Source organism: Pedobacter sp. V48, from assembly GCF_000523515.1.
GTDB lineage: Bacteria > Bacteroidota > Bacteroidia > Sphingobacteriales > Sphingobacteriaceae > Pedobacter.
On sequence record NZ_AWRU01000031.1, the window covers coordinates 1 to 57,671 of the forward strand.

38 protein-coding genes, 1 tRNA gene and 2 pseudogenes (1 of these 41 running past the window's edge) are annotated in these 57,671 nt (G+C 38.3%); 23 read left to right on the top strand and 18 right to left on the bottom strand.

Annotated elements, in window-relative coordinates; all coding sequences use genetic code 11:
* Window positions 1–550 precede the first annotated feature (550 nt).
* Together N824_RS20580 and N824_RS20585 are read right to left on the bottom strand one after the other, a co-directional pair.
* Window positions 551–2,905, bottom strand: a complete 2,355-nt coding sequence (locus N824_RS20580; RefSeq protein WP_048907035.1) for a TonB-dependent receptor — start codon at window positions 2,903–2,905, stop codon at window positions 551–553.
* Between the two features lie 10 nt (window positions 2,906–2,915).
* Window positions 2,916–4,163, bottom strand: a pseudogene (locus tag N824_RS20585) (cystathionine gamma-synthase family protein).
* A 133-nt stretch (window positions 4,164–4,296) separates the two neighbouring features.
* On the opposite strand from N824_RS20585, the gene N824_RS20590 reads away from it, so the two are divergent.
* From N824_RS20590 to N824_RS20605, 4 genes are read left to right on the top strand one after another with little or no spacing between them, the layout of a single operon-like run.
* The gene (locus tag N824_RS20590; protein ID WP_048907037.1) at window positions 4,297–7,281 is read left to right on the top strand and encodes a glycoside hydrolase domain-containing protein; all 2,985 of its coding nucleotides are present in this window, start codon (window positions 4,297–4,299) and stop codon (window positions 7,279–7,281) included.
* A 33-nt stretch (window positions 7,282–7,314) separates the two neighbouring features.
* On the top strand, window positions 7,315–7,788 hold the full coding sequence (locus tag N824_RS20595) for a TspO/MBR family protein (protein ID WP_048907038.1): 474 nt from the start codon (window positions 7,315–7,317) through the stop codon (window positions 7,786–7,788).
* Window positions 7,789–7,834: 46 nt separating this feature from the next.
* The gene (locus N824_RS20600; protein WP_048907039.1) at window positions 7,835–10,165 is read left to right on the top strand and encodes a patatin-like phospholipase family protein; all 2,331 of its coding nucleotides are present in this window, start codon (window positions 7,835–7,837) and stop codon (window positions 10,163–10,165) included.
* The gene (locus N824_RS20605) at window positions 10,162–10,692 is read left to right on the top strand and encodes a hypothetical protein (RefSeq protein ID WP_048907040.1); all 531 of its coding nucleotides are present in this window, start codon (window positions 10,162–10,164) and stop codon (window positions 10,690–10,692) included. Before N824_RS20600 ends, N824_RS20605 begins: the two co-directional genes overlap by 4 nt.
* A 9-nt stretch (window positions 10,693–10,701) precedes the next feature.
* On the opposite strand, the gene N824_RS20610 is transcribed toward N824_RS20605, so the two are convergent.
* Window positions 10,702–13,095: a BamA/TamA family outer membrane protein gene (locus tag N824_RS20610; protein ID WP_048907041.1), complete on the bottom strand. Its 2,394-nt coding sequence runs from the start codon at window positions 13,093–13,095 to the stop codon at window positions 10,702–10,704.
* Between N824_RS20610 and N824_RS20615 the strand changes: the two genes are divergently transcribed.
* The 3 genes from N824_RS20615 to N824_RS20625 all read left to right on the top strand — a co-directional run bounded on the left by N824_RS20615 (window position 13,086) and on the right by N824_RS20625 (window position 14,163).
* Window positions 13,086–13,835, top strand: a complete 750-nt coding sequence (locus N824_RS20615) for an RNA methyltransferase (protein WP_048907042.1) — start codon at window positions 13,086–13,088, stop codon at window positions 13,833–13,835. The two genes, N824_RS20610 and N824_RS20615, sit on opposite strands and share 10 nt — an antisense overlap.
* A gap of 49 nt (window positions 13,836–13,884) precedes the next feature.
* Window positions 13,885–13,955: transfer RNA gene (locus N824_RS20620), tRNA-Cys, on the top strand.
* A gap of 31 nt (window positions 13,956–13,986) precedes the next feature.
* The gene (locus N824_RS20625) at window positions 13,987–14,163 is read left to right on the top strand and encodes a hypothetical protein (protein ID WP_048907043.1); all 177 of its coding nucleotides are present in this window, start codon (window positions 13,987–13,989) and stop codon (window positions 14,161–14,163) included.
* A 155-nt stretch (window positions 14,164–14,318) separates the two neighbouring features.
* Here N824_RS20625 and N824_RS20630 read toward each other — a convergent pair whose 3' ends face one another.
* Window positions 14,319–15,350 (bottom strand): quinone-dependent dihydroorotate dehydrogenase, encoded by a 1,032-nt coding sequence (locus N824_RS20630; protein WP_048907250.1) that lies wholly within the window; start codon window positions 15,348–15,350, stop codon window positions 14,319–14,321.
* A 39-nt stretch (window positions 15,351–15,389) separates the two neighbouring features.
* Between N824_RS20630 and N824_RS20635 the strand changes: the two are divergent.
* Together N824_RS20635 and N824_RS20640 are read left to right on the top strand one after the other, a co-directional pair.
* Window positions 15,390–17,318 (top strand): annotated as a pseudogene (locus N824_RS20635) (ABC-F family ATP-binding cassette domain-containing protein).
* Entirely contained in the window at window positions 17,315–18,583 is a 1,269-nt protein-coding gene (locus N824_RS20640; protein ID WP_048907045.1) for a DUF5103 domain-containing protein, read from the top strand. Before N824_RS20635 ends, N824_RS20640 begins: the two are co-directional and overlap by 4 nt.
* On the opposite strand, the gene N824_RS34475 is transcribed toward N824_RS20640, so the two are convergent.
* Both N824_RS34475 and N824_RS20645 read right to left on the bottom strand, forming a co-directional pair.
* Window positions 18,580–18,897 carry an alpha-amylase domain-containing protein gene (locus tag N824_RS34475; protein ID WP_235207226.1) on the bottom strand — a complete coding sequence of 106 codons (318 nt, stop codon included), beginning with the start codon at window positions 18,895–18,897 and terminating at the stop codon, window positions 18,580–18,582. The genes N824_RS20640 and N824_RS34475 overlap by 4 nt on opposite strands.
* Entirely contained in the window at window positions 18,863–20,071 is a 1,209-nt protein-coding gene (locus N824_RS20645; protein WP_235207227.1) for an alpha-amylase, read from the bottom strand. Before N824_RS20645 ends, N824_RS34475 begins: the two co-directional genes overlap by 35 nt.
* 103 nt (window positions 20,072–20,174) lie before the next feature.
* Between N824_RS20645 and N824_RS20650 the strand changes: the two genes are divergently transcribed.
* Window positions 20,175–20,696, top strand: a complete 522-nt coding sequence (locus N824_RS20650; protein ID WP_048907046.1) for an acyl-CoA thioesterase — start codon at window positions 20,175–20,177, stop codon at window positions 20,694–20,696.
* Window positions 20,697–20,737: 41 nt separating this feature from the next.
* Window positions 20,738–21,937, top strand: coding sequence for a sodium:proton antiporter (locus N824_RS20655; RefSeq protein WP_048907047.1), 1,200 nt, complete (start codon window positions 20,738–20,740; stop codon window positions 21,935–21,937).
* Here the strand turns inward: N824_RS20655 and N824_RS20660 are convergent.
* From N824_RS20660 to holA, 5 genes are all read right to left on the bottom strand, one after another.
* Window positions 21,934–22,347 carry an EVE domain-containing protein gene (locus tag N824_RS20660; protein ID WP_048907048.1) on the bottom strand — a complete coding sequence of 138 codons (414 nt, stop codon included), beginning with the start codon at window positions 22,345–22,347 and terminating at the stop codon, window positions 21,934–21,936. The two genes, N824_RS20655 and N824_RS20660, sit on opposite strands and share 4 nt — an antisense overlap.
* A gap of 83 nt (window positions 22,348–22,430) precedes the next feature.
* Window positions 22,431–23,459, bottom strand: a complete 1,029-nt coding sequence (locus N824_RS20665) for a PorP/SprF family type IX secretion system membrane protein (protein WP_048907049.1) — start codon at window positions 23,457–23,459, stop codon at window positions 22,431–22,433.
* 1 nt (window position 23,460) lies between these two features.
* Complete coding sequence (locus N824_RS20670) at window positions 23,461–28,875, bottom strand: PKD domain-containing protein (RefSeq protein WP_048907050.1); 5,415 nt, start codon at window positions 28,873–28,875, stop codon at window positions 23,461–23,463.
* 239 nt (window positions 28,876–29,114) lie between these two features.
* Window positions 29,115–30,155, bottom strand: coding sequence for an NAD(P)-dependent alcohol dehydrogenase (locus N824_RS20675; protein ID WP_048907051.1), 1,041 nt, complete (start codon window positions 30,153–30,155; stop codon window positions 29,115–29,117).
* A 127-nt stretch (window positions 30,156–30,282) separates the two neighbouring features.
* On the bottom strand, window positions 30,283–31,308 hold the full coding sequence (holA, locus tag N824_RS20680) for a DNA polymerase III subunit delta (RefSeq protein WP_048907052.1): 1,026 nt from the start codon (window positions 31,306–31,308) through the stop codon (window positions 30,283–30,285).
* Window positions 31,309–31,433: 125 nt separating this feature from the next.
* On the opposite strand from holA, the gene N824_RS20685 reads away from it, so the two are divergent.
* Window positions 31,434–31,895, top strand: a complete 462-nt coding sequence (locus tag N824_RS20685) for a type I restriction enzyme HsdR N-terminal domain-containing protein (RefSeq protein ID WP_048907053.1) — start codon at window positions 31,434–31,436, stop codon at window positions 31,893–31,895.
* A 25-nt stretch (window positions 31,896–31,920) separates the two neighbouring features.
* Here N824_RS20685 and N824_RS20690 read toward each other — a convergent pair whose 3' ends face one another.
* Genes N824_RS20690 through N824_RS20700 form a run of 3 tightly spaced genes read right to left on the bottom strand, consistent with a single transcriptional unit; the run spans window position 31,921 to window position 37,573 of the window.
* A complete protein-coding gene (locus N824_RS20690; protein WP_152542432.1) occupies window positions 31,921–33,300 on the bottom strand; it encodes an efflux transporter outer membrane subunit in 1,380 nt (459 codons plus the stop codon).
* 19 nt (window positions 33,301–33,319) lie between these two features.
* Complete coding sequence (locus N824_RS20695; protein ID WP_048907055.1) at window positions 33,320–36,454, bottom strand: efflux RND transporter permease subunit; 3,135 nt, start codon at window positions 36,452–36,454, stop codon at window positions 33,320–33,322.
* A 6-nt stretch (window positions 36,455–36,460) separates the two neighbouring features.
* Window positions 36,461–37,573: an efflux RND transporter periplasmic adaptor subunit gene (locus N824_RS20700; RefSeq protein WP_052334238.1), complete on the bottom strand. Its 1,113-nt coding sequence runs from the start codon at window positions 37,571–37,573 to the stop codon at window positions 36,461–36,463.
* 248 nt (window positions 37,574–37,821) lie between these two features.
* On the opposite strand from N824_RS20700, the gene N824_RS20705 reads away from it, so the two are divergent.
* Window positions 37,822–38,424 (top strand): metalloregulator ArsR/SmtB family transcription factor, encoded by a 603-nt coding sequence (locus N824_RS20705; protein WP_235207228.1) that lies wholly within the window; start codon window positions 37,822–37,824, stop codon window positions 38,422–38,424.
* A gap of 44 nt (window positions 38,425–38,468) precedes the next feature.
* Here the strand turns inward: N824_RS20705 and N824_RS20710 are convergent, their stop codons facing one another.
* Together N824_RS20710 and N824_RS20715 are read right to left on the bottom strand one after the other, a co-directional pair.
* Window positions 38,469–41,135 (bottom strand): valine--tRNA ligase, encoded by a 2,667-nt coding sequence (locus tag N824_RS20710; protein WP_048907057.1) that lies wholly within the window; start codon window positions 41,133–41,135, stop codon window positions 38,469–38,471.
* Between the two features lie 272 nt (window positions 41,136–41,407).
* Entirely contained in the window at window positions 41,408–43,561 is a 2,154-nt protein-coding gene (locus tag N824_RS20715; protein ID WP_048907058.1) for a DPP IV N-terminal domain-containing protein, read from the bottom strand.
* Window positions 43,562–43,724: 163 nt separating this feature from the next.
* On the opposite strand from N824_RS20715, the gene N824_RS20720 reads away from it, so the two are divergent.
* Together N824_RS20720 and N824_RS20725 are read left to right on the top strand one after the other, a co-directional pair.
* Window positions 43,725–44,606 carry a DMT family transporter gene (locus N824_RS20720; protein ID WP_048907059.1) on the top strand — a complete coding sequence of 294 codons (882 nt, stop codon included), beginning with the start codon at window positions 43,725–43,727 and terminating at the stop codon, window positions 44,604–44,606.
* Between the two features lie 313 nt (window positions 44,607–44,919).
* Entirely contained in the window at window positions 44,920–46,956 is a 2,037-nt protein-coding gene (locus N824_RS20725; RefSeq protein ID WP_052334240.1) for a M13 family metallopeptidase, read from the top strand.
* Window positions 46,957–46,989: 33 nt separating this feature from the next.
* On the opposite strand, the gene N824_RS20730 is transcribed toward N824_RS20725, so the two are convergent.
* Window positions 46,990–47,640, bottom strand: coding sequence for a TetR/AcrR family transcriptional regulator (locus N824_RS20730; protein ID WP_048907060.1), 651 nt, complete (start codon window positions 47,638–47,640; stop codon window positions 46,990–46,992).
* A gap of 106 nt (window positions 47,641–47,746) precedes the next feature.
* Between N824_RS20730 and N824_RS20735 the strand changes: the two genes are divergently transcribed.
* A complete protein-coding gene (locus N824_RS20735) occupies window positions 47,747–47,950 on the top strand; it encodes a hypothetical protein (protein WP_048907061.1) in 204 nt (67 codons plus the stop codon).
* Window positions 47,951–48,198: 248 nt separating this feature from the next.
* The gene (locus N824_RS20740; protein WP_161662347.1) at window positions 48,199–50,658 is read left to right on the top strand and encodes an outer membrane beta-barrel protein; all 2,460 of its coding nucleotides are present in this window, start codon (window positions 48,199–48,201) and stop codon (window positions 50,656–50,658) included.
* A 3-nt stretch (window positions 50,659–50,661) separates the two neighbouring features.
* On the opposite strand, the gene N824_RS20745 is transcribed toward N824_RS20740, so the two are convergent.
* Window positions 50,662–50,997 carry an MmcQ/YjbR family DNA-binding protein gene (locus N824_RS20745; protein WP_048907063.1) on the bottom strand — a complete coding sequence of 112 codons (336 nt, stop codon included), beginning with the start codon at window positions 50,995–50,997 and terminating at the stop codon, window positions 50,662–50,664.
* Window positions 50,998–51,049: 52 nt separating this feature from the next.
* Between N824_RS20745 and mnmD the strand changes: the two genes are divergently transcribed.
* The 6 genes from mnmD to N824_RS20775 form a co-directional block, all read left to right on the top strand.
* Window positions 51,050–51,730, top strand: a complete 681-nt coding sequence (gene mnmD, locus N824_RS20750; RefSeq protein WP_048907064.1) for a tRNA (5-methylaminomethyl-2-thiouridine)(34)-methyltransferase MnmD — start codon at window positions 51,050–51,052, stop codon at window positions 51,728–51,730.
* Between the two features lie 110 nt (window positions 51,731–51,840).
* Window positions 51,841–52,794, top strand: coding sequence for an aldo/keto reductase (locus tag N824_RS20755; protein ID WP_048907065.1), 954 nt, complete (start codon window positions 51,841–51,843; stop codon window positions 52,792–52,794).
* A gap of 109 nt (window positions 52,795–52,903) precedes the next feature.
* Entirely contained in the window at window positions 52,904–54,016 is a 1,113-nt protein-coding gene (locus tag N824_RS20760; protein WP_048907253.1) for an AI-2E family transporter, read from the top strand.
* A 23-nt stretch (window positions 54,017–54,039) separates the two neighbouring features.
* The gene (locus N824_RS20765; protein ID WP_048907066.1) at window positions 54,040–54,336 is read left to right on the top strand and encodes a hypothetical protein; all 297 of its coding nucleotides are present in this window, start codon (window positions 54,040–54,042) and stop codon (window positions 54,334–54,336) included.
* 7 nt (window positions 54,337–54,343) lie between these two features.
* A complete protein-coding gene (mazG, locus tag N824_RS20770; protein WP_048907067.1) occupies window positions 54,344–55,153 on the top strand; it encodes a nucleoside triphosphate pyrophosphohydrolase in 810 nt (269 codons plus the stop codon).
* A 567-nt stretch (window positions 55,154–55,720) separates the two neighbouring features.
* Window positions 55,721–57,671, top strand: partial view of a TonB-dependent receptor gene (locus tag N824_RS20775; RefSeq protein ID WP_048907068.1) — the 5' portion only. Its footprint extends 1,064 nt past the window's final position; the window shows 1,951 of its 3,015 coding nt (coding positions 1–1,951); its start codon is at window positions 55,721–55,723; its stop codon lies beyond the right edge, outside the window.

Genomic DNA, 57,671 nt, shown 5'->3' on the forward strand with positions numbered 1-57,671 from the left:
ACGACGCTCTTCCGATCTTAGCTCTTGATCATGAAGTAGTTGCGTAGCAAATTAACATAAACAAGAGATCTCTCCTATCGAGATGACGGAAGTACARCAATTCTGTCTTCATGATGCCAAAAAAGCTTTCGGCCAAGGCATTATCTAAGCAGTTTCCTTTTCTGGACAGACAGAGCTTTGAAACTGCGGAAGAATATCTCGAAAGCTTCATATAACATTTTCTCTATCATCTGCATAWTTGGACTTATTTTTCATTCTGACCAAGGCTGGCAATATCAACATTCCGAWYWTAGCTATGACTTCCCCATTGAACAGGTCAATTATAGGAGACAAGTAAATCTTCTCCCCTTTAATGTTCATTTGGGTGACGTCCGTAGCCCATTTTGAAGTGAACCCTCTTTTTTATACATTCATCTTTCTTGTAGACTTCTTTCCTGTACTTCCGTCATCTCGATAGGAGAGATCTCTTGTTTATGTTAATTTGCTACGCAACTACTTCATGATCAAGAGATCTCTCCTATCGAGACGACGGGCTGACGGTTACGAATGCTTAAAACCTTCCTGCCAGTGAAATTCCATATGTTTTCGGGTTACCCAAATGGGCAGCACCGAAATCATAAACATAATCTAAATAGGTTTTATCACTCAGATTTCTTCCCCAGAAAAACAAGTCAAATCTCTTATTAGAAACACCAACTTTTGCATTGAACAAATGATAGCCCTTTTGCTCAAACCGGTTTTGAAGGTCAAAAAACTGATCTCCTGTGTATGCCCACTCACCTCGTGCAATTAAATTCAGTTTATTAAGATTTTCAACCTGATAGCTGTACTGTAATGCAAGCATAGAAGTCATCTCCGGCGTGTAGATCTGTTTGTTGCCATCAAAATTCACAACCTCCTTATCTACCGGCAAACTCAATGATTTATATTTTGCATCAGTATAGCCAAAGTTATAATCAACGCTTAGTCCTTTAACAGGTCTTGCCGAAAGCTCAACCTCAACACCTTTGCTACTTAATTTTCCTGCATTTCTGGTTATTGTTATCGCATCTGGCAAGATCAGCACAGGAATTTGCGCATCAGTAAGCCTTACGTAAAAAGCAGCAACATTAACACTTAAGCGCTGATCGAAAAACGTATTTTTAGATCCAAATTCTAGATTATTACCATATTCTGGCTTGTAGGCCACTAAAGGCTTTGCAGTTCTGTCGGAGCCGATCTGAGTTAGACCGCCAGCACGGAAACCTCGGCTGTAAGTTGCATAAAAACTATGATCAGGTACAAACGAATAAGCAAGACTAACCTTAGGAGATAACGCCTTAAAACTAGCTGTGGCACTGGTATCTTTTTGCTCAACTATAGGTTGCGTCTCTCCAGGCATTAACATCTCGCCGTATACACCTTGTTTTTTATGTTCATAGTCATAACGTAAACCTGCAGTTACCGACAACTCATCAGTTATTGCATAGCTAACCTGACCAAAGGCAGCTAAGCCAAAACTTTTTCCATTGTTAACACTTAAGATACTAAGGCCTGGTAAAGATTCAACCAATTCTGCATCTTCACCAAAAGACAAGCCCTGTTTTACAGGATTTTTCTGATAGAAGCCATAAACACCTCCTACCCATTTAAACCTTGAATCAGATGACGAAGGGGAGCTGAACTTAAACTCCTGAGTTAATACCTGTATCTTATTCCAGTCCTTCCCATAGTTATTGATAAGAGAAATTCCATCGATCGGCGAAAAATCACTGTCTATCGGTTTATCATAATACCTGTAGTTAGACTGATAAGCACTTTGAGAGGTAAAATTAAAACCATCACCAGCATAATTTGCAGACAATGAAGCGTTAAGCAGATTATCAAACATCGTGGTTAACGTATTCTGGTTTACTTTAAAAGGATTACTTAATGCACCTTCAACAGAAGCCACTAATGGAAATGTTCCATCATTACGATTCTCATTATGCTTTACATTTAAAGTTAAATCAAACTTTGAGCTGCCCTGAAATTTCAGATAATAATTGCCCAGGTAGCCATGTAAACGATCATATTTTTTATTGTTAAACTCATTGGTATAAAACCCACTTTGCCTGTTAACCAGACCTGCCGCACCAAAAAATAACTTATCCTTAATTAAGGCAGTTCTGATACCTGCGCTATAACGCTGCTGACCATAATTCCCAATATCAACACCAGCAAAACCGGTTGTATAATTTGCAGGCTTTTTGGTGATAATGTTAATTACCCCACCCATTGCATTTCTGCCATACAAAGTGCCCTGGGGGCCACGCAATACTTCTATCCTTTCCACATCAAACAGAGAAGAAATATAGGTATCCAATCCAAATTGATTTACACCATCAATATAAGTGGCTACAGCCGGATCGTAAGAAGTTGTAGTAATACCCCTTATTGAGGTTACATTCCTTCCATCACCGGGGTTACTGCTATAAAGATTTGGAACAATAGCCGACAAGTCTCTTGTGTTCTGTATCCTGTAATCATTCACTTTTACTGATGAAAAAACAGATATACTGGAGGGTATATTCTGAACATTTTCTTCTGTTTTCTGTGCAGAAACAATTACTTCGTCCAATTTCAACCCGGCATCTTCTAAAGTAATATTCAGGCTCTTGCTATCATCGGTTACCAGTTTATTTATTGCTGCATAACCCACCGCAGTAAACCTTAAACTTACTTTACCCGGAGGAACATTAACAAGCTCAAAAGCACCTGTCAAATCTGTAACCGTACTTATATTTGTATTTAATACCTGTACTGTTACTGCATCAACAGGAACTCCCTTAGCATCTTTAACCGTTCCTGAAATCTTATTCTGTTGTGCACTCGCTGCAAAACAGATGAAAATGCTTAAACACAAGCACGCTATTATTCTATTCATTGTATTATTATTAATTGGAAACAGCCTCAAAAGCAGTGCTGAAATCCTGAATAAGATCTTCTGTATCTTCAATACCAACAGACACTCTAACCATAGAGTCAGGAATTCCCATTTCATCACGTCTTTCTTTACCTAATTCGAAGAATATGGTATGCGCAACCGGAATAGCAAGTGTGCGGGTATCACCAAGGTTGCTTGATTTGATAACCAGTTTAAGCTCATTCAGGAACTTAAAGCAATCAATACCATCAACAAGTGCAAAACTCAGTAATCCGCCATAGCGATGAAACAAACTTGAAGCAAGCTCATGCTGAGGGTGACTTTTCAGACCGGGATAATAAACTTTACTGATTAAGGGGTGGTTATCAAGAAACGTTGCAAGTGTAGCCGCATTACTGCAGGCACGATCAAGTCTTAAAGCAATAGTTTCAGAACCTACAGAAATACTGTGTGCTGCTTCAGGAGCAAGCGTACCACCGCCATCACGTAGGCCTCTTTTTCTTATTTGCGTCATTCCCTGCATTTCCGGACGGATCTGCTCGCGGATTATTGGTGCAATGTTAGGGAAGCTAAGCCAATCGAATAGGCCCGTGTCAGTCACACTGCCACCTAATGCATTACCATGACCGCCAATATATTTTGTTAAAGAGTTAATGATAAGACTAGCCTTTACTGCAACCGGACGGAACAAGTAAGGTGAGGTCATTGTATTATCTACTACATAGATCAATTTTTTGTCCTCGCAAAAATCGCCAATAGCACCTAGATCTGATATTTGAGTAGCGGGGTTTGCAATGGTTTCTACAAACACCATTCTGGTATTTTCCTGATAGGCATTTTTAATATTCTGAACATCTGTTGCATCAACAAAAGAGATGCTCAGACCCATGTCCATATAGGTCTGCATAATACTTCTGGTATTACCAAAAAGGTATGAACTTGCAATAATATGGTCGCCTGCCTTTATTAAAGCCAGTATTGTTGAAGAAATGGCAGCCATTCCCGTAGCAAAAGAAACAGTAGCAAGACCCTGTTCCATTTGTGTTACTTTATGCTCAAGTGCTGTTGTTGTTGGATTNCSMKGACRRRAAWWWGNATAACCCTTTGTTTTGTTTTGAAAAACATTTACCAGGCCCTGGACATCATCGTATCCCCAGGTTACTGCGTTATGAACAGGTTGATGTAATGCACCGAATTCTGGTTTCAAAAGACGGTCTGAATGAAGTATGGTGGTTGTAAATCCTTTTTTATCGCTCATTTAAACTTAATTTATTCAAGAAAACAAACTTCCATCTTTTATTTTAAAAAAAAGACGTTTTGCATAGGAAATCTGAAATATTACCAGCCTATTATCAGAATGGTTACTTTTACCATTAAATCTAAAACACACAATGAAACCATCTTTAGTACTTATTTTCATCTTATTCCTGATAACAGGAGTTAGCGCTCAACAAATTAAATACGGTACCGGAAACGACAGTTGGAATCCGGACTCTCTGGGGAACCATAGAGCTGTGCTAACGGTAAGCGCCGCTGGAAATGTAGCAAAAGCAACTATCGAATGGCGAAGAAGAGACACCCATCCCGAGCTTAAAGACATCTGGGTGGTTGATGCAAAAACCAACAGCAAAATCACAAATGTAAAGGCTGCAAACATCAGCAGAGAACAAGGGACTATCTATTTTGAGCCAACCTCGGGAGCCGGCACTTATTATGTTTATTACATGCCATACCAGGTAGAAGGGCGTTCAAATTATCCAAATGCTCAGTATAGAAAAGCTCCGACGGCCGAGAACCAGTGGTCAAAATCAACCGCAAATGCTGTACCCGCCAAACTTGTACGCATAGAGGCCATCAATGCAATGAGCAGTTTCTATCCTATGGAAGTAATTGCAACCGCAGCAGAAACTAAAAACCTGATTAAACAACATCCGCAAAAAGACTACCTTGTTTTTACTGAAGACAGGGTTAACCCAATAAAAATGCAGAACGATCTGCCTCAGTTATGGATCACAAAAGGAGTAAAGAACTCTTTCTCCGGAACAGTTTCTAAAGGAGAAAACTACACCTATCAGCTTGGTATTTATCCGGTAAAAAAAGATATAAACGATGTTAAAGTTACTTTTAGTGATCTAAAAAATAAAGCAGGCAAAGCCATTTCTGCAAAAGCTTTTTCATGTTTAAATACCGATGGAGTTAACTGGGATGGCAGCCCGTTACATAAAACTGTCAACGTAGCCAAAAACAAAGTTCAGGCACTATGGATACTTGCTGATATCCCTTTAGACATTGATGCAGGCACATATACAGGTACAGCAACTGTTAGCGCCAAAGGCTCAGCCAGCACTACCATCCATATTACGCTAACAGTAAACAACACTGTTCTGGCAGATGGGGGTATAAATGAACCGCAAAAGCAAACCCGGCTTAAATGGCTAAACTCAACAATGGCAGAGAAGAATGAGATTATTGCCCCTTACATTCCTCTTGTTATAAATGACAAAACCATTTCTCTGCTTGGCAGAAAGTTCACCATAAATCAGGACGGTTTACCTGCTCGGATACAAACTTTTTTTACACCGGAAATGACAGAATTATCGGCCACTCCAAAAAACATTCTTACTGAGCCCGTTCATTTTCATGTAACAAGACCAAACCATAAGGATATTAAATTTAAAACTTCCGAAATTACCTTTACAGATAAACAACCGGGTATTGCAAAGTGGACTTCAAAAAGCACATCCGACAGTTTAAACATGGAGGTAAATGCCTCACTCGAGTTTGATGGTTTTGCATCGTACACAGTTAAATTCATTGCAGTAAGTGATATAAAACTGAGCAACATTAGCTTGCACATTCCCTTCACTCCTACAGCGGCTAAATATTTGATGGGCCTTGGTCAAAAAGGCGGTTATCGCCCGGACTCTTTAAACTGGAAATGGGATGTTGCCAACAAAAACCAGGATGGTGCCTGGATAGGCGATGTAAACGCAGGTTTACAATATTCATTAAGAGACAATCATTATGTTCGTCCTTTAAATACAAACTTCTATTTACAGAAACCTTTATTACTGCCAACATCATGGGGTAACGATGGTAAAGGGGGTATTAAGATTGCAAAAAAAGGGCAGGCAATTCTGGCCGATAATTACAGCGGAGAACGCCTGATGAAAAAGGGCGATACACTATATTACAACTTCACATTGTTAATTACCCCTTTCCACCCAATCAATACTGACTTTCAGTGGAGCAACCGCTTTTATCATAAATACAACGATCTGGATACCATTAAAGCAACAGGCGCAACACTAATAAACATACACCACGCCACTCCTATTAATCCATTCATCAATTATCCTTTTATTGCCCACAAGGAAATGAAAACCTATATTGATGAAGCACATTCAAAGGGGCTTAAGGTTAAAATTTACAATACGGTTCGCGAATTATCGAACAGTGCTTACGAGACATTTCCACTGCGCAGCTTAGGTCACGAAATCTACTCGCCCGGTAAAGGCGGCGGCTATTCATGGCTACAGGAACACCTTGGTGAAGATTACATAGCGGCATGGTATGTACCCGAAATAAAAGATGCAGCCGTTGTTAATAGTGGAATGAGCCGCTGGCATAACTATTATGTTGAAGGCATGAACTGGCTAGTTAACAATGTTGGTATAGACGGGCTTTATCTGGACGATGTAGCTTTCGACAGAACTACAATGAAACGTGTAAAAAGTGTACTTACTCAAAATGGACACCCAGGCATTATAGACCTGCACTCGGCAAACCAATACAATAAAAGTGATGGTTTTAACAACAGCGCAAACCTATATATGGAGCATTTCCCTTATCTAAACCGCTTATGGTTTGGTGAGTATTTCGACTACGAAAAAAGTACTCCTGATTTCTTTTTAACAGAATCTTCGGGTATACCTTTCGGACTAATGGGCGAAATGCTGCAAGACGGTGGTAACGCATGGCGCGGAATGGTTTACGGAATGACTAACCGCATGCCATGGAGCGATGGTGCAGACCCTCGTGCAGTATGGAAAGCATGGGACGATTTTGGAATGCAGGGCACTAAAATGATCGGCTATTGGGTAGAAAACAATCCGGTTAAAACCAACAATCCCGATGTATTGGCAACCATTTACAAGAAAGATAAAAGCGTGCTGATAGCACTTGCAAGCTGGGCTAAAGAGAATACAAAAATAAAACTAAGCATAGACTGGAAAGCGTTGGGAATTGACCCGGCAAAGGCTACAATCACTGCCCCGGAGATTAAGAACTTTCAACCCTCAAAAACCTTTGCCGCTGCTGATGAGATCCCGGTAACAAAAAACAAAGGCTGGATGATTGTTGTTAAAGAAAATTAACTTGTAACATTGCACAACAATTTTTAACAGAACATGAGATTTAAACCATTTGCTTTTATTATTAATATTGCTATTCCTTTAGCTATGGGTGCTATCGGCGCATGGTTTACTTCTCAATATGTTAAAACATGGTATGTAACCCTAAACAAACCCTCTTTTAACCCACCAAACTGGGTATTTGCACCGGTATGGACTACTCTTTTTATTTTAATGGGAATTGCTGCCTACCTGGTTTGGTTAAAAAGAGAGCAAGTTCAATATTTCACACGTACAGTGGCCATATACCTCATACAGCTTGTGTTGAATGTAATGTGGTCGTTCCTGTTCTTTTATGCCCACGAAATTGGACTGGCACTTTTTGAAATCATTGCCCTGCTGCTTGTCATCATTATAAATGCAATGGTATTCTATAAAATTGACAAAACTGCAGGTTTACTATTCATCCCATATATTTTATGGGTCGGCTTTGCTACAATTTTAACGTACAGCATATTTTCGTTAAACTGATTAATCAGATCGCCATTATGAAATAAAACTCCTATTTTTATGAGCCATGCTTATAAAAAGATTACTCTTCCTTTTTCTATTTATAACCGCATTAAATGTAAATGCGCAAAAGGTTGGCTTGGTACTGAGTGGCGGTGGGGCCAAGGGGCTTGCCCACATAGGCATATTAAAAGCACTCGAAGAAAACAATATTCCTATTGACTACATTACCGGAACTTCTATGGGTGGTATTGTTGGTGCAATGTATGCAGCGGGCTATTCGCCAACCGAAATAGAGAAAATAGCTTTAAGCAGCAATTTTCAGGATTGGGTAAGCGGAAGATTCAAGAGCGATTACAGCTTCTTCTTCCAGAAGAAAAACATTAACCCCTCAATAATTACAGCAAAGCTCTCTGTCGACTCTAATTTAAGGTTTAATTTCAGATCTAATCTGGTAAATGACATCCCCTTAAACTTCGCCCTGTTAGAGCTCTTTGCTCAGGCATCTGCTATTTCAAAAGATAATTTCGACAATCTGTTTGTTCCTTACCGCTGCATGGTATCTGACGTGTTGTCGCAAAATAGCATAACTGTAAAAAAAGGCAGTTTAGCTGATGCCGTCAGAGCAACCATGACTGTTCCATTGATCTACCGCCCTATAAAACTAGACGACAAGTATGTTTTTGATGGCGGTCTTTATAATAATTTTCCGGCCGATGTCATGAAGGAAACCTTTAATCCAGATGTAATTATTGGTTCTAATGTGTCTTCGAAAAACTTCAATGAATATCCTAAAAACAATGATGAGCGGTTAATGAACCGCCTGATGGTTTTTATGTTTCTTTCTAAATCAGACTCTACCCTTATTGGCCCAAACGGTATTTATATCCAGCCAAACCTAAGGGGGTATACTTCAACCAATTTCAACCCGGTAGAGGAACTGATAAAACAAGGCTATGATGCAACTATTGCCGACATGGACCAGATTAAGAAAAAGATAAGCAGACGGATAACCACCGGAGATCTGATGATTAAAAGAACTCAGTTCAACAATAAAAAACCTAATCTGCTTTTTAGTGGTGTAACCGTATCTGGAGTAAATGCTCAGCAGAAAAAATACATCGAGCGCCTTTTCAAAAGAGATCAGAACACCTTTGATCTTGATGACATTAAACAAGGTTATTACAAGCTGGTAGCAGATGAAACCTTTGAAACCATTTATCCCAAAATCACCTACAACCCGGTTTCTGACAGCTATAATTTTGAAATTGTGGCCAAACCACAAAAAAACTTTAAAATTGACTTTGGAGGGAACATATCCACCCGACCAATCAGTAATGTATTTCTTGGAATGCAGTACAACTATCTAAACCAGAAATCGTATACATTTGGCACTAACTTATATTCAGGTCGTTTTTATGAATCTATACAAGTAAATGGAAGAATAGATTATCCTTCTCGATTACCATTATTCCTTGCTATGGAAATGACCTATAATCACTTTGACTACTACAAAACCAGCTCCATTTTTATTGAAAACCCTCACCCTACATATATTGAGCAGACAGATAGAAAAATAGATTTAAAGATTGGATTTCCGCTAAACCGGAATACCAAAGTAACCCTGAATACTGCCTTTATTAACAATTACGATGGGTATAGTCCGAATAATACCTTTGAAATAGGCAATAAATTAGACAAAACTGTGTTCAATGCTTCCAGATCTACCTTTGCTTTTGAACAGTACACCTTTAATCGTAAGCAATACGCCAGTAAAGGCCGTAACTTCCTGTTAAGTCTAAATTATTTTGCAGGGAGAGAGAGTTACACACCAGGAAACATTACCGACGGCTTAACAGAATCTGCGGAGCTTGCAGCAAGCAAAACCAAAGTAGACAGAAAATACCGACAATGGTTCAATTTAAAGGTTAGTGATGAAAACTACTTCTTCGCAAAACGCAAATATTCTTTGGGCTACCTACTCGAAGCGGTGATTTCAAACCAGCCTTTATTTTCTAATTACTACTCTACCATACTTGCTTCACCCGCATTTTATCCATTGCAAGACAGCAGATCTGTGTTTTTAGAAAACTTTAGGGCCACCAGCTACTTTGCAGGAGGAATTAAAAACGTATACAGCATTAAAAGAAATCTTGACTTAAGGGTTGAGGGTTATGTATTTTTGCCATATCAGAAATTTGAGAAGGTAGGCTTCCAGGGAATAGACCGTATGAAACCGCTTACCAAATGGCAGTATGCTGCCACTGCAGGCCTGGTGTACCATACCCCGGTTGGCCCTATAAGCTTTAGTTATAATTTATATGATGACCCGATAAAAAGAAACGGGGTTTTACTACATTTGGGGTATCTAATTTACAATAAACGATCTATAGAATGAGAAGAATATATTTGTTGATAGTGCTGTTGGTAATGTGTGTTTCCGGCTTTGCTCAAAATGCAGACATCAATAATTTTATAGTTAAAGAGAGCCTGCTCAAAAACAGCAAGCTTGCCATTATAGCAGCTGATTCTTTAGACATACCTATAGAAAAGATTAATGGCACTTATACTTTTAGTGTAAGCGGTTTTACTCAGCCTATTAAATTTAATGGAGGTGTTGGTGTGCTACCATTGCAATTGGAACGCTCGGCCTTTGTGTATATCAAACATCAGAACGACACTGGCACACATAGCAAACTTTTATATGTTCATAAAAAGGAAGGCACTTTAACTCCTTATGTGATAAACAGTATGTGGCTGATATTATTCCCTGCACTGATCATCTTTTTGGCTTTCGCATTTAGGAAGTTCATTATAGCCGCAGTGATTATCCTTTTAATATTCATCTATTTTAATCACAGCAACGGTTTAAATCTGTCTACTTTCTTCGAGACTATATTTGACGGCTTAAAGCGAATGTTTTAAGCAGAGTACTTAAAAAGGCATCCCTATACCAAAATTGTATTGCACAAAGCGATACCTTTCCGGACTATGGGTAAGGTAATAATCGTCTTTAAACTTCTTATTCCCGGTAAAGAACCGTTTGAACATCCATTGATCGGAACCTTCAAACTGCGGATCTTTAAGTTTTAACCCCACATCAAACCTAAATACAAAGTACTGCACATCGTACCTGAAACCCATACCTGTACCCAAAGCAATTTGACTGCCCAGTTTTTTGAAATCGAAATAGGTTGATGGGGTACCGGTTCTGGTCACATTCCATACGTTACCGGCATCTAAAAATACAGCACCTTTCAATTTGGCTCCAAAAAACTTATTCAGTAGCTTATACCTGTATTCTAAATTCGCCTCAATATGTAGCTCGCCAAGCTGATCAAGGCCATACAAAGCCCTTCTTGCAGTATCAGAGTCAAGCGCCTTACCTCTGTCATAATTTGCAGGACCGAGGGTTCTGGCTTGCCAAGCTCTGATGCCACTTGACCCACCTGCGAAGAACAATTTCTCGAACGGCACAGATTTAGAGTTCCCATAAGCATAGCCAATTCCGCTATTTAAACGGGCAACAAACTGTTTCTCTCCTCCAAGGCTTTTATACCAGCGTACATCTACCTCTGGCCGCATATATTGATTAAATGGCAGGCCGAATATTGTGGCATACTTATCTTGCGAAAGAATAGGTTTATCACCTGCAATACTAGTTGCCAACTGTAACATATTACCCGCTAAATCCATGCTTCCTCTAAAATAAATAAAGCTTCCGTTTGTCAGCAGTTTATCGGCATTTAGGGAATAAGTGTATTTAATACCAAGCGTGATGTCCCTTCTATCTAACAATAAAAGATTATAAAAATTCTTAAGCAATTCAGCTTGATTATTTGGATCATCAACATCGAAAAGGAGTCCTCCAAACCTATACTCAAAATTTAAAGGAGTAACAGAATGGTATTTGGATTTCGATTCCACAAACTCATAAGTTAGTGAGCTAAGAAAAACATGACGTTCAAAAAAGCTTTTTTGCTGCGCATATACATAACTGGTAGAGAATATGGTATGTGGCATACCACCCCTTCTTCCCGGTCTGGCAGTAATAAAAGGCAACATTAACCTTGGAACGGTCAGGTTAGCACTAATTGAAAAATCGCGCTGATAAATATCCTTGAATAAAGAATTCCCCTGCCCAATTCTGGATTGCAGTCCTCCTTTAACCTGAAATTCAAATCGCTCCGCTCCACGAAACATGTTGTTGTTTGTATACGTATTTGATAAGTTGAAGCCAACAGTACCTGCATTAAAAGGTACCTCTCCCTCTACCCTGTTGCTCATTATTTTTTGAGGGATTAACTGGATAACCGGGAACACCTTATTGAGGCTATCCTTTGGTCTGTTATAATCTATCTTAACATTTTTAAAAACGTTAAGCTCATACATACGATCGTAGGTAAGGTTCTCATTGTAAATATTGTAAATCTCGCCCTGATGAAGAAAGTTATACCGAACAATAGGATTCCTTCTAAACTTTTTAGAGAGATCGGTATACCTTAAACCCCTAAAAACCTTATCGTTCATGTTAAGTGTATCCGGAAAACCATCTGCATTTGGAGCAATAATTACGTTGGCCTCACCAATGTAAAATTGCTCATGTTTGGACTTGTCCTGGGGATTATCTATAATCAAGGTAACATTAGCCCTGCTGGAATTTAAGTTCGAATCGACCTCATATTTTATGTAAGGCCTTGCGAAATCGAAATAGCCTTTTTCTTTCATCACCGTATAGATCCGATCACGTTCATGGGCTAAAGAATCGTCATCATACCGCATTCCCTCTTTTAGGAAATTCTCAGCAGTCCGACTTTCCATGTAAAATTTATTAACAAGTTCGTCAGGGATTTCATACTTTATTTTATTGACATGAAAAGCAGGACCTGGACTTGCTTTAAAAAATACTTCTGCACGTTTCTTTTTAACCTTTATCTCTGATTTCACTTTCGCCTTAAAATACCCCTTACTCATCAAAAACTTTTCTATCTGACTACGCGAGATTTCAACTAATGCACTGTCAAGAATTGGAGGCGGCGTACCAAGCGGCTTTATATTGGTAGTTTTATAACGACCATCTTTGGTATTGAACATGTTATAAATAATAACATTGATACCAATTGTTGATGTGGGTCTGATATCTTTTTGAATATAATTGAGCGCTTCTTCCTCAAAAGCTTTATCTATGCTGTCTATTTCTACATTTTTAACAATAGATTGGTAGTCCGCAATATATTTTGTTGAGGAGCATCCCGTAACAAAAACAAGAATAAATAGTAATATTGCATGAAAATGGACATTCCTTTTATTATTATAGTATGCTTTCAAAATCTCAGATAGGGTTTATAAAATCGTTACATCAAAAAAAGTACCGTAAAGAAAATGGGATATTTATTATTGAAGGTATAAAATCTATTGTAGAGTTTATTCAATCTTCATACCAAATACACAGCATTTATTATCTGGCTCAATATCAGTCTTTACTGCCCAATTTGCCTGCAAATATAAAGTTATTTGAAATAAACAACGCCGAACTGGATAAGATTAGTACTTTACAAACTCCGCAAGGTGTACTGGCGCTTGTACACATCCCTAAAAGTCGCAGTTTGGACATTAGTATTCTAAAAGGGTCATTTACTTTGGTGCTTGATGGAGTTCAGGATCCGGGTAATTTGGGTACAATTATTCGCACAGCCGATTGGTTTGGATTTAAACAGATTATATGTTCTAACAACACCGTTGAAATTTATAATCCAAAAACAGTACAGGCTACAATGGGATCTTTGAGCAGGGTAAACGTTTATTACGAAGAGCTTTCTGGATTTTTAAAAGACATTAAAGTACCCGTTTTTGGTGCCGTTCTGAACGGAACGAGTATTTATGAAACAAAATGGGGAAATGAAGGTATCGTGATTTTGGGCAATGAAGGACAAGGGATAACGCCCGAAATCATAAATTTGATTACCAATCCGGTAACAATACCAAGGGTTGGAGAGGCTGAGTCATTGAACGTTGCAATATCGGCAGCAATTCTTTGTGCAGATATTAATAGAAATTTGCAGAAATAAATTGCATAATAAGTATTATTTACTATTTTTGCAGCCTGAATTTCAGTAGGGTCGAGTGGCCGAGTGGCTAGGCAGAGGTCTGCAAAACCTCCTACAGCGGTTCGAATCCGCTCTCGACCTCAAGATTTATAATAAATAAAAAAAGATTAACATGGCAGTTACCAGATTAAAAAGAAAAGACAGAAGAAATAAAACTTTCGCAAAGTTAGATGTGAAAAACTTAAAACTTGCTACTAACATCGAATTGGGTAGCCGTTCACGTCAATCTACAACAGATCAGTTAGCTAAAAACAACGCGGTCTTATTAAAACTTACTGCTAAAGCATAAGTTTCTTTCTACAAGAAATTAGGGCATCTCTGTTTGGCAGAGATGCTTTTTTTATACTTATTTTTTTAACGACTTTTAAACGACTCTAAACGACCTTTATTAGCAATAAGGCTTGCCTTTGCTGTTTTAGGATCCCGCAAAAATCGGGGGAGGAATTACCTTAAGAGCTCTTTACAGATTCTTTTAATTAGCCCCGGGCCTTCGTATATAAAACCTGTATACAATTGGACTAACGAAGCTCCTGCATCAAGCATATCCTGTGCATCTTTAGGAGAATGAATCCCTCCTACTCCAATTATTGGAAACGCTTTGTTTGACTTGGTAGATAAATACCTAACTACCTCAACAGAACGACGTGTTAGTGGCTTACCACTTAAACCGCCCATTTCGCTCTTAAGCGGCTCCGGACTTTGCAAGCTACTTCTATCTATAGTTGTGTTGGTAGCAATTACTCCTGCAATCCCAGTTGTCATTACAATCTCAACAATATCGTCCAATTGTTCATTGGTAAGGTCGGGTGCTATTTTTAACAGAATTGGTCTGCTGACGTCATTCTTATTATTGCGTTGCTGCAAAGTATTTAACAGCTCCATCAATGGCTCTTTTTCTTGTAAAGCCCTTAATCCGGGAGTATTTGGAGAACTTACGTTTACTACAAAATAATCGACTACGTCAAATAAGCGGTCAAAGCATTTTATGTAATCACTTAATGCATCCTCATTAGGGGTATTTTTGTTTTTACCTATGTTACCGCCAACAACGATATCGCTATTCTTACTTTTTAACAGCCTTAACCTTTCAGCAAGTGTATCCACGCCTTTATTGTTAAAACCCATGCGGTTAATAATTGCACTATCCTCTTCCAGACGGAACATTCTAGGCTTATCGTTACCAGGTTGCGGTAAAGGAGTTACAGTACCCACCTCAATAAATCCAAACCCAAGATCACTTAGTGCCTCAATGTATTCACCGTTTTTATCAAAGCCAGCAGCTAAACCTACAGGGTTCTTAAATTTAATACCAAAAACCTCACGCTCAAGCCCTTTAATGTTCACATCAAAGCTTCCTCGGAGGATAGTTTCGCCAAGCGGAAAGTGTTCATGAAACCATTTCAGTCGCTTAACGACGAAATAATGCACTTTTTCGGGGTCAAATTGAAAAAATATAGGCTTAATTAAACGGTACATGGGACGAAGATAGGAATTTGTTTGTATTTTTGCAGCCACATGATTTCGATAAACGACTTAACATTCCTGATAGGCTCCAGAGCCTTATATGACGAGGCAAACTGGCACATTAAACCTGGCGACCGGGTTGGGCTAATTGGTGCCAATGGAACAGGAAAATCTACACTTTTAAAAATAATAGTAGGTGAGTATGCTCCTTCTTCAGGTACTATTTCTATGTCCAAAGACTTAAAAATAGGTTACTTAAACCAGGATTTACTTTCTTACGATTCTCACCATAGTATATTACACGTTGCAATGGAGGCTTTTGAACGCCAGAACCAATTGCACGATGAGATTGAGGTATTACTTAAAAAAATAGAAACAGATTATTCTGAAGAAGTTTTGAATAAACTGAGCGATAAGCAACAGGAATTTGAAGCTTTAGATGGGTATAATATAGAATACAGAGCTAATGAGATTTTAGCAGGTCTGGGTTTTAGTACTCAGGATCAGTTAAGACCACTTAACACCTTTTCCGGAGGCTGGCGTATGCGTGTTATGCTTGCCAAAATTCTATTGCAAACACCTGATATTTTATTACTGGATGAGCCTACTAACCACATGGATTTACCGTCTATTAAATGGTTAGAAACTTATCTTGGAACCTTTGAAGGTGCTATTGTAATTGTTTCTCACGATAGGTATTTCCTGGATAAAGTAGTAAACAAAACTGTTGAATCGCGCAAAGGAAAACTAACTTCTTATGCTGGTAATTACAGTTTCTATCTTGAGGAAAAAGCATTACGTGGTGAAATTCAAAAAGGAGAATTTAAAAATCAACAGGCCAAAATTAAGCAGGAAGAGCGCTTAATTGAGCGTTTTAAGGCGAAGGCTTCTAAAGCTAAAATGGCTCAATCCAGGATGAAAGCTTTGGATAGAATGGAGCGTGTGGAAGATGTGGATGATGATAATCCTACTGTAAACTTCCAGTTTAAGWWSTYRAWWYYRWMTKGNCRYCAYGTAATSMKWWTTSMKGGAGCCACAAAAAGCTATCCTAATGTAGAAATTCTTGAAAATGCAGAGGGTGTAATTGAAAAAGGCGATAAAATTGCTTTGATTGGTGCTAACGGCAAGGGAAAATCGACCCTGCTTAGAATTATAGCGGGTGCCGAAGGCTTTACAGGTAAATGTGAAACAGGTCATAATGTTACTACTACATTTTTTGCACAGCATCAACTGGAGTCATTACACCTTGAAAACACTATTCTTGAGGAGTTACAGGCCTTTGCGCCTAAACATACCGACACAGAATTGCGTGGTATATTAGGGTGTTTCCTTTTCACCGGCGATGATGTGTTCAAAAAAATCCGTGTATTGTCCGGAGGTGAAAAATCGAGAGTTGCTTTAGCCAAATCGCTAACCACTGACTCTAACTTCCTGATCCTGGATGAGCCAACCAACCACCTTGACATACAATCTGTAAACATCCTGATTCAGGCATTGCAGCAATATGAAGGTACTTTTATTGCGGTATCTCACGATAGGTATTTCTTAGACAATGTTGCCAATAAAATTTGGTTCATAGAAGACAGGGACATTAAAGAATATCCAGGCACCTACGCTGAATACGAAGAATGGAATAGCAAAAGACCTCCTGCAAAACCTTCCAGTGTGCCTGTAAGACCTGATAAAGAGGTAAAAGAAGTTAAAAAGGCTTTAGAAGAAAAGCAACCGGCTACTCCAAACAGTTTGCAACAGCTTAAAAAGCTAAATGATCAATTGAAAAAGATTGAAGTTGAGATTGCAACTTTTGAATCTGATGTTAAATCTATAGAAGCTGAGATTGCTGATGAAGCAATTTATTCGGACGCAGGTAAGCTTGCTGAAACAAATAAAAAATATTTAGCCGCCAAGCATAAGCTTGATACTGCCCAAAATACGTGGGAGGACCTCGCTTCTGAAATAATGGAACTAGAAAGTAAATGATAAAACCCGCAGGATTATTTTTTTTGCTGTTGTTAAGTATACAAATTGCTGTTGCACAAAATCAGCAATTTGTATATGAAAACAAGGTGTACCAACCTACAATAAAGACGGTACAATGTTACAACTCGCAAAAAGAACAATCTCTACCGGTAATTGCTTTAAAATCAAATGAACGATTGGTGTTTTCGTTTGATGACCTTAATGCAGGAAGTAAAAATTACTGGTATACGGTTGAACATTGCACTTCAGATTGGAAATCATCCCGCTTATCGACCATAGATTATCTGGAAAGCTTAAGCGAGGATAGAATAACTGACTATAAATATTCATTTGGCACCATCCAAAAGTACACACGCTACCAACTGACTTTACCGAATACTCAGATCAGACCTAAAATTTCGGGTAACTATATTTTAAAGGTGTATGAAGAAGGTAACCAACAAAAACCGGTTATTTCTCAGCAGTTTTATGTGGTAGATAATGTGGTAAATATTGGTGTAGATGTAGTAGCCAGTTCACAGGTGTCACTACGTTTTAGCAACCAGAAGGTCAATTTTACTATTTTACATCAAATGCCTATCCAGAATCCTTATACGGATTTGAAAGCGATAGTGATACAGAATGGAAATCCGCAAACGGCAATTATAAATACAAAACCGAACTTTATTAAGCCTGGCTCATTGGTTTACAACGAAGTAAACAGCAACGATTTTCCGGCAGGTAATGAGTTTAGAAAATTTGATATCCGCAGCTTACGGTATAAAGGCGATAATGTGCAGGAAATTATAAAGGACACAACCACCAGCGTGGTACTTTTTCAAGACGTCAATACCAGCAAAGCGAAATACAGTAATCTGGTTGATGAAAATGGTAGTTTCTTCATCAGAAATAAAGAAGGCAGCGATGACCCAACAGAAGGTGATTATGCAAATGTAATGTTTACTTTGAATGCTGTACCCCCTACCCCTAATGGCGATGTGTACGTTGTTGGTCGCTTTAACAATTACGTTTTAAACGAGGCCAGTAAGCTTAACTTTGAATCTTCGCGTAAGCGTTTTTACGGAAACATATTGCTTAAACAAGGGCTTTATGATTATAAATATGTTTGGTTAAATAAGGATACTGGAAAAATTGACCAGGCGATTTTTGAAGGTTCATTCTTTGAAACTTTAAATACTTATCAGGTATTTGCCTATTATAAAAAACCGGGCATGCGTTGGGAAGAATTAATTGGATACGCCAATGTTGGCAACGTAAAGCGTTAATCAGTTTTTAATACCCAAACTGAAACACTTTTCTCGGCACATAGAAATGCTGCCCATCCTTCTTCATTTACTACCACCTTTTCAGTTACGTTACCAAGTGCATCTATAAGGGTTTTATTGGCATGTTTAACCCCCATTTCCATGTTTTTAATTCCTGCACCACTGTTACTCATAAGCACCGCAATACCAGAACCAGGGTTTTCATCTTCACCTTCTCTTGTCCACCCTATGCAATTTGGATGATCCAGATAATCGCGCTGAACACCATAAGAAAGATCTTTACGAACCGTACACAGCTTTGGTAATTCGAACACAGCGGAAAGCTCTATYWCKACNYTCNTTCCSATYKTRATCTTTATCTTTATAAGCACTACCATAAAGATCGGGATAGAATAAGCAGGGCATCCCCTGCTCACGTAAAAGAATAAGCGCATATGCCAATGGACGGAACCAAGGCGACACAAATGATTCCAATGCCTGCAAAGGCTGTGAATCGTGGTTATCAACAAACGTGATTGATAAGTATGGATTGATCAGCGTAAGCGTTCCTTCAAAAATATTACTAAGGTCGTATGCCTCCTGCTGCTGACTGGCAACATACAAGTTTTGGTGCAATACGGAATCGAAGAGCTTCATGCGGCCTTCGGTAAGTTCAATATAAGATTTAAGATCTTCTACGTTATCAACCACCCAATTCTCGCCTACTATAAAGAAATCCCTTTTAAAGGTATTCTTCATATGATCGATCCATTCGTTTAAAAATTTGTGGGAGATGTGTTTAACGGCGTCCATTCTAAAACCATCCATCCCACAAGTGTTATAGTACCACTCGCCCCATTCCTTCAGTTCTTGCCTTACGGCAGGGTTTCTTGATTCTATATCGTTAAACATCAGGTAATCGTAGTTTCCGTGCTCCTTAGAAGGAACATCTTCCCATCCTTCTCCAAATTCGTTTTGAATTGAAAAAATTCCCTCTTCTTGCAGGTTAGCAGCAAAATCGAGTCCACTGAAACAGCGGTAGTCCCATATAAAACTTGAATATTTACCTTGTCGCCCTGGAAATGTAAATTTAGTCCATGCTTCAATTTCCATAACAGGCGAAATAAATTCTTTACGATTTTGGTCGTTTACCTTCCGCACTTTTATCTTTTCCAGCTCATCTCCACCTGCTTTATGATTTAGTACTACATCTGCAATAGTTGCTATACCGCTTGCTTTTAGTGCCTTAATTGCATTTAAGTATTCTACTTTAGTTCCATATTTGGTAGCCACACAATCTTTCTGATCAAACTCACCAAGGTCGAACAGATCATAGGAATCGTACCCTACAGAAGTATCCCCTGAGGTTGCTTTATAAGCAGGGGGTAACCAAAGGCCTGTAATTCCGAGCTCAACAAATGTTGGCACCTCTTCGGCAACCCTAACCCATAGCTTAACGTCTTCTTGATAATACCAGTGAAAATATTGTATCAGCGTTTGATTTTTCATGCCGTACAACTAAGATACAAAATCATCAAGAAACCCAAAGCTTAGTTAACTCCTTTTATCTGGTAAAAGTGATTATGTTGAATTTTGTTTACTTTTGCCTGAGATGAGTACAAAAGTAAAAAATCCTAAGGATTCCTTCACCATAATGAATGAGTTGGTATTACCCAACGACACTAACACCCTTAATAACTTAATGGGTGGTAGATTATTGCACTGGATGGATATTGCTGCTGCAATATCTGCTCAAAAACACTGCAATAGAATTGTGGTAACAGCTTCTGTAGATAATGTATCATTTAAGCAACCCATAAAACTTGGTGATGTAATTACGATTGAAGCTAAGGTTACGCGTTCATTTAATACTTCTGTTGAGGTTAGACTGGATGTTTGGGCAGAAAATATTCCTTCGGGAAGCAGGGTGAAATCAAATGAGGCTTACTATACTTTTGTAGCTGTTGACCAAAGCGGAAGAACTATTCCTGTTCCGGAATTAAAACCTGAGACTGAGGAAGAAATCGAATTATTTGCCGGGGCTTTAAGAAGAAGACAATTGCGTTTAATATTGAGTGGAAAGATGTTGCCAAATGACGCTGTTGAGTTGAAAGCGCTTTTTTTTAAGGAGTAAACAATAACAGCGGGAATGCTGTTATTAAATAAATAGGAAAAATGACGACCTACACTACACTGATTATTTTAAGCGGCCTGGTCATCTTCTCTTATTTATTTGACCTTGTTGCCAGTAAAACTAAACTACCTTCTGTACTACTGCTATTGCTTTTAGGAATAGGCTTGCGTGTACTTGTGGATAATCTTAAGATAGAAACTTTCGATTTTCTAAAAATCTTACCTGCACTTGGTACTGTGGGTTTGATCATGATCGTTTTTGAAGGATCACTTGAACTGAAGTACGATCGGGATAAAAATAAAATCATTAAGGGTGCTTTTCTATCGGCACTTGTAATCCTGATAGCCTCGGTTTCTGTAATCACTTTTATTATATACGAGATTACCGGTCGCGACCTTTATACGTGCTTTAGTAATGCAATTCCTTTTAGTGTGGTTAGCTCTGCAATAGCTATTCCATCTGCAGCAGCACTATCTAAAAAAGGAAAAGAGTTTATCATTTATGAATCTTCTTTTTCTGATATTCTGGGGATCATACTCTTTAATTTCGCTATTTCTAATCCTCACATCTCTACTTCTTCCTTTACTGGCTTAGGACTAAATACGATACTGATAGTTATATTATCAGCTATTTCCTGTATCGTTTTACTTTATGTAATGGGAAAGATATCGCATCACATAAAATTTTTCCTGATCATCTCTATACTGATAATGGTGTATGCCATTGGGCAGTCGTACCACTTGTCGGCTCTTGTTTTAATACTCTCTTTCGGTTTGTTTTTAAACAATGCAGACACCATCAAGTACGCCTGGTTTAGAAGCATTTTTATTTACAAGAATCTATCTAACGATTTAACACAACTACATCAGTTATCTGCTGAAAGTGCATTTATTTTAAGAACATTTTTCTTTGTAATATTCGGATTTACGATGAACATCTATCAGCTTAATGATCAAATTGTTCTTGTAAACGGTTTGATTATGCTTGCCTCTATCTTTGTGATCAGATTTGTCTATCTTAAAATCTTTAGAAGGGAAAATAGTGGAGCTGAAGCTTTTATTGCACCTAGAGGGCTAATTAGCATCCTGTTGTATTTTAACTTACCTCATGCGCTTAAAATACCAGAAGTAGGAACCTCTTTCTTATTTGTTGTGGTATTAGGGTCGAGCCTGATCATGAGTATAGGTCTGCTCTTAACAAAAAAGTATGTAAGGGCAGAGCCCTATTCAGGGATGCATTAGCTTCCCATCTCTAATATTTTATCAAATTCTTCTGCTTTGAGGGGCATTACAGATAACCTGCCCTGTCTAACCAATGAAACGTCTTTAAGACTTTCTTCGGATTTGATCTGTTCCAGACTAACAGGATTTTTAAGTGCCTCGACCGGAGCCAGATCTACTACAACCCAGTTAGGGTCACTGGTAGTTGGATCCTGATAAAACTCTTTTACCACTTTTGCTATACCAACTACATTTTTACCTTCATTACTATGGTAGAACAAAACCAGATCCCCTTCTTTCATCTCTTTCAGGTTATTACGCGCCTGATAATTGCGTACACCATCCCAAAAGGTTCTGCCGTCTTTGTTAAATTTCTCCCAGCTATATTTAAAAGGTTCTGACTTCACTAACCAATACTGTGTGTTCTTCATAGTTTAAAAAGGTTTTTTTGATACATTCGTTGACAAAACCGCTGACAAAAATATACTTTTTATTCCTTTATTTATATCATTATCTAAAAGAAGTCATAGCACCTTAACCCATTAAAACGATTGTAACCGGAACTATTTGGGAAGTATTTTTCATATCCAATACTTGCCTCAGTAGTACCACTTGTATTGGTATAATTAATTTTTGAAGTTGTTGCATCATGGCTTATTCCTAACCTTAGTTTCTCTCCATTACGTTTCCCCTTAAAAAGATCAAAAATCAGAGAAAGGACAATTGCATCGGGTCCATTCTGCGGTCCGGTTCTATACCAAAGACCAGTATTTAAACTTTTATATTTAAACTGGGCTCCGAGGCTTACATTGCTATTACTTGCCTGTCTGTAGTAAACTACAGATGGTATAAGAGAAGCGCCTTCGTCCTGATTATAATCAAAATATGGAGTCAACGGGATTTTGAAACTTGCGTTTACTGTAATCCTCATTGGAAGCTTGGCTTGTGTTCCGCTAAAGGATTCATCAGGTTGGTTAATATGGTGTAAAGCCGTCCCTAGCATAAAGTTACGGTAAACAAGATTTACACCTGTTGCTGCATCAAAGAAAAACTTATTGGAGATATCAGGTGGTTCAGCAGCAGAGATACTGCCGGGAAGATATCCTAAGCGTGGATCAATCTGATCAGAAAAGACCAACTTATTCCAGTCTATGGCTCTATTGGTAAAACCGGCCTGGATACCAAATGACAACACAAAATCATCGCCGCCAACACTGTATGAATACGTAGCGGCCGCATTGTTTTTAGTTAAATATGCAGTTCCCTCGCTGGAACGGTTAAAAATCAATCCTACTCCGCCTGGAAATTTGGTGATATTTAAATCGGCAGAGGCTGAAATATAAGACAGATCACCACTTAAGCCCGACCACTGATTTCTATAAATAAGGTTCATTCTAATATCTCCTTCAAATTGACCAGTTAATGAAGGATTTAGGTATATAGGCTGGTTAAAAAACTGTGAATAAATATGATCTTGTGCAGAAGCGAATCCAATGCCTATAAAAGTTAACAAAATCAATAGAATCTTTAATGTCTTTGCCATGTTATCTGATTAAATGTAATGGCCCCGTTCGTTTTGGCGTACTATTGTTATATGTCATGCCTTTCCATTGTGATCCATTAATGAATTCGACATCAATTTTCCAATAATAGACAGACTGAGGTAGTTCCGTATTACGGTATGTTCCATCCCAACCTTCCTGGGGATGTCCTTCGTCAAGCTTTGTTGTTTCCCATATGAGTTGCCCCCATTTGTTAAAAACCGACATCCTCCATGATTTAATTCCCGAGCCCTTAGCTTTGAATTGTCGAAGTTCGCTACTTTCACTGCCGGGTATGAACGAATTTGGCACAAACAGATACCCGGGCACTCCACTAATTCTTACATTCTTAACTGAAGTGGTGAAGCAACCGCTTTGATTGATCACTTTTAAAGTCACTTTGTAAAGCCCGGTATCTGCATAGGTATGTTTTGGGTTTCTGTCTACCGAAGTTATACCATCACCAAAATCCCATAGCCATTGATCCGGATTATTAGTGCTTTGGTCTATAAAACTAAATGTATAAGAAGGAATGCTAATTTCAATACCAGGATCTACTGAAAATTGTGCAATAGGTGGTGCTGTAATTTTTATATAATCACTTTGTATAAGTGTATTTGGACAATTTAAACTATTTGTTGCTGTTAGTGTAACAGTATAAGATGAAAGTGCCCCGCCATACACATGTGTTGGTTCGAATTCTGTAGAAGTTGTTCCATCTCCAAAATCCCACAGATAGGATAGTCCACTAGTGGTTGTGTTGCTGAATTTTACCTCAAGGCCAGGACAGCCAATTGTTTTGTCTGCTGAGAAACTGATTAGTGGTTGTTCGAAAACGGTGATTGTCTCTGTAGTTGTCGTGTCTGAACAGCCATTTGAAGCTGTAAGCACAACTTTATATACTCCCGGATTTTTAAATGTGTATTGTACAATTTCTGGTGCCGATCTTGTTACCCTGGTCCCTCCATCCCCAAAATCATATCTAAATAGATTCGCTCCTTTAGAATTGTTGTGAAAATTTACAAGAAATGGTGCACAGCCACTTTTTTCTGAACTGTTTACCACGAGCTCTGGCAAAACAGTGTTAGGGGAAACCCGAATAACGTAGCTGCTTTCCTGACTGCGACATTCGTTTTCCGCACGCATTTTCACTGTATAATCTTTTATTGTTGCGGTTACATAAACATGTTCTACAGGTAGTTTATCTGTTCTAGTAAGAAAGGTGCCATCTCCGAAATCATAATAGTAAGTATTTGTACCCCCGGGCGAGGTGTTACTAAAGCTAACCTTCATTGGGGAGCAACCAACAGTTTTATCGGGCGAGAAAACAGCGATTGGTTGGGCTTTAACAAAGACTGAGGAAGTAAACACATTGGTTCCACATGGCGAGGTTACGCTTAAGGTAACCACATAAGTGGTGTCCTTTCCTTGGGGGTGTGGCTGATAAATAATTGGAGGAGGCAGTACTAAAGAAGAAGTTACACCATTGCCAAAGTCCCATTTAAAATCAGCATCAACAAGAGAGGTGGAAGTGTTTACAAAACTAACCTGTAGCGGGTCGCATCCTTCGGATTTATCTTGTGTAAATGAAGCAGTAATGCTCTGCCGGGTCGAAAATGTATGAGACATTTCATTGGCCTTACACCCCTGTTTACTGGTAACTACCAGCTTGATAATAACGGACTCATTGTCATTTGTGATTTGATAACCGGGAAATTGAATACCTCTGCCAATTTCTGTTTCATTTGCATACCAGATGTAAATGTCATTCCGGTCTACATCAACAATAGCTTTTATATTTTGATTATCGATATTAAACGGAGTGCATCCCTTATCAGATGTAAATGTAAAATTGGAAATTGCATCCGGTTTAACCGTAATACTTACGCTGTTGCTAATGCTAGCCTGACTACCTGAGCAAAGTCCGCTACTTGCTAATCTTCTGTACCTAGTTGAGAAAGTTAAAGCGGGTGGAGCATATGTTGGCTTTGTTTCGCCATTGATAACTATCCAATTAACCCCATCGTCTACACTTTGTTCCCAGCTGTAGGTATAATCTGAACCATTGCCACCGGTAGGCCTTGGACCTGTTAAGGGAGCAGGAATACTGCCGGAACAAATGACCTGATCTACGCCAATTGTATTTCCCGCTATTGGTGGTAGCGCTATCAGGTTTACCTCATTACTTATAGCCTCACAAGCACCACCTGATACTACACGTCTAAACGAAGCGCTTGCAGAAATTATAACGGTCAGATCCCGGTTAGTTGCGTCAGGAATTATTGCCCAGTTGGTACTTGGGTTAGTACTTATTTCCCATCTATAAGTATATGGGGGCTTACCTCCAACCGGCACATCGCCAGTAATGGTAACCTGTTGCCCAGAACATACCGTTGTTCCTGATGGGTTGGTGATGGTATTTTGAATTGCCTCTAAATTATCAATAACCACATCATCTGTAGTGGAACACAAACTAGGCGAAGTAATTGTCCACGTAAAAACATATCGTTGTCCGGGAGTAAGTGAGGTTACAGCACTATTGTAAGTTGTAGGATCTGCAATTAAAGGCCCCGCAGGTGATACAGTCCACCTGCCCGCTTCACTAGCTTTGGGTGCATTACCATTTAAAGAATAGGCAGACTGGTTACAGATGGATTGATCGGCACCTGCATCAGCCACTGTAATTGTAGGATGCACTTTAATTACAACAGTTTTCGGATTTCCCGGACAACCATTAACAATCGGTGTAATCGTATAAGTAGCGCTTCCCTCAATTAATCCACTATTGCTTAATATATCGTTAATTTCAGTAACAGAAACCGGAGTAACCTGATTTGTGTTGCCTGTAACCAGATTTGCAATACTCGTCCAAACATATAGGGTATTGTTATTACCTAAATTTGAGCTCAATGAAATACCAGATGGATTGCCTGTACATATGACTGGTTTTGCTACAGTAGCGGTTAAAATTGGTTTCGGGGTAACTGTTACTGTTAAAATAAATGGTTCTCCGTCGCAGCCATCTTTTTGGGGTATAATGGTGTAGCTAACAACCGCATTATTTGTTGCACTGGTATTTGTGATTATATCAGTAATATTTCCCGTTCCTGTTGGGCTATATCCGGTAGCTAAACCATCATTATTGGTTGCTATCCATTTAAATGTGCTTCCATCAACAGTAGATTCTGGAATGAAGTCTACAGGATTTCCTGTACAAATAGCTTTAGTGTTATTTGTATTGGTTAATTTGTTTTCAGGAAGTATAATAATGTCTATTTGTTTTAAAACTGTAGCACAAACACCTGGTACTCCCGTATTAACCCTCAAAAATATGGTTGCCTTTCCAGCATTACGCTCTGCGACACTTGGCGTATATGTAGTGGTAAGATCAGAAGGATTTGAAAAATTAATACCATTAGTTCCATTATCCCAGGTAAAAGAGGTATAGCTTCCTGAAATTGTCCCTGTTAAACCGACCGATGCTTTGTTGCAAATGGGGTTTGAATTTGCAGCAATAGTTAGAACTGGTGCTTGAGTAAATATTATTTTCTGAGTTACTGTAATGGTGCCACAATTATTTTTATGGGTTAGCTTAACTGTATAAGCGTCAAAATCAGCGAAATTGATGGTTGGATATTTGCTGTTTGCCGTACTTGGAGCTACAAAAGAGTAAGCACCTGTTCCGGTAACTTCCCATGTGTAGGTATCTGAAAGGTCTTCAGCCGTTCCATTGACAATCGTTTTTGTATCCGTAGCACCAGGGCCAAATACGAAATCGCCATTATGGCAAAGTCTCTTTTCTGGAGATAAAGTTGCCTGTGGTGCTGCATTAACGACAACCTTTTGCGGCAATGTAATTTCCTGACAAGTTCCGGTTTTAACAGCGAGTGTAATGTTATATACTCCCAATTGAGAAAATTTAAATTGTGGGGTTACGCTAGATTTACTGGTTCCTCCTAAGTAAGATACTCCTTGTGCCGGTACTACATTCCAGGTATAAACCGGAGTTGAAGGACACGATGTGTTATCTAAAACCGAATTGTTTACCGGTGTAAGTGTTCCCGATGTTAGACAAATCAAATTGCCGGGTAAAGTAAAGCTGGGCTTCGGTCGTTCTTGTACACAAATCTCAAGCTCCAGATCTTCCGCCTGACAATTTCCATCACTAATTGATGAAAGGCGTATTTTATGCTTTCCAGTAGTAATAAATTTATGGATTAAATTATACGTAAGCGGTTTAGCTGAAGCAGTAAGAATGCCATCCACGTACCAATTGTATTTTACATCATTTGGTGCACAACCTGGAAAATTAGTATTAGCTTTTTCTCCGGGCAGAGATTGATTATTAAAAATGATTTCATCGTTGATACATGCTATTGGAGGAAAAGAGAATAAGTTCTCTGGCCTGGTAACGACCTTTGCAGGCGTAGATAGAGGTGAACCAATTGCGCCACAAAACGGACTTATTAAACCAACATTTACACCAAAAGCATTATAGAAGGTTTGGTTTCCAGATTGATAAGAAAACCCACAGGAAGACTTTGTATAAGTGTGGCTTATACGATCATTGTTTTGCTTGATGTCACAATATGTATAGTCGTTAGACGTCCCATCTCCCCAGTCGACCTTATAAATGTTGCCCGGAAAATTTACTCCAATACCATTATTGGATACATCAACTCGATATTCGAATGTGCCAACTGGAAAACACACTGTGTTTCCACTTGTAGTGGTAAATGCAGTTACAGCAAGATTGTTAATTAGAAAGTATGCCTTTGTGCCCACCGACCCATCGGGCATTGTGGCTTTCACAAACATAGTGTAATGAGCAAGTGATGCAGTATAAGACATTGGAGTTCCGGCAGCACCAAAAGCTATTGTTTGCGGTACTCCAGGGTTCAATTCATTTTTGAAAGTTACAGTTACGTTTCCGGTGTTCGATTCGTTGCTAAAGAAAAATTCTTTTGTTCGCGTGTTCTCATCCGTATTACAAGTTCCAAATGTGAGTGGATTTGTACTCACTTTAGAATTAGAATTTATAGCAGCTGTTGCTTTTACTCCTGCTTTTATATCAAATGGATTTGAATCTGAAGAGGTAAGCGCAGGTAATGTTGATTTAACCCTAAGTTTATACCCTGTTCCAGGAGTAGTACCCGAAGGGATTACTCCATTTACAAATGTTGAATAGAAGCTGGTATATGATCCTATAGACTTTTCAACTCCACTGGGTGATACAAGATAGAGATTAAACGAATTACCTGGTTGTAAACAGGTAGCACCCAAACTAAAAGTTGCGGCTATAGTTGACTCGGGCGTGTAAGGTCCCGGTGCAACCTGATCTATAGCAATTTGAGAAAAGGCTATAGAAACATGATAGAAGAATAAAATTAGCGTCAGTAAAAATAAACGTCTTATCATATTGTAAACATTATGATAAAAGTAAATATTTTTTTACTTATTGTTCATTTTATTCATTAATAATCATTCTAATTATTAACATTATCAAATTTGCATTGTATTTATTTTTATTTAGTAAATTTCGTTAAGTCGTCATTTACATTTATGGACTTTCCATTAAATAAAAAGCCGCATTCAAATGTATTTGAATGCGGCTTTCAATAGGAATTAGGTAGAATTTCCCTGGTTCGGATAGAATATTAAAGCGTAGCCATATCAATTACAAATCTGTAGCGGACATCACCTTTAAGCATTCTTGCATACGAAGCAGTTATATCCTTGATGTCAATCATTTCAATATCTGAAACGATATTATGCTCAGCACAGAAGTCAAGCATTTCCTGGGTTTCAGGTATGCCACCTATGCCAGAGCCTGCAATGCTTTTACGGCCACCTAAAAGTGAAAAGGGCTGAATTGCATAAGGCTGAGATGGCACACCAACGCAAATCTGTGTCCCACTTGTTCTTAGCAATGACAGGTACATATCCATATCGTGCTCTGCAGAAACAGTATCAAGAATAAAATCAAATGAGCCTCTTACAGCTTCAATCTGAGCAGGATCAGATGTAACCACAAAATGATGCGCACCTAAATCTTTAGCCGCTGCTTCCTTTGAAGCTGATGTACTTAAAACGGTTACTTCAGCGCCAAAAGCTACCCCAAATTTCACACCCATATGACCTAAACCACCAAGACCAAGAACGGCCAATTTATGACCTTTACCAACTTTCCAGTGGCGCAAAGGCGAATAAGTAGTAATACCTGCACAAAGCAGTGGCGCTGTAGCTGCAAGTGGTAATTTGTCGGAAATATGAAGTACAAATTCTTCGCGAACTACAATGGTATTGGAGTAACCTCCGTAGGTAGGCACACCATCTCTACCTTTATTGTTATAGGTTTGAGTACTTCCTTCAAGGCAATACTGTTCTAATCCCTCCTTGCAATTTTCACAAGTCTGACAGGAGTCAACCATACATCCTACACCAGCAAGATCACCTTTTTTGAACTTTTTTACATGGTCGCCTACTTTAATTACCTTACCAACAATCTCATGACCTGGTACCATTGGAAATACTCCTGGAAACCAATCATTCTTTATTTGATGAAGATCCGAATGACAAACACCACAATATAATATTTCAAGTTGAACGTTGTGCGGACCTACTTCCCGGTGTTCAAAGTCCCAGGGTGCTAAATCTGTTTCAGCATTTTGTGCTGCATATCCTTTGGCTTGTATCATAGCTAATTTATATTTTATAATAAAACAAATCTACATCAGTGAGCATAAATATTAACTACACATTTCAAAGCATTTATTATACAATTCAAACATCCCGAAATAAAGTCAGGAAATCCGCTTCAAACTATTAGTGGGTCATTTTAAACAACAGCTCTTTTAGCAACTCGCCGTCGGTGGTATTACCGGTACTGTCTACGCCCTTACTCTTTAAGTCGTACTCCCTTAACAAGCTAATGATATCAAAGGTTTTATTCAGATTATAGCTACGGGCAGCAGCTTCGTAATCTTTAACAAAATATGGGTTTACGCCCAATTCTTTAGCAGCATCACTCTTATTCTGCAAGTAGTGGTATTTTAAAATCTTCGAGAAATAAGAATTCAGATTGGCCATAACCATAACCATTGGATTGGCTTTTGGATTATCGGCAAAGTAATTAATGATCTGATTACATTTTAAAATATTCTTTACTGCCAGTGCTTTTTGCAGTTCAAAAACATTGTACTCTTTACTTATCCCTATATTTCTTTGAACAAGATCAGTGTCAATTGTTGTTTCTTTAGTAATATTTAAAAGTAGCTTTTCTATTTCATTAGCAATTTTGGAAAGGTCTGTCCCCAGGTATTCAGCCATGAGGGCGGATGCTTGTGGAGCAATTTTATAACCTTTCTCTTTTACAAGATCATCTATCCATCCGGCTAATTTATAGTCTCTAACCAGTTCTGACTGGAATATAACACCATTCCGATCAATGGCTTTATAAATCTTCTTACGCTTATCGAAATTAGCATACTTATAACCTAATACCAGAATGGTGGTAGGCATGGGTTTCTCAAAGTAATTGAGTACAAACTCCGCCTCTTTACTACTCCCTTCTGTCTCTTTAGCCCACTTCAAATCCTGGGCCTCTTTCACAATGATCAACTGATAGTCAGACATCATAGGATAGCGTTTGGAAGCGTTCATAATGGTAGCCATGTCTGTATCTTTCCCATACAAAACAGTTTGATTAAACCCTCTTTCCATATCATTCAACACATTATTTTCCATGTAATGGATGATCTGATCGATGTAATAAGGCTCCTCACCGTGTAGTAAATAAACAGGCTTAAACTTTCTGGCTTTAATGTCTTTGATTATATCTGCAGCACTCATATGATAGGTCAAACTTAGATATAATTGTGCTCTAAAACAATTATATCGATCTTTCCAATGCCATCAAAAAATCAACAGATGCCCAGAGGAAACTTAGATAAAATTTTTTGCCTATTTTTACAAAAATGTCATTCACACCAACAGCACTTAACCTACCACAATACCCTTTCAAGATCACACTAAAGGAGTCACGTTATTTTATCTTTGACGAAGTAAGAAAAAAACATCTGGTACTAACACCCGAAGAATGGGTTAGACAACATTTCATCCAGTTTCTGATACTGGAAAAGAAATTTCCAAAATCACTTATTCAAATTGAAGGCGGGCTTAACTTAAACAAACTTCAAAAGAGAACAGATATTGTAATATTCAGCACTCATGGAGAACGAATAATGGTTATTGAATGTAAAGCACCCTCTGTTAAGATAAGTCAGGCGACTTTTGACCAGGCCGCCAGATACAACTCTGTTCATAAAACCAAATGGCTGGTAGTAACCAACGGATTAATGCATTGTTATGCAACAATAGACCACAAAGAGGAACAGTTTGTCTTTATAAAAGATCTTCCTGAGTATCAATCCTTATAAAAACAAACCGTTTTTTCTGTATTTTTTATTGCCAACCACCTCCAAGAGCGCGATAAAGGCTAATTACTGCCTGCCATTGCTGTAATTTATCACCAATATTATCGAGTTGAGCCGACAGCAAGTTCTGTTCAGAAGTTAATACATCTGTATAATTTGTAGCAGAACTATAACGCAGCAGTTTTTTAGTAAAATCTACTGATTTCTGCAGCGATTGCAATTGTTTAGTCCTTATGTTTTGTTGTTCAATTGCGGTTTGGTAAGAGAAAAGTGCATTAGACACCTCCTCTCCTGCTTTCAATAAGGATTTCTGAAAAAGATAAGCTGATTCCTGTTGAGCAGACTTGGCACTTGTCAGTCTAGCCTTGTTTGCTCCCTTACTAAAGATAGGCTGGGTTATTCCTGCTGCAACATTTGCAAACAAACCCGAAGGGGTTATCCAGTCTTTGAAACTAAAGCTCGTAAAACCACTTGAAGCTGTGATGTTGAGCGATGGATAAAACAACTGTCGGGCAACATTAGTTGTTTCAAAAGCCTTCATAAAAGCATATTCTGCTTGTTTAACATCAGGCCGGTTTTGGAGCAACTGAGCAGGAATACCGATTTTCAGATCAACAAGTAACTGTTGAGATTCTAGTGATTTCCTCTTTATTGAACCAGCCTGACGAACAAGTAAAACATTCATAGCATTTTCCGTTTCTCTAATTTGCCTTTTTAAGCGGGGTATAGCAACTTCTGCTGCATACTGATTGGCTTCACTCTGAACCTCAGCAGCTCCTGTTACTATATTGGCAGCTTTTAAAGATTTCATTGTGCTTACATCCGTTTTTCTGTTGTCAACAGTTTTCTCTAAAACAGTTAGCTGTTCATCTAAAGCCAAAAGCATAAAATAATTATTTGCAATTTCGGAGATCAGTTGTGTTTGCACAGCCTTTCTTGCTTCCTCGGTTTGCAACAACCCAGCCAGTGCGCTCCGCTTACTACTTCTGAGCTTACCCCAAATATCTGCTTCCCAGCTGGCTGTCAATCCCACATCATATTGAGTTGATGAGCTGATAATGCCAAAACCTTGTGGGTAGGCGAGTTTTGATTTAGTTATTGCTGCATTACTGCTTAAGTCTGGCAAAAAAGCTGCCTTACTTTGTTTAAAACTTGCTCTAGCCGCATTTATATGTTCTACAGCTATTTTCAGATCAAGATTTTGCTGTAACCCTTCTGTTATCAATTCAATTAACATCGGATCGTTAAACAATTTTTGCCATGGCATAGTGGCAATGGTAACCGTATCTGTATCTTGCTGGTCCCTGTAAATATTCTTTGTATCTATTGCTGGCCTTTCGTATTTCTTTGATACCTGGCATGATACCAACACGATCAGCAAAATTATTAGCCCTATATATTTTCTCATTATATTCATTTCTTACGAATTATAAAACTTCATTGTTTCTGCGTACTCCTGATATTTTCTCTTGCAGAGATTGAAAAACTACAAACAATGCAGGGATTACAAACACCCCGAATATTGTACCTACAAGCATCCCACCAACCGCAGCGGTTCCTATTGAGCGGTTGCTTAAAGCCCCTGCCCCGGTAGCAATCATCAACGGAAGCAAGCCGAAAATAAAAGCAAATGAGGTCATTAAAATTGGTCTTAACCTGGCCGTAGCACCTGAAATTGCCGACTGGATTAAGCTCATCCCACTAAGGCGGTGCATTAACGCGAACTCCACAATAAGGATTGCATTTTTTGCAAGTAAGCCGATGAGCATAATCAGACTTATTTGCAGAAAGATGTTATTATCAAGTCCAAATAATCGGGCAAACAAAAATGCTCCGGCCAGTCCTATGGGTAACGAAAGCAACACCGAGAAGGGCAGAATATAACTTTTATACTGTGCACTTAACAAGAAATAAATGAACAGCAAGCTGAGCATAAAGATTAATAGGGTTTGACTACCGCTAGACAACTCTTCTAATGTTAGACCGGAGAATTCATAAGTATAACCCTGTGGTAAAGTTTGGGCTGCCACTTCCTGAATTGCTTTTATTGCATCACCAGAACTGTAGCCGGGCTTGGGTGCACCATTTACTGCGCCAGCCGTAAACAGGTTAAAACGGTTTATAAATTCCGGTCCATAGATTTTTTTAAGCGTGATAAACTCTGATATCGGAGCCATTGCGCCTTTATCATTCCTAACAAATATTCTATTGATGGCCTCCTTATTGGTTCTCTGTTCAGCTTCGGCCTGAATCATTACACGGTATTGTTTACCAAAACGATTAAAGTCTGATGCATAAATACCCCCCAAATAGCCTTGCAGCGTTCCAAGTACGCGGTTAACAGGAACGCCTGCTTCCTTACATTTCGCAACGTTTACGTTAACTTCGTACTGCGGGAAACTTGTGTTGTAAGATGTAGCAGCATACATAATTTCCGGGCGCTGGTTTAGTGCTCCCATAAACTTGCCAATTACTGCATCAAAAGCTTTGTAACTACCTCCTGTTTTATCCTGTAACTGAAATTCGAAACCATCATTATTCCCAAACCCCTGTAATGTTGGTGCGGCAAAGAAAATGATATTGGCTCCTTTAATTTCTGCAGTTTTTGCAAACAACTGACCAACAATGCTTTTAATATCCTGCCCTTTTTTTGTCCTTTCTTTCCATGGTTTTAACCTGATAAATATAGCCGCATACGAGCTCCCGGTACCGCTCATTAAATCCATACCGGCAACTCTAGATGACAATTCAATCTCAGGAATAGACCTGGCAATACTATCTATTTTATTTGCAATGAATTCGGTACGTTCCAAAGAAGTTGCCGGAGGTAATATAACGTTACCATATATAGAACCACTATCCTCATTAGGCACAAATCCGGTTGGAGTGGTTTTAACCAAAAACCAGAATAAAAGACTAAACACAATGATTATCGCAAATGCAATCCATTTTTTTCCAATCAGGAAAACAACCGACTTCTTATAACGGTTGGTCATGGTGCTGAATGAAGCATTAAACCCTGCATAAAAGCGTTGTAAAAAGCCTGTTTTCTGTTCATGATGCTCGCCATGTGGCTTTAGCAACAATGCGCAAAGCGCCGGACTTAAAGTAAGTGCGTTTACTGCAGATATGATAATGGCCACAGCGAGTGTTAGCCCAAACTGCTTGTAAAATACCCCAACCGACCCTGTAACAAAAGTTACCGGAACAAATACCGCAGCCATAATGAGGGTTATAGAGATAATAGCCCCACTAATTTCACTCATGGCATGCATAGTTGCTTTTTTTGCTGATCTAGCACCCTGATCTAATTTAGCATGAACTGCCTCTACTACTACAATAGCATCATCTACCACAATACCAATGGCCAGAACCAGGGCAAAAAGAGTAAGCAGGTTAATAGTAAATCCAAAAAGCTTAAGGAAAAAGAATGTACCTATGATAGCTACCGGAACTGCAATGGCAGGAATTAAGGTAGAACGGAAATCCTGCAAAAAGATAAACACTACAATGAATACCAATATAAATGCTTCAATAATTGTAACTATAAGCTTGGAAATTGAAGCATCCAAAAACTCATTTGCATTGGCGAATACGCTATACTTAACTCCTTTTGGAAAGGTTAATGAAGCATCGTCCAGTATTTTTATACACTTCTTTATGATCTCATTGGCATTGGAACCTGAAGTTTGATTGATTGCAACATATGGCGATTCATGACCTTGCGCCATGATGGTACTCGAATAAGTAAAAGAGCCCATATCCACCTCAGCAATGTCTTTTAATTTCAATACCTGACCATTACCTACAGATTTGAGTATGATGTTTTCAAATTGCGCAGGCTTTTCAAGTCGACCGGTATATTTTAAGGTATATTGGAAAGGCTGACCACTGTTTTCTCCAACTTTACCCGGTGCTGCTTCTATGTTTTGCTCTGCAAGCGCTTCTGTTATGTCGGATGGGATTAATCCATAAGCAGCCATAACATCTGGTTTAAGCCAGATTCTCATACTGTAATCCATGCCTCCATATACAGCGGCATTCCCTACCCCCTCAACCCTTTTGATCTGAGGCATCACATTAATTTTTAAATAGTTATCAAGGAATTTCTGATCATACTTTCCATCCTCGCTGTACAACAGAAAACTAAATACTTCACTATTCAACCGCTTACTGGTGGTAATACCAACTTTGATTACTTCGGCAGGCAGCAAACTTGTAGCTTTTGTGATTCTGTTCTGCACATTAATTGCAGCCATATCCGGATCTGTACCTTGCTTAAAGTTAATGGTAATGCTGGCGCTACCATCGTTACTTGCCTTAGAGGTCATGTAGGTCATGTGTTCTACTCCGTTAATCTCTTCTTCGAGCGGGACAATTACGCTTTTCATGACCACATCTGCACTTGCTCCCTGATATGAGGTACTTACTTCAACGGCGGGTGGAGCAATGTCTGGATACTGAGAAATAGGCAATGAATATAGGCCTAGTAACCCCATTATAACAATGATAACCGATATAACGGTAGATAAAACCGGGTTATCTATAAATTTCTTTAACATAATATTTTAGTGTTTTGCTTTGATTTTCATTCCATCTTTCAAGCTGCCCATTCCTTCCGTCACAATCTGTTCGCCAGGGTTCAGTCCTTTTGTTACCACATAAAATTCACCTGAAGGGATGTCCATTATCTCTATCTCAGTACTTTTTACAGTACCGTTTTTAAACGTGTAGATCATCGTTTTTTCCTGCATTTCGAAGGTTGCCTTAGCGGGAACTAATAATGCCTTGCTTACTTTTAACGGGATGCGAATAAGTGCACTGGCACCACTCCTGATTAATCCATCGGGGTTAGGGAAACTTGCTCTAAGATTAACTGAACCCGTTTCTGTATTAATTAACCCGCTTAAAGTTTCCAGCTTACCTTTTTTTGAATATTCTGTTCCATTGGCCAACAAAAGTGTTACCGGAGGAATATTCATTAGCTTATCCTTTATAGTTCTTCCTTTGTTGTTTTCAGTGAAATCCAGAAACTGCTTTTCATTGAAGGAGAAGTAGACAAAAACACTTGCAATATTTGAAACTGTTGTTAGCGGCTGGGGTGATGAACTACTAACCAGACTCCCCGTTTTATAGGGTAAGTTTCCTACTACCCCATCTGCGGGACTATGTATACGAGTATAGCCAAGATTAGTACGGGCATTTACTAAACTAGCTTTTGCCTGTACAAGCGCAGCCCCTTTCGCGTGCAGATTAAAATTTGCCTGCTTAAGTTCATAATTACTAATGATCTCTTCTTTTACCAGAGGCAAGGTTTTCTCGACCTGCATTTTTGCTGTGCTTACTTCAGCTTCAGCATTTTTTATCGCGGCTGTAGCCGTTCTAACTTCCTGTTCGTACTGGGGGGCATTTATTTTAAAAAGTAACTGACCTTTTTTAACAACTGCACCTTCATCAACAAGTATCTGTTCTACAAAACCATCTACTTTTGGCCTGATCTCTATGTTCTGCTGGCCCTGTATAGTCGCGGTGTAATCTGTATTAAGAACAGCATCTTTAGGTTGTACTATTAAAACCGGATATTCCTGGATAGTTTCTTCCTGTGTCTGGCTTTGCGTTGGACTGCAAGCTTCAAATAGCAGCATTCCGCCTAGTAATGAGAGTAATTGTATTGTTTTCATAAATGTAATTTTTCTTTTTTGGCATAAATATTCCTCATCTCCTAAAAAATCTCTTTTTTGGCAGCTAAGGTTAACAGCGATTATTTATCGCCCGAACTAAAGTGTTGGGTTATTAATTAAATATGGAGTATCACGGTAGTTTCATTATAATTCTTTATTTCATTAATAAGTTAAGCAAAGTTAGTACTTTTGTGAATAAAACAACTAAATACTTGTTTTATTAGATTATGAAGACAAATCGATTCTTAATGCTATTAAAAACCCGTGGTGCGTTAACTGCAGGGGAAATTTCAAAGGAACTTGGGATTACAAGTGAGGGCGCCCGCTTACAACTCATAAAATTAGGTGAGGAGGGATTAATCAAGTCGACCAACGAATCAAAAGGAGTTGGCAGACCTACTGTGTATTTTAGTTTAACAGAAGAAGGAAACGCTGGTTTTCCTGATACGCATGCGGAACTAACCGTTAAGCTGATACAACTTATGAAGACTACGCTGGGCGACGAGGCTCTTGATAAAGTGATAGCGGCAGGTGAACAAGTTGGTAAAGAAAAATATTCTAACGAATTACAATCAACTACAGATCTTGAAGGTCGTATCTCCCAGCTTGCGGATATCCGTACACGCGAAGGATACATGGCTGAATATAGTAAAGATGAACAAGGCTATTTATTGATAGAGAACCACTGCCCAATTTGCGCAGCGGCGCAGGTTTGCCAAGGTTTTTGTGCTTCAGAACTTAACACCTTTAAGTTTGTACTTGGCGAGGATATAGATATAACAAGGGTAAATCATATTATTGCTGGCGACAGAAGATGTGCCTACAGAATAACGCTAAAGAAGGCCAGTTAAAATAAGCATTCTCCAACTGAATGTCGAAGAATGCTCAGTTAAACTTATCCTTTTAAGGCAGCAAGACTTTCTTCGATAGTATTTATCTTCGATTCAGCATCAGCCTTTTTATTGCGTTCGTTTTGAATGATCTCAGGTTTTGCATTTTGTACAAACCTTTCGTTACTCAACTTAGCATCTACAGATTTCAAAAAGCCCTGTAAATAAACCAATTCTCCATTTAGGCGTTCTATTTCAACATCAATATCAATAGCTTCATTTAAATGAATAAAGAATTCATCGTTGCCCACCATAAAGTTTACAGCTCCTGGAATCTTATCGTTTACAAACTCAACTTGATTAATATTAGCAAGTTTGAACACAATGTTTAACCATTTTTCGAAATCTAAAGATGAGTTTACTTTTATAGCAAGAGGAAGCGCTTCTTTAGGCGAGATCTGTTTTGTATTTCTAACATTTCTGATCTCAGCTACCAGGCCTTTAATAACCTCCACTTCTTTAAGTAACTGTACATTAGCCTCACCAACAACAGGATAACTTGCTACGATACAGCAGTCAAGTTCACCTTTCTCTCCAAAGAGTTCATCATGCCATAGTTCTTCCGTTAGGAAAGGCATAAATGGATGCAATAATGTCAGGATTTTCTCGAAGAAACCGATAGTTACTTTTAAAGTTTCAGCATCTATTGGATGTTGATAGGTTGGCTTAACCATTTCAAGGTACCAGGCACAGAAATCATCCCATACCAATTTATAACAAGCCATTAAAGCTTCCGATAAACGGTATTGTTTAAAGTTATCTTCAATCTCTGCGAGTGCTTCGTTAAAGCGGTTTTCGAACCACAATATTGCCTGCTGATTAGGATTTTCAAGATTTTCATCAACCTCCCAACCTTTAACCAATCTGAAGGCATTCCATATTTTGTTGGCAAAATTACGGCCTTGCTCGCAATAGCTTTCGTCGAACATCAAATCGTTTCCAGCCGGAGAGCACAACAGCATCCCTACCCTTACTCCATCAGCTCCATATTTTTCAATAAGCCCAATAGGATCAGGAGAGTTACCTAATGATTTCGACATTTTACGGCCTAATTTATCTCTTACAATACCTGTTAAATAAACATTTGTAAAAGGCTTTTGACCCCTGAACTCATGGCCTGCCATAATCATACGTGCTACCCAGAAAAATAAGATCTCAGGGGCAGTAACCAGATCATTGGTAGGATAATAATAGTTAATATCTTTATTGTCCGGATCTTTAAAACCATTAAACACAGAGATTGGCCACAACCACGATGAAAACCAGGTATCCATTACATCTGGATCCTGAGTTACAAAAGGTGCCAATTGATGTTTAAAACCATGGATTTCAGTTTCCGTAAATACTCCGTCAATATCTTTAAGTTTTAAAAACTCATCAAGTGCTTCTTCTTTAGTTTTTGCTACAACCCAATTGCCTTTATCATCGTACCATGCAGGAATTTGTTGTCCCCACCATAGTTGTCTACTGATATTCCAGTCCCTAACATTCTCCATCCAATGACGATAGGTGTTTACGAACTTTTCAGGGATTAACTTAACATCACCCTCCAATACATCTTTCAATGCAGGTTTGGCCATTTCATCCATTTTACAGAACCATTGCATAGATAGCTTTGGCTCAATAGCTGCATTGGTACGTTCAGAAAAACCTACCTGCGATTTATAGTCCTCAACTTTATCTAAATGACCGGCTTCCTCTAATAAAACAGCGATCTTTTTTCTTGCCACAAAGCGGTCTTCACCAACAAGTACTACAGCAAGTTCATTTAATGTGCCATCTTCATTTAAGATATCTATTACAGGTAGCTTGTGCTTAACACCCAATTCATAATCGTTCAAATCATGAGCAGGAGTAACCTTTAAACATCCGGTTCCAAAGTCCATCGTTACATACTCATCTTGAATAACAGGTATTTCACGATTGATTAGCGGTACAAAAACTTTTTTCCCTTTCAGGTGCTGGTAACGCTCGTCGCTAGGGTTAACACAAATGGCAGCATCTGCCATAATTGTTTCGGGACGGGTGGTAGCAATGGTTAAGAAATCATTGGTTCCGGATACCGAATATTTTATATAATATAATTTTTGATTTACCTCTTTACGGATCACTTCTTCATCAGAAACCGCAGTTTTACCTGCCGGATCCCAATTCACCATACGTACACCGCGATAAATTCTTCCTTTTTTATACAAATGGATAAAACTATCAATTACGGCTTCTGACAGATCATCTTCCATTGTAAAGCGTGTACGCTCCCAGTCGCAACTTGCGCCTAGCTTTTTCAGTTGATCAAGAATAATACCTCCGTATTTCTCTTTCCATTCCCAGGCATATTTCAGAAATTCTTCTCTGCTAAGGTCTTTTTTGCTGATCCCCCTTTCTTTAAGCATAGCAACAACTTTTGCCTCAGTAGCAATTGATGCATGATCCGTTCCAGGTACCCAGCAAGCATTTTTCCCCTGCATACGTGCTCTACGAATCAGAACATCCTGAATTGTATTGTTTAGCATATGTCCCATATGTAAAACCCCAGTCACATTTGGAGGAGGTATTACAATGGTATAAGGCTCACGTTCGTCAGGCTCAGAATGAAAAAAGTTCTTTTCTATCCAGTAGCTGTACCATTTGTCTTCGGTTGCCGCCGGGTCGTATTTTGTAGAAATGCTCATTATTTTGAAAAAGTATCAGATTTGGCTGTAAAAATAAGAATAAAAAAGACAGATGCTATTCGCTTCCTCAAAATCTTGAAGGGAAGATTTTGCATGTCAGCTCATAACACTGACTTTTTTTGGAAAATAGCAAGAGAAACAGAAGAGTAAGATGAACAATTCAATTTGATAAATCTCGACCTCATACAGGTTTACACTCCCTCTTTAGACACTTTATATTAAAAAAGATCAATGTCCTCAAAGTACATTGATCTTTTTTAACCTTAGTTTCTTTACTTCAAATTTTGCATAAAGTAATCAGTAACCTTTTGATACAAATGCGCTCTGTCTTTACCAATTACGTTATGCTCATGACCTGGATAGATCATATAATCTACCTGAATACCCTTATCAACAGCTTTTTTAACAAAATCGACAGAGTGTTGCTGTACTACAACCGGATCTTGCATACCATGAATTAACAACAGCTTTCCTTTTAGCTGATCAACCTTACTACTCAAGTCAGTAGCGGCATAGCCTTCGGGATTTTCCTGCGGAGTATCCATATAGCGTTCAGTGTACATCACCTCATAAAACTTCCAGTTTATTACCGGGCCACCTGCAACAGCGGCTTTAAAAATACCAGGATGTGTAACCATAAAATCAACCGTTCCAAAACCTCCAAAGCTCCAGCCAAATAGGCCCATATTAGCAGAATCAACATAAGGAAGCCCCTTCAGGTAATCTACAGCCTTCATCATATCTTCCATTTGCACGTCCCCCGCTCTGCGGAACATAGACTGTTCAAAAGCTTTACCTCTATTATCGCTTCCTCTTGTGTCAATTGTTAGTACCACATAACCACGCTCAGCCATATACCTGAACCAATAATCTCCGGCACCGGCATTCCATGAATTTAAGATAAGTTGAGCATGAGAACCGCCATACCAATACACAATAACAGGATATTTTTTAGTGCTATCATAACCAACTGGTTTATATAAGCTGCAATACAAATCGTCTCCACCGTTACTTTTTATAGTAAAGATCGATGAGTTTTCTGTAGCAAACGCAGCTAAAGGATTGGGAGCTTTTAATAATGTTTTTGTTTTAGCCGTTGCAGTTTCAATTAACTGGATTACTCGGGGTTGTTCCGGATTACTGTAATTATCAATTACACTGTTTCCTGAAGTACTTATTTGTGTATTGTGCACTGCTGAACCTTGTGTAATCCTGTTAGATTTACCTGATTTCACATTAAGTGTATATAAATTACGAGTTATCGGAGATTCTTCAGTAGAAACATAAAACAGCTGACCACCCTTTATATTAAATCCTTTTACATCAAGTACCTCCCAGTTCCCTTTAGTCAACTGTTTTAATACTTTTCCATTTAAATCGTATAGATATAAATGATTCCATCCATCACGGTTACTTTGCCAGATGAACTTAGAAGGATCATTTTTAAGGAATAACATAGGGACTAAAGGCTCAACATATTTTTCATCCTTTTCTTCAAATAATGTTTTCACGAAATCACCGGTAACTGCATTATATTGATTTAGCTTCATGTGATTCTGTCCGCGGTTTAAAACGGCAATGTATATGTATTTATCATCCGGACTCCATGCAATATTAGTAAGATACTGTTCAACAGGCTCACCCGTTTTAAGGTAAACCACGGCTTTACTTTCCGCATTATAAACCCCTACTGTTACCTCATGACTCTTATCGCCTGCCATAGGGTATTTAATATTTACATTTTTTGCAGGCCTGGTTGTCCAATCTATGATCGGATAATCAGAAACCATGCTTTGATCCATTCTATAAAAAGCAAGAGACTTACCACTATTGCTCCAGAATGTTCCTTTTGTTATTCCAAATTCATCACGGTGTACCGACGAAGCATAAACAATATCTTTACTCCCATCCTTTGTTACCTGATTCTGATCAGCGCCATTAGCCACAAACAAATTGAAATTATCCAGATACGCGATGTACCCGGCTTTACTTTCTTCTACATTAGTTTTGCTGGCAATTGCCGCATCTACAATTACTTTATAGGTATTCTTAGCAGGATTAAAAGCAACCTTACTTCCGTTTACGGTTAATATCCAATCAGGTCCCTGATTAAATTGAATAACAGGCATCGCCTTTAACGTATCCTTTTGGAGTGATTTTAATTTCTGATTTAGCTGGGCCAATGATAAGAACTCCTGCTCCTGCTGACTCTTAAAATTGCCACTCATCCATACAGGTTCATTCCCTATTTTTTTGGCATACACATAATTCTCTGTGCCATAAATAAATTGAATTTGAGAAAGATTTTCCGGAGCCAAAGTAGTGCGTGCATTACTCATTGCATCCTGAATGGTCAATTGTTTATCCTGGGCTATACCATAAAAAGCAATTGACAACAATTGAATACATAAAATCAGTTTTTTCATCAGTTGTTCTAAAAGATGATGAAGCTATCATGCGCTGCCCGATATTATTCATTTCGGTTTATATGATGCAGCACATGATGGTTTCATCGTATGAATAATAAGTTGGGGCCAAACTTATACAAAATATCGCAAATTACATCGCTGGCTTGATTACCTTTGATGTGTGAAAAACATCTTTATAGGTTTACTGTTCGCTATGTTGTGGGCCTCAGCATCTGTAGCTACAAAATTTGGCATTTTATCTGCGCCTCCATTGGTCCTGGCAAATATTCGTTTTTTCCTTGCGGGGCTTGTATTACTCTCATTTGGATATGTATTTAATAAATCCTATAAATTACCTAATGCCGAAGAATGGAAGCATCTTGCAGTATTTGGACTTTTAAATACCACCGTTTATCTGGGCTTGTATGTATGTGCGATGAAATATACCGCTGCAGGTATAGGCAGTTTAGCAACATCAACAAACCCACTATTAATCGTACTATTATCTTCCTGGCTAATTGGTCGTAAACCTTCGAAAGAAGAAATATTTAGTATTATAATAGGCATGGCAGGTATCGGAATTGCAACCTATCCACTGTTAAAAGATAGCAGTACAACGCTAATGGGAATCAGCTTATTGATGTTAAGTATGGTCTGTGTATCTTTTGCCAGTGTATACTATGCAAGAGTAAAATGGAAGCTTCCCAACATTTTGATCAATGGATGGCAAGTGGCGCTAGGGGGAATATTTCTACTCCCGTTTACCTTTTTCTTTAGTGATTTCTCATCGATAAAAATGGACAACAGGTTTATATTTTCTGCTTTATGGCTTAGCCTTGCAGTCTCCGTAATAGGGCTTATATGTTGGTTCTACTTATTAAAAATAGATACGGTTAAAGCTTCACTATGGCTGTTTCTCTGTCCACTTTTCGGCTTCTTTTATGCCTGGTGGTTAATGGATGAGCCCATTACCCTGTATACAGTTGCAGGTACTTTGCTTGTTGTTTTCGGATTGTATCTTGGCCAGAGAAAAAAATTAAGCAGAAGTATTAATAAGCAGTAAGCAGATTATACCTCACCAAACAATAGAACATATTTTACACCCCTTACACAATAAAATATGTTAAAATATGTTAAATAGGTATAACTGACTTAGTCATGAAAGCAATAAAACTATTTTTCTTTTCGGGTTCCTTGCTTAGGCGGTTCAGCCTAACTAAAATCTACTACTGGTTTAACAAGTAATATTTTGAATAGACAAAATGCTTGTTAAGCAGTATTTATTACTTTTACCTCATTGATGTTATTATAAACACCACATGTCGCAGGGATTCTCCTGTATAGGTAAAGTGTTATAAAATCTGTTGACTAACTTTATGAATATTTTAAAACTAACCAGGCATATTGTTGCCTTAGGAATTCTTGCGACCGGCTATACAGCTAGTGCTCAATCTCCCGCAAAATTTATCGACCCAACCAACATGGATCTCAGCATAAAACCTGGAGATGATTTTTACACCTACGCCAGCGGCACATGGATTAAAAACAATCCTGTTCCTGCAAAAGAGACCCGTTGGGGCAGTTTCAATGCATTAAGGGATTTCAACATCAATGCCGTAAAAGGACTTGTAGAAGATGCGACTGCTGATAAAACAGCTCCCGTGGGATCAGTAAAAAAACGTGTGGGTGATTTCTTTGCTGCTGCAATGGACAGTATTGCAATTGAAAAATTAGATTATAGCCCAATTAAAGCTGATCTGGAAAAAGTTAAACAACTTAAAACTGTTCAAGATATTTTGGACCAAACAGTATATATGCGTGTGAGCGGACTTGCTTCCCCTATGTTTGGATTTGGTGTTGGCCAGGACAGAAAAAACGTAACAAAATACCTTCCGCAACTTGGACAAGGTGGCACTACGCTTCCCGATCGTGATTACTATTTGAAGGATGACAGCAGGAGTGTAAAGATCCGTGAGGCGTATACAACCTACATGACTACCCTTTTTGGTTTAATTGGCTACAAGAACACCGAAGCTCAGAAAAAAGCAGCAACGGTAATGTCAATAGAAAAGAAATTTGCAGATGCACAAATGTCTCGTGTAGAAATGCGCGATCCATATAAAACCTATAATAAGTTTAGCGTTGCAGACTTTAGTAAGACCACTCCATCTGTAGACTGGGCAAAAATGCTGCCTAAACTAAAAGTAAATGGCCAGGATACAATACTTGTTTCTACTCCTAAATTCTTTGTGACTTTTGACGAAATGCTAAAGAGTGTTTCTTTAAAAGATTGGAAAACATACCTGGAATGGAATGTATTAAAAAATGCTGCTCCTAACCTAAGTTCACCTTTTGTAGCTGCAAATTTTGCTTTTAATCAGGTTCAAAGTGGACAAAAAGTTCAAACTCCAAGATGGCAAAGAATGTCGCAATTAACAGATGGCACAATTGGAGAACTGTTAGGGCAACTATACGTGGCCAAATATTTTAAGCCAGATGCAAAGCTACGTATGGCGGAACTTATCAGTAACCTTAGAAAGGCATTTGAGATCAGGATTAAAAACCTTGACTGGATGAGTGCCCCAACAAAGGAAAAAGCACTTGCCAAACTAAATGCATTTGTTCCAAAAATTGGATATCCGGACAAGTGGAAAAACTATGATGGCTTAGCTATAAGCCGCACTTCTTATTTCCAGAACTTAAGAAACGCAGGTGCATGGGGATATAAAGAATCAATAGATCAATTAGGTAAACCTGTAGACCGTACGCGTTTCGGAATGACTCCACCAACAGTTAATGCCTACTATAGCCCAACAATGAACGAGATTGTATTCCCTGCCGGGATTCTTCAGTTCCCGTTCTTTGATCCAAATGCTGATGATGCTGTTAATTATGGTGGTATTGGTGCTGTAATTGGACATGAAATGTCTCACGGATTTGATGATTCTGGCAGCCAGTATGATAAAGATGGTAATCTGCGTAACTGGTGGACTGATGAAGATAAAACTAAATTTGAAGCAAAAACCAAGGCTTTAGGAGAGCAATTTGACGCCTATACTGTATTAGATACCATCCACGTAATAGGAAAACTGACGATGGGCGAAAATATAGGTGACCTTGGTGGCCTAAATGCTGCATATACTGCATTTAAGTTAACTAAACAGGGTCAGTCCAATGAAAAGATTGATGGTTTTACACCAGATCAACGTTTCTTCCTTTCCTGGGCACAGGTTTGGAGAGGTAATATTTTACCTGAAAGTGCGGCGCAGCTGATTAAAACAGATCCCCACTCGCCAGGGCCTTACAGAACCATTGGAGCACCGGTAAATATGGATGCGTGGTACGAGGCATTTGATGTTAAACCGGGCGACAAATTATATAAGAAACCTGAAGACAGAATTAGAATGTGGTAAATATATAATGGCGCTTGCAAAAGCGCCATTAGTTTAGCTTTTTGCTTTATCGTATACCAAATCAGTGAGCTGGTCCAGAGATTTTAGTATTCGATCCATATCATTCGGGTTATTAATATCAATACCACAAAAGGGGTTCCCGCTAGCTTTAGACTGCAATACCATAAAAATTATACCTGCAACCTGCAGTGCCATTATCGCACGAAAGTCAACACCTGATTTTTCGAAATTAGGTAGAAGCAATTTAAAAACCTCTTCACCAAAAGCTTCCCGTTTTAAACCAACCTCCTTCATCAGTTTGCTTTTTTCACTGGTCTCCCAGATAACTATCTTCTGCATTTCCTCCTCAGTGTAAAAAAAACTAAGGTGGGTTTTTAATATTGTCTTAACCATAGGCCGGCCGCCATCAATTTGAGATTCGGCCATAAGTCTTTCCATGTCCCCAGATAAACCAATCCAATAATCTTTTGTCTTTACATAGGTTTCTATCAAATTATTTACATTGTTATCAAAATACCTATAAATCAACTTCTTATTGACCTCCGCTTTTTTGGCAATATTGTTAACACCTAATGCCGTATACCCCTCATTCTTAATAATCTCACCTACCGCAGCAATCAATTTAAGCATAGTTCTTTCCTTATCTCTAATTGCTCCGGCTATACGTTTTCTAGGTTTCTCCATGGGCTAAAAATAAGAAAAAAATGTGTATGTCACCACTTTGCAAAATTCTAACAACTATTTTTGAGAAAGTTTATGTACCTCAATAACCAAATTAACATCTCTCACTATGAATTACATACCGGAACCTTTACCAGACCTAAAAGCCATCAGAATTTCGAACCTGGCTGCAGGAGACATCCTAGTCAATCTGGGCACCTTACTCGAAATCATTGAAAATGAGGACTCTTTCTCGTTAGTTATAGATAGAATGGAACAACGACAGGTTTGGAATTTTAACAAAACTGAAGAATTATTTATCAAATCTTACTAATAAAGAAGAAATCAAAATATTAACTCAACGCTCAACAATTCAAATGACCAGGAAGGAATTTCGGGTCATTTTTATTTTATAGAAGTTCACAATTAATATCGTAAAAGTGCATTTTCACTTTTTTTTAATATTCGCTGTAACCTTTCGCACCATTCCTGCATCTTATAAATAACTAAATAAGAATCACAAAAACCATCCACATATTCGATTAATATGCTTAAAAGCGTATGTGGAAAAAGTATGCCATTATGAAACCTAACAAATACATTCTACTTCTCGCCATATTTGCCTTTACGCTGACTTTTACAGTCGTGAATGCGCAATCAGACAATACAAACGGAGAAATATCCGGTAAGGTGTTAGATGAACAACAAAAAGCATTTCCCTATGCTACCATTAGCTTGTTAAATGCCAAAGATTCAACCACAGTAAAAGGTACGCTCACCTCCGACAATGGGACTTACCAGTTAAAAGAAATTAAACAAGGTAATTATCTTATTGCCATTTATGTAGTTGGCTACAAAAAGGTATTTAAAGGCCCTTATTCTATAAATTCTGACAAAAAAACTCATGACCTCGGCAATGTCCAATTGGCTACCGATTCAAAACAGTTGAAGGGTGTTGAGATTGTTAAACAAAAACCACTGATAGAAAGGCAGATAGACAAAACAGTTATAAATGTAGAGAATAGCGCATTGGCAGCTGGTAATACAGCTCTGGATATTTTACAGAAATCGCCTGGAGTTACTGTCGACAAAGATGGCAAGATTAGCTTAAAAGGTAAACAGGGTGTTACCGTAATGCTTGATGGTAAACCTACCTACTTATCCGCAGAACAATTGGCCAACCTGCTTAGATCTACAGAAGGAAATGCAATCCAATCTATCGAATTAATTACTAATCCTTCAGCAAAATATGACGCTGCCGGTAACTCGGGAATCATCAATATTAAGTTAAAAAAAAACCGGAATTATGGCACTAATGGTTCAATACTTGGAGGCGTTGGCTACGGCAGATATTACAAAGCAAATGGTGGTTTAAACCTAAACCACCGTGAAAAAAAGATTAATATTTTTGGTAATTACGACTATGGCCGCAACAAAGGATTTGGCAGCACAGATATTGCCAGGGTAAACAATACAGCAACCGATCAAACCTATTTTGATCAAACCAATATGAACATACGACGCAGAAACAACAGCAATTATAAAGGCGGGATAGATTATTTCATCAATGATAAAAACACAGTTGGCTTTGCTTTTAATGGATATAATGCAAATGGAAAAAATGCATCAGATGTGCTTACGTTGATCGGCGATCAGCCTTCCAAAACAGACTCCTCAGTTGTCGCTCAAAACCCTAACAGATATAAATACACTGGTATGTCTTACAACCTGAATTATAAAGGGACAATAGACACCCTTGGTCAGGAAATAAGTATAGATGCCGATTACTCTAAACACATTGGCAGACAGGATAACAATTTCAACAATAGATATTTAAACAATGTAGGCCAACCCGCTAAACCCGATTATATTTTTAGAAATGCTACACCATCCACAACAAAAATATGGGCAGGAAAAACAGATTACACCTACCCTATTAACAAAGAGATGAAACTTGAAGTTGGTTTAAAATCAAGTTTTGTAGAAACAGACAACAACTTCATTTTTGAGAATTACGAAAACAACCAGTGGCAAAATGACGTCAAACGCAGCAATCAATTCCTTTACGATGAGAACATTAATGCGGCCTATGCTAACCTGAATAAGAAATTTAAAACTACATCTGTACAATTAGGATTAAGGGCCGAGCAAACCAACTCAAAAGGAAATTCTGTTACAGAACAAAAAGTTGTGAACAGACATTACATTAACCTTTTCCCAAGCATATTCATAAACCAGGAACTATCAAAAGATCATGAAATGGGGGTTTCATACAGCAGAAGAATCGATCGTCCGGATTATGGCTCATTGAATCCGTTTATCTATTACCTCGATTTGTATTCCTACAGGTTTGGTAATCCATTCTTAAAACCTCAGTATACCAATGCTTTTGAACTATCTTATTCTTACAAAAAAACATTAAACGTAACATTTGGGTATAGCCATACTACTGATGTAATGTCTGATGTTCTGTTAACAGATACGGCTAAAAAAACAATTTTCATATCTAATCAAAACCTTGCTACGCAAGATGCGTACAACCTGAACATTAGTTATCCGATACAAATAACCAAGTGGTGGAGCAGCAACAACAATTTCACAGGTTTCTACAACAATTTTAAAACACCGGATCTTTTAGGCCAACCATTTCAAAGTGGAAGAGTTGCATTTAACTTTAATACAACTCAAACCATTACGGTAAATCCATCATTAAATATAGAATGGTCTGGTTTTTATCAATCTAAACAAGTTTACGGAACAATATTAATAGACCCTCAGTATGGTATTGACCTTGGTATAAATAAATCCTTCATGGATAAAAAACTGAGTATCAAACTTGCTGCAAATGACCTGTTTAAAATGCAAAAAAGTGTAATTACAAGTGCCCTGTCTTCACAAAACTATGTAGTTAATGAAAGATGGGAAAGTCAGGTATTTCGCTTAACATGTACATACCGATTTGGAAGTAACGATATTAAAGCCGCCCGTCAGCGTTCAGGCAGTTCCGAGTCAGAAGGCCGCAGGGTTAAATCCGGCAAATAGTCATTAATTATATTTCTCCTGAACCTTTTTACTGAGCTTTCTTAGTACAAAGGTTCGGGATTCTGCAACCCGGCTTTTCAATTCAGGATCTGGCAATACTTCCAAACTATCTAAAGATATCCACTGACGTTTTGCCATATGGTAAGCTTGCTTGATGCCCGGTCTTGCTACCAACATATCAAACTCATCCGGGTCACATTTAATAGACAACTTTCCTTCTTCAAGAGACATAATCACATAGATCTTTTCTTCAATCATAAAACACAGGTGATCCCACTTCATACCTTCAGTAGTTCCCTTTAGGCTCAGACAATAATCTCTAAATGTTTCAATATCCATAGCATGTAATTAAGATCTAAAGTTAAAAACTATTTTATCTAAGTTTGCACCGATGAATAAACTTATCCAAACCGCTGATGGTTCAAACACCCTATACAACGAAAGTATTGGAGAAAACTATCATTCCAAACACGGTGCTTTACAGGAGAGCAAACATGTATTTATTGATGCAGGTTTAAAACATGCAATAGCTAGCTTTCCGGATAAAGAAATATTTATTTTGGAGGTTGGCTTTGGCACAGGACTTAACTTTTTAATGAGCATTTCTCATTGTGCAGAACATCAGATAAGGCTTAAATATACAGGCTTGGAGGCTTTCCCATTAAGGATTGAAGAATTAGAATCAACAGGCTATGCCGCATACGTACCAGATACCATTTGGAACAGTTTGATTGACAATTATGGGAAAGCATTACTGCAGGCAGTAACCATGCTTCCAGATCAGCAGCTTAAAATTGTACAGACATATCTTCACAGGTTCCAAACAGAGCAAAGGTTTGACCTCATTTACTTTGATGCTTTTTCTGTTCAGCATCAACCCGAAATGTGGACAGACGAAATCATTGCGCATACTTGTCAGTTTTTAAAACCAGGAGGTATATTCGTTACTTATGCAATTACCGGAAAACTTAAACGCGCACTCAAATCAGTAGGTTTTACGATAGAAAAGCTACCAGGGGCGCCAGGAAAGCGAGAAATGCTAAGAGCAACTAAAGCAGTTGAATCTAAATAATTATTATAAATTACAAACCACCGACTATATTAGAAACACCATGCTGTTAAATTTGTTAAGTAACTAACAATGCGCTCGCTCAACCTACCTTAACAACAGAAATTACAGCAATGAAAAAAAGAAAACTAGGAAACTCCGATTTGTTTGTTTACCCAATAGCCTTTGGGGGGAACGTATTTGGCTGGACCGCGGATGAAAAGAAATCATTCGAAATACTTGATGGCTTTACCGATGCAGGCTTTAACTTTATAGACACAGCAGATGTATATTCTGCCTGGGTACCTGGGAACACCGGGGGTGAATCTGAGACGATAGTCGGAAACTGGATGTCGCAGAGAAATAACAGAGATAAAATTGTACTTGCTACAAAAGTTGGTGCCCCAATGGGACCCGATAAAAAGGGCTTATCTAAAAAGTATATCTTTCAGGCTGTAGAAGATTCTTTAAAAAGATTAAAAACAGACTATATAGATCTTTATCAATCTCATTACGATGATCTCGACACACCAATCCAGGAAACACTTGAGGCGTATCATCAATTAATAAAAGAAGGCAAAGTCAGGTGGATTGGCGCTTCCAACCTATCACCAGAACGCTTAACTGAATCATTGGAAATATCAAAAAAATTCAATCTGCCTAAATATCAAACCTTACAACCAGAATACAACCTATATCAACGGGAGGGTTACGAAAAAAACTTCGAACAAATTGTACAGGATAATAATTTAGGTACAATTAACTACTACGCTCTGGCAAGCGGCTTCTTAACAGGAAAATACCGTTCAGAAGCAGACCTAAACAAAAGTCAGCGAGGTGGCGCAGTTAAAAACTATTTGAATGAAAGAGGTTTTAAAATTTTAAAGGCTCTTGATGATGTATCAGAACAATATAGCGCAGATCAGGCAAGTATAGCGCTGGCCTGGCTTATTGCCCGTCCATCCATAACTGCACCAATTGCAAGTGTTACCAGCTTAGACCAGCTCGAAGACCTCAAAAAAGCTGCAACTTTAAAATTAAATGTAGAAGATATTGCAATCCTTGACGAAGCCAGTGCATGGGAATAACCTTTAATTCTTTTATAAAAACAAACGCCCTGCTAAATATTTGGCAGGGCGTTTGTTTTTAGTTAATTTTCCTATGTTAAACTTTTCTAACTGGCTTAATAAATCATCTATGAGAAACATCACGCTCCCTTTTTACGCTAAACTTGCTTTGGTGCTATTTGCAATCATCTGTTTAGGGTACCTCGCCATCTTAGGACAAACATTACTTGCGCCGTTACTAACCTCATTCTTGCTGGCATTACTGTTATTGCCTCTTTCTAATTTTCTGGAACAAAAATGGCACTTTAAAAGGAGCCTGGCTTCAATCGTATCTGTGATACTTATGATCGCCTTTATATCAAGCGTAATGTATTTTCTGGCAAACCAACTTACCGATCTTTGGCAAGACTGGCCTGCACTTAAAAAGCAAGGAGAGACTTCTTTTCATGACATCCAGAACTGGATTTCCAATACCTTTAACATCAATACAAAAAAGCAGATAGACTATTTAAGAGATAGCACCAGTGCTGCACTTTCTACCAGTGCCACTGTTTTAGGTGCCACATTGCTTACCCTATCCTCAACCCTGCTTTTTCTATCTTTCCTACTACTTTTTACCTTCTTCATCTTAAACTATCGAAAAGTACTTTTTACCTTTTTAACCGCTGTGTTTGAAGAACAACATGCGGATAAAGTAGGAGAAATTGTAAGACGCATAAAATACATCATCAAAAAATACATCACAGGGTTATTCCTGCAAATGCTCATTGTTACCTTATTAATGATCTTGGTTCTTTGGATATTAAATGTAAAGTATGCGGTTTTACTTGGTCTAATCGCAGGTATTTTCAACATCATTCCTTATATAGGTATCTTCACCGCCCTGCTGATCAGCGCACTGATCACTTTTGCTACCGCAGGTGCAGCCAAAATGCTACTTGTGGTAGTGGCCTTTGCAGGTGTTCATGCGCTCGATGGCAATGTATTAATGCCTTTAGTTGTGGGTTCAAAAGTAAAGATAAATGCACTATTTGCCTTTATAGGCATAGTAGTTGGCGAAATGATATGGGGCATATCAGGTATGTTTTTATGCATTCCATACATGGCAATGCTAAAAATTATATTTGATCGTGTAGATTCTTTAAAGCCATGGGGAGTATTACTTGGTGGAGAAGAAAGGCCACATAAAAAACGCAAGATATATCGAATCACCAAGAATATTAAGCTCGAAGAACAGGAATAGAAATAAATTAATAGCATTGATAAATGCCTGAAAATAGAACGCCACATATCCTTAATACCTCTGCAACCTTGCTGGGTTTGTGCTTTATTGTGTTGACCTCTCTTAAGGTCGCAAAAATGAGCGACAGTACAATCATTGATGAAACAACAGCGCTTGCAATTATATTATTTATGACGGCCTGTATTTTATCATTTCTCTCCATGAAAAGAAGAGGTCCTTCAAACTATCCTTTAGAGAGAGCGGCCGATATTATATTTTTATTAGGCCTTGTTGTTCTTTTTTTAACCACAATGATGGTTACCTTTAACGTCATAAAATAAACACCCAATGCCTAATAATATACCTCCGGTTACTGCAAACGATCCTGCTTCCGCTTTTCAAAGACTCCTTACTGTGTTAGATACATTACGCACACAATGCCCATGGGATAAAAAGCAAACCATGGAAACACTGCGACATTTAACTATCGAGGAAACCTATGAACTATCTGATGCTATCCTTGAAGGGGACTTGGACGAGGTAAAAAAAGAATTGGGAGATGTAATGATGCACCTTGTTTTTTACGCCCGTATTGCTTCAGAAACGAATGACTTTACCATAATTGATGTACTGAATAGTGTGTGCGATAAATTAATTAGTAGACACCCGCACATCTATGGAGATGTTGAGGTGCAAGATGAGCACGATGTAAAACGCAACTGGGAGCAACTAAAACTTAAAGAAGGAAACAAATCTGTTTTATCCGGGGTACCCGCTGGCCTGCCTTCTTTAGTAAAAGCAAGTCGCATTCAGGAAAAAGCAAGAGGTGTTGGCTTTGATTGGGACAACAAAGAACAGGTTTGGGAAAAGGTTGAAGAAGAGTTGCAGGAATTTAAAGATGAGTATAATGTAGTGGATGGTGCCGCAATAGATATAGAAAAAGCAGAAAGTGAATTTGGAGACCTACTGTTCTCCTTAATTAATTACGCTCGTTTCATTAACATCAATCCTGAGAATGCATTAGAAAAAACCAACAAAAAATTCATTAAGCGCTTTCAATATCTTGAAAGCAAAGCTGAAGAAAATGGCAAAGCACTTAATGATATGACATTGGCAGAAATGGATATTTATTGGAATGAAGCCAAGAGCTTAAAGTAACTATTTAATTTGACAAAAAAAGCATATCAATCGTTTGCACTCAACACAACTATTTGATATACAGACGCTTATAGTACAACAAAAAAACAAATAGACTTAACCTTAGTTTAAGCACTTATTTCTTGTTTTAAAATGGGTTAAAACCACTCATTTAACGTTAAAACTTAAAAACGCCCTAATAATCAGGCAATCTAGCTGTTTACAATAAGTGATTAATTTAACGATAAATTAATCACTTATTAAATTTCGATAGTAATTCAGTAAAAAACTGCCAGAACAAACGTTTGCGCAATTTTTCCATTACAATTGAACAGTCCCTAACTGTTTTTAGCTCTACCTTCACTCTTAATACTTTAGATCAGTTTATACGCTCAAAGCATAAATCTGATTGGGAAAAACTAAACTAAACTAAAATGATAATGAAATTTCATAGGGCTCTCCTTATTGACTTTTTTCATTTCTACCCCTGCAGGTATTTCGCTGCGCCATGTTTTTTAACAAAGACACATCCAACATCTGCCCGCTTCATTTTTAAAACTAAAACAACAAACATATAAACCAATAAATATGAAATCTAAATTTCTACTATTTTCACTATTAATCACATTTCTCCTCTCTATAGAGGGTTATGCCCAAACCGGGATTAAAGTAAGCGGAAAAGTTTCGGATGCCAAAGGAGAAGGCATCCCGGGAGTTAGTGTCAAAGTAAAAGGCGGCAAAGTAGGTGCCCTTACCGATGGTTCCGGTAATTATGCCCTCACCGCACCAGATGCACAAAGTATTCTGCAATTCTCTTTTATCGGTTTCGATTCTCAGGAATTTGCTGTTGGATCTAAAACACAAATAAATGTTACGCTAAAAGAATCCCAAAATGACTTGGAACAGGTTGTTGTAGTGGGCTACGGTACATCAAAAAAGAAAGATCTAACCGGTGCAATTAGTTCTATTTCAAAAGAGAGTTTAAACTTAGGGGGTGTTACTTCAAACGTTGCACAAGCCATTCAGGGTCGTGCTTCGGGTGTACAGGTAAGCCAGGCAAGTTCCGCTCCGGGTGGTTCTACCCTTATCCGTATCAGGGGTGGTAACTCCATCAAATCTACAAACGAACCGCTATATGTAGTAGATGGTTTCATTACGGATAATGGTAAAGATATTGCACCAAGTGATATTGAAGACATTCAAATCCTTAAAGATGCCTCGGCAACTGCTATTTATGGTTCAAGGGGAGCAAACGGTGTAGTAATGATTACCACAAAAAGAGGTAAGGCTGGCAAATCTGTAGTAGAATTAGAAAGCTACTATGGAACTCAAAGAATTAAAGAAAAGCCAGAATTGATGAATGCTACCGATTACAAGGCTATTACTAATGCCAAAGCAATAGAACAAGGCAATCCACCTGAGTATACTGCTGCTGATCTTGCAAGTACCACCAATACCGATTGGTTTAGCCTTGCTACAAGAAATGCAAGTGTGCAAAGCCATAACTTAAGTATAACCGGTGGTAATGAAGACACAAGGATTTCCATTTCAGGAAACTACTTCGGCCAAGTGGGAGCCTTAAAGAAAACAGATTTCAACCGTTATTCAGGTCGTTTCAATATAGATCACAAAGTTAGTAAGAGATTTACTACCGGCGCTAATATTTATGCAGCCAGGTCATTCTCAGAGTTTAAAACTTACGATGGGAACATAGTACCTTCTAACGTTCTATACGGTATACTTTTTTCTTCACCGGCTATTGCTCCATACAATGCTGATGGGACTTATGCACGCCGAAACGGAAGAGATAATCCGTTGGCATGGTTACTTGAACCAACAAACGATCGTTACAACAATAAAATGACTGCCAACATTTTTGGTGAACTTCAAATTATCGATGGCCTTAACTTGCGTGTAAATGCAGGTACAGAGTTTTCAGCTACCAAAGAAGGAACTTATTTGCCTACTACACTTGTTTCAGGTGAAAAAGTAAAAGGACAAGCTTCAGTTAACGAAGTAAATGCAACCCGTAACCTGATCGAAACTTATCTTAATTATAAGAAGGTATTTAATGGCATCCATTCGTTTGCTGCTCTTGCTGGTTTTTCATATCAATTTGACCAAAACGAAAGACACTACACGCAGGTACAAAATTTCACCACTGACAAATATCTTTATAACAATCTTTCTGCCGGCGCCGAAAGAATTGGCGCAATCACTAACAAAGAAGAAGAGATCAGGTACTCTTACTTTGGTCGTTTAAACTACGCACTAAAAGACAAGTACCTTGCTACTTTCACTTTACGCCAGGATGCATCTTCAAAATTTCCTACAAAAAACAGAGTGGGTTATTTCCCTTCCGGATCATTGGCATGGAGAGTTAGCGACGAAGAATTTATGAAAAATAATACCGTATTCTCTAACTTAAAAGTTAGAGCGGGTTACGGTGTAACTGGTAATGACAGGATTGCAAACTATATTTACATGAGTACATACGGGCCTACCGGAGTGTCACTTAGCGAAGAAAGTGACCTATATG

Bases quoted from the DNA above. Each gene is read 5' to 3' on its own strand.
- N824_RS20675 (WP_048907051.1), bottom strand. From the start codon at position 30,155: ATGATACAAGCCAAAGGATATGCAGCACAAAATGCTGAAACAGATTTA.
- N824_RS20665 (WP_048907049.1), bottom strand. From the start codon at position 23,459: ATGGCAAAGACATTAAAGATTCTATTGATTTTGTTAACTTTTATAGGC.
- N824_RS20745 (WP_048907063.1), bottom strand. From the start codon at position 50,997: ATGGATATTGAAACATTTAGAGATTATTGTCTGAGCCTAAAGGGAACT.
- N824_RS20685 (WP_048907053.1), top strand. From the start codon at position 31,434: ATGTCATTCACACCAACAGCACTTAACCTACCACAATACCCTTTCAAG.
- N824_RS20710 (WP_048907057.1), bottom strand. From the start codon at position 41,135: ATGAGCATTTCTACAAAATACGACCCGGCGGCAACCGAAGACAAATGG.
- N824_RS20705 (WP_235207228.1), top strand. From the start codon at position 37,822: ATGCTATTAAAAACCCGTGGTGCGTTAACTGCAGGGGAAATTTCAAAG.
- N824_RS20590 (WP_048907037.1), top strand. From the start codon at position 4,297: ATGAAACCATCTTTAGTACTTATTTTCATCTTATTCCTGATAACAGGA.
- N824_RS20715 (WP_048907058.1), bottom strand. From the start codon at position 43,561: ATGAAAAAACTGATTTTATGTATTCAATTGTTGTCAATTGCTTTTTAT.
- N824_RS20765 (WP_048907066.1), top strand. From the start codon at position 54,040: ATGCCTGAAAATAGAACGCCACATATCCTTAATACCTCTGCAACCTTG.
- N824_RS20600 (WP_048907039.1), top strand. From the start codon at position 7,835: ATGCTTATAAAAAGATTACTCTTCCTTTTTCTATTTATAACCGCATTA.
- N824_RS20630 (WP_048907250.1), bottom strand. From the start codon at position 15,350: ATGTACCGTTTAATTAAGCCTATATTTTTTCAATTTGACCCCGAAAAA.
- N824_RS20755 (WP_048907065.1), top strand. From the start codon at position 51,841: ATGAAAAAAAGAAAACTAGGAAACTCCGATTTGTTTGTTTACCCAATA.
- N824_RS20615 (WP_048907042.1), top strand. From the start codon at position 13,086: ATGCTTTCAAAATCTCAGATAGGGTTTATAAAATCGTTACATCAAAAA.
- holA (WP_048907052.1), bottom strand. From the start codon at position 31,308: ATGAGTGCTGCAGATATAATCAAAGACATTAAAGCCAGAAAGTTTAAG.
- N824_RS20735 (WP_048907061.1), top strand. From the start codon at position 47,747: ATGAATTACATACCGGAACCTTTACCAGACCTAAAAGCCATCAGAATT.
- N824_RS20740 (WP_161662347.1), top strand. From the start codon at position 48,199: ATGAAACCTAACAAATACATTCTACTTCTCGCCATATTTGCCTTTACG.
- mnmD (WP_048907064.1), top strand. From the start codon at position 51,050: ATGAATAAACTTATCCAAACCGCTGATGGTTCAAACACCCTATACAAC.
- N824_RS20700 (WP_052334238.1), bottom strand. From the start codon at position 37,573: ATGAAAACAATACAATTACTCTCATTACTAGGCGGAATGCTGCTATTT.
- N824_RS20690 (WP_152542432.1), bottom strand. From the start codon at position 33,300: ATGAGAAAATATATAGGGCTAATAATTTTGCTGATCGTGTTGGTATCA.
- N824_RS20595 (WP_048907038.1), top strand. From the start codon at position 7,315: ATGAGATTTAAACCATTTGCTTTTATTATTAATATTGCTATTCCTTTA.
- N824_RS20605 (WP_048907040.1), top strand. From the start codon at position 10,162: ATGAGAAGAATATATTTGTTGATAGTGCTGTTGGTAATGTGTGTTTCC.
- N824_RS20670 (WP_048907050.1), bottom strand. From the start codon at position 28,875: ATGATAAGACGTTTATTTTTACTGACGCTAATTTTATTCTTCTATCAT.
- N824_RS20580 (WP_048907035.1), bottom strand. From the start codon at position 2,905: ATGAATAGAATAATAGCGTGCTTGTGTTTAAGCATTTTCATCTGTTTT.
- N824_RS20650 (WP_048907046.1), top strand. From the start codon at position 20,175: ATGAGTACAAAAGTAAAAAATCCTAAGGATTCCTTCACCATAATGAAT.
- N824_RS20660 (WP_048907048.1), bottom strand. From the start codon at position 22,347: ATGAAGAACACACAGTATTGGTTAGTGAAGTCAGAACCTTTTAAATAT.
- N824_RS20655 (WP_048907047.1), top strand. From the start codon at position 20,738: ATGACGACCTACACTACACTGATTATTTTAAGCGGCCTGGTCATCTTC.
- N824_RS20695 (WP_048907055.1), bottom strand. From the start codon at position 36,454: ATGTTAAAGAAATTTATAGATAACCCGGTTTTATCTACCGTTATATCG.
- mazG (WP_048907067.1), top strand. From the start codon at position 54,344: ATGCCTAATAATATACCTCCGGTTACTGCAAACGATCCTGCTTCCGCT.
- N824_RS20625 (WP_048907043.1), top strand. From the start codon at position 13,987: ATGGCAGTTACCAGATTAAAAAGAAAAGACAGAAGAAATAAAACTTTC.
- N824_RS20640 (WP_048907045.1), top strand. From the start codon at position 17,315: ATGATAAAACCCGCAGGATTATTTTTTTTGCTGTTGTTAAGTATACAA.
- N824_RS20760 (WP_048907253.1), top strand. From the start codon at position 52,904: ATGAGAAACATCACGCTCCCTTTTTACGCTAAACTTGCTTTGGTGCTA.
- N824_RS20725 (WP_052334240.1), top strand. From the start codon at position 44,920: ATGAATATTTTAAAACTAACCAGGCATATTGTTGCCTTAGGAATTCTT.
- N824_RS20730 (WP_048907060.1), bottom strand. From the start codon at position 47,640: ATGGAGAAACCTAGAAAACGTATAGCCGGAGCAATTAGAGATAAGGAA.